Source organism: Paraburkholderia sp. CHISQ3 (genome assembly GCF_030464945.1).
GTDB classification, from domain to species: domain Bacteria; phylum Pseudomonadota; class Gammaproteobacteria; order Burkholderiales; family Burkholderiaceae; genus Paraburkholderia; species Paraburkholderia megapolitana.
Map to the genome: position 1 here is coordinate 115344 of NZ_JALPRG010000009.1, position 57671 is coordinate 173014.

Genomic DNA, 57671 nt, shown 5'->3' on the forward strand with positions numbered 1-57671 from the left:
CCCCAGTGCTGTCAGATCGCGCTCTTCGGCGCGCCCTGCGAAGTCGGTTTCGAAGTGATCGGCGGGAAAATCGGGCGGGCTCTCGCCGCGCAGGAAAGCCGGTAACTGCCGCTGCAGATACGCGTCGTTTTTCGCGCAGCCCGGTGCCGACGCGATGTACATCACGTTGCTGTAGCCGGTACCGCTATGTACGTCTTCGACCGAATGCACGACGTCGCTGTGCCAGAACACGGCGTCTCCTGGCTGCATCTGCGGAATCGGTGTCACTGCTTCGAGCAGCAACGCATGCCATTCGGGCATCACCGACAACGCGCGTGCCGGTTGCGCGCCACATAGCGAGTCGTCGGGTACGTCGTCCTGCAGCGCGCGCAATAGAACCCAGGCCATCGCATTCGCGATCGGGATCAGTTGCAACGTGCCGTCGCCGGGACCTTGCGCGGTCAATGCGGTCCAGCCCTGGAAGGTGCGGAACATCGAACACACTGCCGGTGACGCAATCTCCTGTACGTCGGGTCGAAACGCTGCATCGTACGGATCGTAGTCGCGCCAGTTGCCCGACAGCACATGGCGATACACATTGCGATAGTACGGATCGAGCCAGCGTTCCACCGATCCACCGTCGACATGCGGCGACAACCCCAACGATGCCGAACCCGGCGGCCGCCTGCGAATCCGGTCCGCGTACGTGGGTACGACGTCCGGATCGAAATGCTGGCGCCCTTCGCTGTGCGCACGCCACAAGCGATTCAGAAACACCCGCGTGCGCGTGAGCGCCTCCGATTGCCGCGCCGCGATCTGCGGCTTCGACCAGTACACGCCATAGATCAGCGGTTTGTTCGATGCCAGCGTGCCGAAGTATCGGTCCTCGGCGCGACGGGCCAGCACTTCGTCGAGACGATTGCCCTCGACGTACTCGCCGAGTTCATCGTTCCAGTCGCTTGCCTGCTGCGGATCGAACACGCGACGCACGACGCACGCGCCGCGCGTCTTCAGTTGCGCAATGGTGTGCGGATCGACATCGTCCGCGGCAATCGACGCATAGTCGAACACCGGAATCGTGTCGGCGCCGCGCGCGCGGTCGCGCTGAATCGCATCGACCTGGGCAGCGATCGCGCCTTCGACTTCGCGAAACACGCGCTTGTAGTCGGGCAGCGCGGCGCGCAGCGAACGCCGGGTGGCGCGGATCGTGTCCTGCGGGTTGTCGATGGTGAACGGCATCGGTTGTCTCATGGTTGTTGTTTATCGTGCAGCTAGATTAGGAGCGTTTCAGTGCTGACAGACATACTTTTCAGCCAACCATCGATACAATCCGGACATTCGCCATCCCCTTCCCCGGCGGCCGGACGATCCCGATGAAACCCCAGTACGAACGCGTAACGATCCCCGACGGCTGTTCGGTGCGGGTGTATCGCCGGCAGATTGCGCAGATCCCATTCGAATGGCATCACCATCCCGAGTACGAACTGACGCTCACGATGAACAGCCGCGGCCGGCGCTTCGTCGGCGACCATATCGGCGAGTACGCGTGTGATGACCTCGTACTCGTTCCGCCCGACATGCCGCACACGTGGGCGTCCAGCGAGAGCCCCATTGCAAATGAGCCGCAGGTGGCGATCGTCGTGTGGTTCAGCGGCGACTGGGTGCGGCGTGTCGCCGATTGCTGTCCGGAATTCGCGCCGTTGCGCTCGTTGCTACGACGTGCGGCGCCTGGTCTGCATTTCAGCGAGGGCGCTACTGCCGCGATGCGTTCGCGTGTGCCCGCACTGCTCGATGGAGCACCGCGCACGCGGCTCGCGGCGGTACTCGACACGCTTGCCGCGCTCGCCGAAGCGCAGGCACAACCGCTCGCATCGCCGACCGCTCACAGCGGCGTGGCAACCAGTACAGCCGTCGAAGCCGAGCGTCTGAACCGGGTGCTCGATCTGCTCGATCGACGGTTCGCCGAACCGCTGCGCATCGCAGAGTTGTGCGCGGTCGCCAACCTGTCGGAGCGCTCGCTGCATCGTTACTTCGTGCGGCATGTCGGCGAGAGCGTCGGGCGTTATCTGAGCCGCCTGCGCATCGCTTACGCCACCCGACAACTGACCAACACCGCGTGGCCTGTCGCAGTGATCGCGGCGAAGGCCGGCTTCCCTAATCTCGCGAATTTCAACCGCCAGTTCCTCGCTGCACGCGGCATGACGCCGGGCGCCTGGCGACACTGCTTCGAAACGCAGGGGCAGGTGCCATCGCCGGGTTTGTCACCGGGAGTAGAAACGCGGCCGACGTCACTTGAAAAAGATCTGCGGACGCCGCATCCCAGTGGCGCGAAAGACACAATCGGTAAGTAAAGCTCAATCGACTGAATCCGGACCCGACAAAAAGCATATTTTTACCGAACGTAGAAACAGGCTTTGATTCATTGTGAGCAATTGGCCGAAACGGACAGATAAGTGGCCGCCGAAGAGCTTGGCATTTAACCTTTGACGATCCGCCTTTAATCACCGCGCATTGAACGCAGATAATCCCTCGATCATTTTGTTTCATTTCTGAATCAATAATCTTTTATGCACACAGCACGGAGTGAGTACGTTATATCGATTTATATTGACACCGCTGCGGGCGCTGATACCATCCCAACGTTGATTGAATCAGTGCTTACTGACAAAGAAATTAGTTGTACAAATGGCATAGGTCGCGGCCGCCTGATCTGCACGATGCCGCTATAGCCCAAGCAGTCTTCCCGACACCTTGTTGAGACGCCATGTGATACCTGGCGTGTGACGTACGACGTGTGGCGCTGGCAACCAGATTGCCAGCCCGCCAAAGGACCGATTCATCCTCCCTTGAGTTTTTGCACACGCTGAGCCGGGCGTTAAAACGCCCGCGCAGTGCGTACTAACTGTCGACGCAGCGAACCTGCCGTCGCTGGGCGACTTCGCCCTTTTTATCGCACCACCTTGCTCAATCCTGGTGCGTGCGTTGCATCGTCTCGAATAATGTTTTCACTAAACAGTACAACTAAATAAAGGCCAGAGTATCCGAGGGCCATATTTAACATTTCAAAAACCTCTACCAAAGATTTAAGGAATTGTCAGCCATGAATCGAGCCTACCGTTCTATCTGGAATGAAGCGCTTCAATCCTGGATTGCGGCGTCAGAACTCACCTCGTCAAACGGGAAACCCAATCAGTCGGCGGTCAAGCGAACCGGCACTGAAACGGTTCTGTCCGGCGGCGGGAAGGGGCAAGCGCCTGCTCCGGGTTCAATCAGGCTGAATAGCATTGCGTTTTGCATAGCGGCTGCGCTGGGGCTGGGATACACGCTTCCCTCTTTTGCCCAGACCACATCGACCACGCTGTCCGGAGTGCAATCTCCGGCTGGCACCGCATCGGTGGACTCGGCCGTATGCTCCTCGGCGGTTAATCGTCTGAACCCCGGTAACTCTCCGACCACGACACCGGGGGCGAATTTTGCGGCCGTCAATTGCGGTGTGGCGATTGGCGACAAAGCCACCGCAACCAATTCGGGCGCGCTTGCCGTCGGCTCCAACTCGACGGCAACGGGAGCACTATCGGTGGGCGTGGGACCTGCAGCAGCGGCCCTGCAGAACGGCAGCGTCGCCATCGGTGCCGCTGCGCTATCGAACGGCGCCGCAGGCATCGCCATTGGCCGGCAGAGTGCTGCGAATGGTGACTTTTCTCTGTCGCTGGGTTCGGTATCGCTGGCATCCGGCACAGCGGGCATTGCGATCGGTCAGTCGTCGCTCGCTTCGGGCACACGCTCCATCGCGATCGGTTCGGACAATACCGCTACCGCCGGTATCAACTACGACGCGACCACGCAGACCCGGGCGTCCGGCAATCTGTCCGTCGCACTCGGCGCGGGTGCCGTCGCCGGAACGGACAACTCCGTTGCGTTGGGCGCGCAATCCACCACAGCCGCAGCCAACCCGGTGACCAATGTCACGATCGGTTCGACCACCTTCGGCCCGTTCGCCGGCACTACGCCTGGTGGCGTGGTGAGCGTCGGCGCGCCTGGCGCCGAGCGGCAGATCACGAGCGTCGCGGCAGGCCGCGTGACTTCGACCAGCACCGATGCAGTGAACGGCAGTCAGCTATTCAGTGTCGCGAACAATGCGGTATCGCTGTCGACCGCTACGGCAGCCAGCGTGGCCAGCCTTTCGACTGGATTGAGCACAACCAGCAGTGGCGTGGCGAGCCTGTCGAGTTCGACGTCGACGAGTATTGGCTCGCTTTCTACGTCTACTTCGACCGGCATCAACAGCCTGTCGACCGGGTTGAGCACGACGACCAGCAGTGTCAGCAGTCTGTCGACTTCGGCTTCGAGCGGTATCGGTTCGCTGTCGACCGGTCTGAACACGTTGTCCACTTCGACGTCGACGGGCATCACATCGCTGTCCACCGGACTGAGCACGACGGGCAGCAGCGTATCGAGCCTGTCCACCGTCGTCTCGGCGACGCGCACGCACTACTACAGCGTCAACGACAACGGCACGCAGCAAGGTAACTACAACAACGACGGCGCAACCGGTGTGAACGCGATGGCGTTGGGTCCGAATGCCAGCGCGTCGGTGTCCAATGGCGTGGCGATCGGCAACGGCGCGGTGGTCAGCACCGCGAACAGCGTGGCCCTGGGTAGCAGCTCTATCACGGCGGCGGCCAATCCCACGCCGACTGGGACGGTTGGCGGGCAGTCCGCTACCTACGCGGGGGGAGCGCCGGTAGGCGTGGTATCGGTGGGTGACCTGAACAAGGAACGCCAGATCACCAACGTGGCTGCAGGCCGGGTCACAGGAACCAGCACCGATGCAATCAACGGCTCGCAGCTCTTTGCGACGAATGGCGCGGTCAACTCGCTGTCAACCGGCGTCGGCAATCTCTCGACAGGTTTCAGCAGTCTGTCGACCGGTCTGAGCACGACCAATAGCAATCTCGCGAGCCTGTCGAGTTCGACGTCGAGCGGTATCGGTTCGCTGTCGACGGGTGTGAATTCGCTGTCTACTGGGCTGAGCACGACCAATAGCAATGTGACGAGCCTGTCGAGCTCCACGTCTAGTGGCATCACCTCGCTGTCGACTGGGCTCAGCACGACCAACAGTAATGTGACGAGTCTGTCGAGCTCCACGTCGAGCGGAATCAGCTCGTTGTCGACGGGCGTGAGTTCGCTGTCGACCGGCCTGAGTACGACCAACAGCAACGTAACGAGCCTGTCGAGCTCCACATCGAGCGGGATCAGCTCGCTATCGACCGGCGTGAACTCGCTGTCGACTGGCCTGAGCACGACCAACAGCAACGTCGGTAGTCTCTCGACGTCGGCCTCGACGGGTATCAACTCGCTGTCCACGGGTCTGTCGACGACCAACGCGAATGTGGTGTCGCTCTCGACGTCGGCTTCGACCGGTATCAACTCACTATCCACCGGCTTGTCGACCACCAACCTGAACCTGACCTCGCTCTCGACGTCCGCTTCGACCGGCATCAACTCGTTGTCTACCGGTCTGTCTACGACCACGAGCTCCGTCGCGTCGCTATCCACCTCGACATCCAGCGGTCTGTCCACGACGAACAGCAACCTCGCTTCGCTGTCGACGTCGACATCGACCGGACTCGTAACGCTGACGAGCAACGTCACATCGCTGTCTACTGGCCTGAGCTCGACTAACAGCAGCCTGACTACGCTGTCGACCTCGACATCGACTGGGCTTAGTTCGTTGTCCACCGGCATCAGCTCCATCACGTCCAACACAAACGCTCTGGGCACTTCCACGGCCTCGGCGCTTGGCGGTGGAGCGAAGTACGATCCGACGACTGGTCAGGTCTCGGCGCCGGCCTACGTCACCTACAACGCAGACGGCACGACCACTACCAACAATAACGTCGGAGACGCCCTCAACAACATCAGCACCAAGGGCACCAAGTACTTTCATGCCAACTCGACGTTGCCGGACAGCATCGTGACCGGTCAGAACAGTGTCGCTATCGGCCCGAATGCAGTCGCCAGCGACGACAACTCGGTTGCCATCGGCAACGGCTCTACTACTGCGCCGTTTGTCCCGGTCTCGTCGGTCACGATCGGAGGGCTGCTCTTCGGCGGGTTTGCGGGCGCTAATCCTAGCGGCGTGTTCAGCGTCGGCTCCGCTAACGCGCAAGGGCAAATCATCACGAGGCAGATCACCAACGTCTCCGCCGGCCAGATCACGTCGACCAGCACCGACGCGATCAACGGTAGCCAGCTGTTCGCGACCAATAGCGCTGTCGCTTCGCTGTCGACGGGACTCGGTGCCACCAACGCCAGCGTCGCGTCGCTGTCGACCTCGACGTCGACCGCAGTCGGCTCGTTGTCGACCGGCCTCAGCACCACCAACAGCAACCTGACATCGCTGTCCACGTCGACCCAGACGAGCGTCAACTCGCTATCGACAGGTCTTTCGAGCACCAACAACACCGTCGCGTCACTGTCGACCAGCGTGAACAACCAGGTGTCGTCGCTTTCGACCAGCATCAACAACAGCTCGACGACAGCAGCGAACAACAATGGCGTCGCGACGGACATGAACGGCAAGGGCACCGACAAGCCGCACGTCACGGCTGGATCCAATTCCGTGGCAATCGGCGCCGGCTCGGATGACGGAGGCCGTTCAAACGTCGTTTCGATGGGTAGCGCGAACCAGCAACGCCAGGTCACGAATGTGGCCGCCGGCACGCAAGGCACCGACGCGGTCAACCTCAACCAGCTCAACGCCACGCTCAGTCAGGCGAACAATTACACGAATCAGGCGGTGGGCCAGTTGCAGCAGAGCGTCAACAGCACGGCAAGAACCGCTTATTCGGGTATTGCCGCCGCGACAGCGCTCTCGATGATCCCGGAGGTGGATCAAGGCAAGACGCTTTCGATGGGGGTAGGCGTCGGGTCCTTCCAGGGCTACCAGGCGGTCGCCGTGGGAGCGACCGCGCGCATCACGAATAACATCAAGATGCGCGCCGGCGTCGGTACGAGTTCGGCAGGGACTGCATACGGGATTGGTGCCTCGATGCAGTGGTAAAGGACGCGGGACGAGGCCGCTAAAGCGGTCTCGTTTCTGTGCAAACCACCGCACCAGTAAAAACGCCCCGACGGCTTTTACCGTCGGGGCGTTCTCTTTGCAGTTACCGCTACTTATCGCCTTAGCGCTGCGCGATCGGCTTCGCTTCGCGCGACGTATCGCCCACGAACAACTGGCGCGGACGACCAATCTTCTGTTCCGGATCGGCGATCATTTCGTTCCACTGCGCAATCCAGCCCACCGTACGCGCCATCGAGAAGATGCAGGTGAACATCGACGTCGGGATACCGAGCGCACGTTGCACGATGCCCGAGTAGAAGTCGACGTTCGGGTACAGCTTGCGCGACACGAAGTATTCGTCTTCGAGCGCGATCTTTTCGAGTTCCATGGCGAGCTTGAAGAGCGGGTCGTCATGCAGGCCCAGTTCTTCCAGCACTTCGTAGCAGGTCTCGCGCATCAGCTTCGCGCGCGGATCGTAGTTCTTGTACACGCGGTGACCGAAGCCCATCAGCTTCACACCCGAGTTCTTGTCCTTCACCTGCTTGATGAACTCAGGGATGTTGTCGATCGAACCGATTTCTTCAAGCATGTTCAGCGCCGCTTCGTTCGCGCCGCCGTGTGCCGGACCCCACAGGCATGCGATACCGGCCGCGATACACGCAAACGGATTCGCACCCGACGAACCCGCCAGCCGCACCGTCGACGTCGACGCATTCTGCTCGTGGTCCGCATGCAGGATCAGGATACGGTCGAGCGCGCGCACCAGCACGTCATTGACCTTATATTCCTCGCACGGATTCGAGAACATCATGCGCATGAAATTCGCGCTGTACGACAGGTCGTTGCGCGGATACACGAACGGCTGGCCGATACTGTACTTGTAGGCCATCGCGACCAGCGTCGGCAGCTTCGCGATCATGCGAATCGCCGATACGTCGCGGTGACGCGGGTTATTGATGTCGAGCGAGTCGTGATAGAACGCCGACAGCGCGCCGACAGCGGCCACCAGAATCGCCATCGGGTGCGCATCGCGGCGGAAACCGCGGAAGAAAAACTGCATCTGCTCGTGCACCATCGTGTGCTTCGTGACGGTGTCGACGAACTCGTCCTTTTCCTGCTTGTTCGGCAGTTCGCCCTTCAGCAACAGGAAGCAGGTTTCGAGGAAGTCGGCGTTCTGCGCGAGGTTGTCGATCGGGTAGCCGCGGTACAGCAGCTCGCCCTTGTCCCCATCGATATACGTGATCGCCGAGTTGCACGACGCCGTCGACATGAAGCCGGGGTCGTACGTGAACTTGCCGGTCTGGCCGTACAGTTTGCGGATGTCGATCACGTCCGGGCCAAGGGTGCCCTTGTAGATCGGCATTTCAACGCTCGGCGAGTTGTCGCTGAACGATAGCGTGGCTTTTACATCAGACGGGGTCATGGCACATCCTCAATCGAAGTATGGAAACAGGGTTTCGATAATCTGCACGCCCGGCAGCACCGGCAGCACCGCACGCGTGCGCTACTTGCGCTGCGTGCGTCTACTCGCGACGCTTACACGGTACGCAGCAGCTGCAGCACCCGTATGACATCCGGGTCAGCAAGTTCGCCTTCGGGTTCCTTGCGTGCAAGCAGCAAGTCCATCAGGTCGTTATCGCTCAGCTCGAGCAGGCGCGTAAGGGCGCCGACATCGGCATCGCTGAGGTCATGCTCGTATTTGCCGAAAAAACGCTCGAAGATCAGATCGTTTTCCAGCAAGCCGCGCCGGGCGCGCCAGCGAAGGCGTGCGCGGCGAAGCGGGTCGGACTGGTGCGAAGCTTCTTCCATGCTATACGGCGCGGCGAACCATCAATTCCTTGATCTTGCCGATCGCCTTCGTCGGGTTCAAACCCTTCGGGCACACGTCGACGCAGTTCATGATGGTGTGGCAGCGGAACAGACGATACGGATCTTCCAGGTTATCGAGACGCTCGCCGGTCGCTTCGTCGCGGCTATCCGCGATGAAGCGATAGGCTTGCAGCAGACCAGCCGGCCCGACGAACTTGTCCGGATTCCACCAGAAGCTCGGGCACGACGTCGAGCAGCTCGCGCACAGGATGCACTCGTACAGGCCGTCGAGCTCGTCGCGCTCTTCCGGCGACTGCAGGCGCTCCTTCTCCGGCGGCGGCGTGTCGTTGATCAGGTACGGCTTGATCGAGTGGTACTGGTTGAAGAACTGCGTGAAATCGCAGATCAGATCGCGCACGACGGGCAGGCCCGGCAGCGGACGCAACACGATCTTGTGCGGCAGGTCGTTCAGGTTCGTCAGGCAGGCAAGACCGTTCTTGCCATTGATGTTCATCGCGTCCGAACCGCACACGCCTTCGCGGCACGAACGGCGGAACGACAGCGTTTCGTCGACCGCCTTCAGCTTGATGAGCGCGTCGAGCAGCATGCGTTCGTGCGAGTCGATCTCGATCTCGTAGCGCTGCATGCGCGGCGCTGCATCCTTGTCCGGATCGTAGCGGTAGATTTCAAAAATTCGCGTGGCCATTTCCAGTTCCTTTGATTTGGCTTGGGCTTAGAACGTCCGCGCTTTCGGCGGTACCGATTCGACCGTCAGCGGCTGCATATGCACCGGCTTGTAGTCGAGGCGATCGCCTTCGCTGAACCACAGCGTGTGACGCAGCCAGTTTTCGTCGTCGCGATGTTCGAAGTCGCTCTGCGCGTGCGCGCCGCGGCTTTCCTTGCGCGCCTCGGCGGAGACCATCGTGGCGCGCGCCACTTCGATCAGGTTCGCCAGTTCCAGCGCTTCGACACGTGCCGTGTTGAACACCTTCGACTTGTCCTTCAGATGGACGTGTTCGACCCGCTCGGCCAGTTCCTTGATCTTGTCGACACCTTCGGCCAGCAGCTTCGATGTACGGAACACGCCTGCATGTGCCTGCATCGACGCGCGGATGTCGCCGGCGATGGCCTGCGTGTATTCGCCCGAGGTCGACTTCGTGAGCTTGTCGAGACGTGCCAGCGAGAACTCGGCTGCATCGGCCGGCAGCGGCTTGTGGTCCTTGATCTCGCGTACGTGCTTGACGATGTGATTGCCGGCCGCGCGACCGAACACAACAAGGTCGAGCAGCGAGTTCGTGCCGAGACGGTTCGCACCGTGCACCGACACGCACGAGCATTCGCCCACTGCGTAAAAACCGTTGACCGGATCTTCGTGACCCTTCGACGTTCCCACCACCTGCCCGTGGATGTTCGTCGGAATACCGCCCATCTGGTAGTGGATGGTCGGCACGACCGGGATCGGTTCCTTGATGCAGTCGACGTTCGCGAACTTCAGCGCGATCTCGCGAATGGACGGCAAACGCTTCATGATCGTCTCGGCGCCGATATGCGACAGGTCGAGCAGCACGTGATCCTTGTTCGGACCCACGCCGCGGCCTTCCTTGATTTCCTGGTCCATCGAACGCGAGACGAAATCGCGCGGCGCCAGATCCTTCAGCGTCGGCGCGTAGCGCTCCATGAAGCGCTCGCCGTCCGAGTTACGCAGAATGCCGCCTTCGCCGCGCACGCCTTCGGTAATCAGCACGCCGGCACCGGCCACGCCGGTGGGGTGGAATTGCCAGAATTCCATGTCCTGCAGCGCGATGCCCGAGCGGGCCGCCATGCCAAGACCGTCGCCGGTGTTGATGAACGCATTCGTCGATGCCGCGAAGATCCGGCCCGCGCCGCCTGTAGCGAACAACGTGGTCTTGCCTTCGAGGATATAGACGTCGCCGGTTTCCATTTCGAGCGCGGTCACGCCGAGCACGTCGCCTTCGGCGTCGCGGATCAGATCGAGCGCCATCCATTCGACGAAGAACTGCGTCTTCGCCGCGACGTTCTGCTGATACAGCGTGTGCAGCAGCGCGTGACCGGTACGGTCAGCTGCCGCGCAGGCACGTTGCACCGGCTTTTCGCCGTAGTTCGCGGTATGACCGCCGAACGGACGCTGATAGATCGTGCCGTCCGCATTGCGGTCGAACGGCATGCCCATGTGTTCGAGTTCGTAGACCGCATTCGGCGCTTCACGGCACATGAATTCGATCGCGTCCTGGTCGCCGAGCCAGTCGGAACCCTTGATCGTGTCGTAGAAGTGGTAGTGCCAGTTGTCTTCGCTCATGTTGCCGAGCGAAGCACCGATACCGCCTTGCGCGGCGACCGTGTGCGAGCGCGTCGGGAACACCTTCGACAGCACGCAGACCGACAGACCTGCGCGCGCGAGTTGCAGCGACGCACGCATGCCCGAACCGCCTGCACCGACGATGACGACGTCGAAGCGGCGACGCGGCAGAGAATTCTTGATTGCAGCCATTCTTTTACACTCTCCAGAGAATCTGCGCAGCGTAGCCCGCACACGCGAGCAACCAGACGATCGTCAGCGCCTGCAGGAAGAGCCGCGTGCCGACGGGCTTGATGTAGTCCATCCAGATGTCGCGGATGCCAACCCAGGCGTGATAGAACAGCGACAGCAACGCGACGAACGTGGCGAGCTTCATCCACTGCGTGGCGAAGATCGACGACCAGCCTTCATAGGAGAAGTCCTTCGCACCGAAGAACCACGCGAGCAGGATCACGGTGTAGACCGCCATCACGACGGCGGTAATGCGTTGCGCGAGCCAGTCGCGCAGCCCGTAATGCGCGCCGACGACGAGGCGCTTCGGGCCGATTCGATTGTGGGATGCCATTTTTTTAGAAGACTCCGAAGAGTTTTGCTGCAAAAGCGAGGGTGAGTAGCGACGACAGGACCAGCACGACGATCGACGTCTGCTTGCCGCCTTCCTTCGTCACGCCGCGGTGTGTGTCCATCACCAGATGGCGAACGCCGGCGCAGAAGTGAAACAGGAAGGCCCACGCGAGAACCAGCGTGATGAGCTTGACGACGATGTTGGAGAGGAAATCCTTGAACAACTCGAAGCTGATTTCTGATGTCAGGCTTTGCGAGAAGAGGTACAGCAGGAACGGGAGGAACACGAAGAGCAGACCACCGCTCAGGCGGTGCAGGATCGACACCCGCCCCGCTAGCGGGAGACGGTATGCCGTCAAGATCTGTCCGATACCGATGTTCCGGAACTCCGGCCTCGGTTTTTTTACGGCTTCAGCCATGCTAGACCCCTACTTTGTAGTCACACTAGTCCGCGATTTTAGCGCCTTTTCATATCGCGCTGCAGCGAAAAACCGCGCAGGAGCTTTACGGAGCGGGCAACAATTGCGTGTTTGAGCGGCCTGGCGCGTGCTTCGCACAGGTCCTCGCGCGTTGTCTTGAGCCAGATCGTCAGCTCAAATCGTTCTGATAGTAATACCCGGTTGTGACATACCAGCCACGACGCACTTCGACCGGTCGATCGCCGTACGTATAGGACACGCGCTCCACCGAAAGTAGCGGAAAACCAGCCGGCACGTGCAGCAGTTCGGCCACGGCCGGATCGGCTGCCACCGCGCGGATTTTCTCGGATGCGCGGATCATGCGCGTGCCGAACTCCGTCTCGAACATCGCGTAGAGCGGCCCTTTGTACTCCGACAGGCGCTCGAGCGTGAGGCCGCGAAACATGCCACCTGGCAGCCAGATTTCGTCGAGCACCGTAGTTTCGCCATCGAACTGCAGCAGGCGCTTGATCAGCACGACGGGATCGGCGGGCTTCAGATCGAGCTGGCGGGCAATTTCCGCCGGGGCGCGCAGCCGCCGGCATTCGAGCAGCCGGCTGACGTGCGGATGTTCGTCGCCGTCATCGGCAAGCAATCTGAGGAAGCGAAACTGGGCACGGTCTTCGTTGTGCGTAGCAACAAAAGTGCCCTTGCCCTGGCGCCGGACCAGCAGGTTATCGGCGGCGAGTTCGTCGATTGCCTTGCGCACGGTGCCCTGACTCACCTTGTAGCGGGCGGCCAGTTCGACTTCGCTGGGAATGATTTCGCCGGGTTTCCATTCGCCCGACTCGAGGCTCTGCGTAATCAGCCCCTTGATCTGCTGATACAGCGGGCTGAAGGTCGGCGAGGTGGGCAATGCGTGGGCTGCGGCGGGTGCTGAAGCAGCAGGCGCGGCCCCCGCGGAAGAAGTGGGTGCGCCAGCGGGCACGCCGTCGCCTGAGCCCGCCGGGCCGATAGGATTCGCAGTGCTCGCCTGGTTCGAAGTCATCCGCGCATTTCATCATAAAGGCCCATCTTGCGTCCAGCCCTTTCCCGGCGATACTTATGTCTTATATAAGACATAAGATAATGTTGACTTTGCGTCTGCCGAATCCTACACTCCTTGTCGAGCAAGGGTTTGCGGGTTGTCGTACGGCGCTTTTCCCGATGGCTGTCACGCACCAAAAGCCGCCCTGCACCATGCTGTTCTCTCATGCAGTCCAGGTTTCGACTGGCCCGCCGGCGCCCCGCCGGACGCGCGCCGAAACGCGCTGTAGCAGGAGCCGGCAGGCGCAACGGCCGCTACGGTACCAACAGCGTCCCGCACTCCGCTCGGTTGTACAGATTACCCGGCACGACGGCCGCGCAGCGGCGCTCCCCGGCTTCCGCCCGGTTCAGCGCAAGCCCGCGCGCAGCGAATTCCGCCGTGTTTCAACGACGCTTTGTCTAACGCGCATATAAAATGGCGTTTTTCCCTAGCGTCTAACGCACTAACGCATCGTCCTGGAGATTTTCAATGGCTAAGCCCGCAAAGCGTGTTGCCGTCACCGGCGCCGCAGGTCAAATCGGTTACTCCCTGCTGTTCCGCATCGCGAACGGCGACATGCTCGGCAAAGACCAGCCCGTGATCCTGCAGTTGCTCGACCTGCCGCAGGCGCAAGGCGCCGTCAAAGGCGTCGTGATGGAGCTCGAAGACTGCGCATTCCCGCTGCTCGCGGGCGTCGTGGTCACCGACGACCCGAAGGTCGCGTTCAAGGACGTCGATGTCGCGCTGCTGGTCGGCGCCCGTCCCCGCTCGAAGGGCATGGAGCGTAAGGACCTGCTGTCGGCAAACGCCGAAATCTTCACGGTGCAAGGCAAGGCGCTGAACGAAGTCGCGAGCCGCGATGTGAAAGTGCTGGTGGTCGGCAACCCGGCCAACACGAACGCCTACATCGCCATGAAGTCGGCACCCGATCTGCCGAAGAAGAACTTCACCGCGATGCTGCGTCTCGACCACAACCGCGCGCTGTCGCAACTGGCTGCGAAGTCGGGCAAGCCGGTCGCATCGATCGAAAAGCTCGCTGTGTGGGGCAACCACTCGCCGACCATGTACCCGGACTTCCGCGTTGCAACGGCAGAAGGCCAGGACCTCACCAAGCTGATCAACGACGACGAATGGAATCGCAACACGTTCATTCCGACGGTCGGCAAGCGCGGCGCGGCAATTATCGAAGCGCGCGGGCTGTCGTCGGCGGCATCGGCGGCTAATGCGGCGATCGACCACGTGCATGACTGGGTGCTCGGCACGAACGGCAAGTGGGTCACGATGGGCATTCCGTCGGACGGCTCGTACGGCATTCCTGAAGACATCGTCTACGGCGTGCCCGTCACGTGCGAAAACGGCGAATACAAGCGCGTGGAAGGTCTGGCCATCGACGCGTTCGCCCGCGAGAAGATGGATCACACGCTGAACGAATTGCTCGAAGAGCGCGACGGCGTTCAGCATCTACTCGGCTAATAGTCGCGAGCCGCGCGGCAAGACCGGGCTCGTTGAAGTACGACGAGCACCGGTTTTTTCACGCAACTGGTTTTGACATGCGAATTCGCGCACGGCGGTTTTTTTCGAATCGTCGTGTGCCGGGTTCGCGCCTGATCCGGGCGCGTTTTGCCCACCGCACTGTGTCATCGCAGCGCTCCCGCAGAACGCACCCGAATCAGGTTTCTCCCTAAGACGACCCACGCTCCTGACGCCGACGATGCGCGCTCTCACACCCGCCGAAGTGCTGTTTGACGGCGAAGCGCCCCCAGCCGTTCTGCCTGCCTGCGATCACTACGCCGGCAGCGAGAAGCTGATGCTGAAATCGCTTGCACTACAGCAGGAGCTTGGTGCGGTGTTCGACGTTACGCTCGATTGCGAAGACGGCGCCCAGGTCGGCCACGAAGCGGAGCACGCGGAACTCGTCGCGTCGTTCCCCGGCAGCGAGCACGATCGCTTCGGCCGCGTCGGCGTGCGCATTCACGATTTCGCTCATCCGCACTGGCGCGACGACGTGCGCATCATCCTGCGTGCTGCACAACGTGCGCCCGCCTACATCACGCTTCCGAAAATCCGCAATGTCCCGGACGCCGCCGAAATGTGCGCGTTCATCGAAGCGACGCGCCGCGAACTCGGCATTGCCCAGCCTGTGCCGGTGCAACTGCTGGTCGAAACGCACGGTGCGCTCGCGCGTGCGTTCGATCTCGCTGCGCTACCTGGTGTCGAAGCGCTGAGCTTCGGTTTGATGGACTTCGTCTCCGCACACGATGGCGCGATTCCCGATAGCGCGATGCGCTCGCCGGGCCAGTTCGATCATCCGCTCGTGCGTCGCGCGAAGCTGGAAATCGCCGCGGCGTGTCACGCACATGGCAAGGTGCCGTCGCATAACGTATCGACAGAAGTGCGCGACATGACCGTGGTCGCCAGCGATGCCGCTCGGGCGCGCAACGAGTTCGGCTATACGCGGATGTGGAGCATCCACCCCGCGCAAGTGCCGGTCATCGTTGCGGCGTTCGCGCCGCGCGACGAGGAAATCGCCACCGCCGCCGATATCCTGCTCGCCGCGCAACACGCGCAGTGGGGTCCGACGCGGTACCACGATACGCTGCACGATCGCGCGAGCTATCGCTACTACTGGTCGGTGCTGCGCCGTGCGCGCTCGACGGGTCACACGGTGCCCGCTGAGGCCGCGCCGCTGTTTGCGCCAGTGGATTCACAGCAGGGGCGCACGTCGTGAATATGCATGGTCAGAAGCCGTTGCGCATGCTGAACCAGGCCGCGGCCAGGACGATGGCGACCCGCACCGAAGCGCTGTCCGGAAGCATCAGCTGTCACGCGTACGAGCTTAAGCTCGACGTGCCGTTCAACAGGAAGTGAGCAGGGCCACAAGGAGATCGCAGGAGATGAGCGAAGCGCCGCAATCCGCCGCGCAACCAGGCGCAGCTGGCTTCAAACCGAAAAAGTCCGTCGCCCTGTCAGGCGTGACGGCAGGAAACACGGCTCTGTGCACGGTCGGCCGTACGGGCAACGACCTGCACTACCGCGGCTACGACATTCTCGATATCGCCGGTGCGTGCGAATTCGAGGAGATCGCTTATCTGCTCGTGCACGAGAAGCTGCCGAATAGCGCCGAACTCGCCGCCTACAAGACGAAGCTCAAGGCATTGCGCGGCCTGCCCGCCAACCTGAAGGCTGCGCTCGAATGGATCCCCGCCTCCGCGCATCCGATGGATGTGATGCGCACCGGCGCATCGGTGCTAGGTACGGTACTGCCGGAGAAGGACGACCACAATCTGCCCGGCGCACGCGATATCGCGGACCGCCTGATGGCCTCGTTCGGTTCGATGTTGCTCTACTGGTATCACTACTCGCATAACGGCAAGCGCATCGAGGTCGAGACCGACGACGATTCGATCGGCGGTCACTTCCTGCATCTGCTGCACGGCGTTGCTCCGTCGAAGTCGTGGGTCGATGCAATGCATGTGTCGCTGAACCTGTACGCCGAGCACGAATTCAACGCCTCGACCTTCACCGGCCGCGTAATTGCCGGCACGGGTTCGGATCTGTACTCGGCGATTACCGGTGCGATCGGCGCGCTGCGCGGTCCGAAGCACGGCGGCGCAAACGAAGTTGCCTTCGAAATCCAGTCGCGCTACACGAACCCCGACGAAGCAGAAGCCGACATCCGCAAGCGCGTCGAGAACAAGGAAGTCGTGATCGGCTTCGGCCATCCTGTGTACACGATCTCCGATCCGCGCAACAAGGTGATCAAGGAAGTGGCACGCAAGCTGTCGAAGGAAGCGTCGAATCTGAAGCTGTTCGATATCGCGGAGCGGCTCGAGAGCGTGATGTGGGACGTCAAGAAGATGTTCCCGAATCTCGACTGGTTCAGCGCCGTGTCGTACCACATGATGGGCGTGCCGACGGCGATGTTCACGCCGTTGTTCGTGATCGCGCGCACGGCAGGCTGGAGCGCGCACATCATCGAGCAGCGCATCGACAACAAGATCATCCGACCCAGTGCAAATTACACCGGTCCCGAGAATTTGAAGTTCGTGCCGCTAAATAGGAGAAAATAGCGTCCGCTGCGCGCTTTGTCACAGTGCGTGGAGTCCAATCCCGACGGTTGCGCTGCCTGTACCCGTCAACTGTTTAACCAAAAACGATAGAGAGGGTTTTCTCCCATGAATAAGCTGCTGATTGCCGCCGTTGCCGGTGTTTTGTCCACCACGATGCTGATCGCCGTACCTGAAGCGTCCGCGCAAACCGCCAACGCACCGGCTGCAACCGCCAAGGCCAAGCCGAAAGCACCGGCACCGAAGCGCCGCCTGATCAAGCGCAAGGCCAATCCGTCGAAGGAAGCGAAGGTCGATGCGGTGCCGGACGGTTCGGAAAAGTGGTCGTGCAACGAAGGCCTGTCGTTCGATCTGAAGGGTGACATGAAGCGCGACCAGATCGTCACCGTGCACTGGGGCAGCAAGAACTACAACCTGCCGCGCGAAGCCACGACGACGGGTGCCGACCGCTTCCACGACGCCGCTTCCGGCATGGATCTCGTCGTGATCCCGACGAAGGCAATGTTGTTCTCCGACAAGGACAGCTCGCGTCTGGCCGACGAATGCAAGACGGCCGCGATGAGCCAGGGTGCTCCGGCTCCGACGCAATCGAACGAGCTGATCAAGAACCCGAACAATTAATCGTTCTTACCAGGAAGCTTCGATGTCCGCACCGATTTCCAACGTCAGGCCCGAGCCCGATCAGGTACTCGTCGATATCGTCGACTACGTGCTCGGCTACGCGGTCGACAGCGCGCTCGCGCTGGAAACCGCGCGCAACTGCCTGATCGACACGCTCGGCTGCGGACTCGAAGCGCTTTCCTACCCCGCCTGCACCAAGCTGATGGGACCGCTCGTGCCCGGCACGATCGTGCCGCACGGTGCGAAGGTGCCCGGCACGCAGTTCCAGCTCGACCCCGTGCAAGCCGCCTTCAATATCGGCGCGATGATCCGCTGGCTTGACTTCAACGACACATGGCTTGCCGCCGAGTGGGGTCATCCGTCGGACAACCTGGGCGGCATCCTCGCGACCGCCGACTGGCTTTCGCGCAACGCCGTCGCCACCGGCAACAAGCCGCTGACGATGAAAGACGTGCTGGTCGGCATGATCAAGGCACACGAGATCCAGGGCTGCATTGCGCTCGAGAACTCGTTCAACCGCGTCGGACTCGACCATGTGCTGCTCGTCAAGCTCGCCTCCACCGCCGTGGTCGGCCAGTTGCTCGGGCTTACGCGCGACGAGCTGATCAATGCGGTGTCGCTCGCCTTCGTGGATGGCCACTCTCTGCGCACCTACCGGCATGCGCCGAACACCGGCTCGCGCAAGTCGTGGGCCGCCGGCGATGCAACCTCGCGCGCAGTACGTCTCGCGTTGATCGCTAAGACGGGCGAGATGGGTTACCCGTCGGTGCTCACCGCGAAGACCTGGGGCTTCTACGACGTGCTGTTCAAGGGCAACGCGTTCAAGTTCCAGCGGCCGTATGGTTCGTACGTGATGGAGAACGTGCTGTTCAAGATCTCGTTTCCAGCCGAGTTCCACTCGCAGACTGCAGTCGAGGCAGCGATGACGCTGCACGGCCAGCTGAAAGCGAAGGGCAAGACGGTCGAAGACATCGCGAAGATCACGATCCGCACCCATGAAGCAGCGATCCGCATCATCGACAAGAAAGGGCCGTTGAATAACCCCGCCGATCGCGATCACTGCATCCAGTACATGATTGCGGTGCCGCTGATCTACGGCCGTCTGACGGCCAGCGATTACGAAGACGCAATCGCGCAGGACCCGCGCATCGATGTGCTGCGCGAGAAGATGACCTGCGTGGAAGACGCGCAGTTCACGAAGGATTACCACGACCCGGACAAGCGCTCGATTGCCAATGCGCTGACGGTCGAGTTCAACGACGGTACGGTGCTCGACGAGGTGGTGGTCGAGTACCCGATCGGTCATAAGCGCCGCCGCACCGATGGCATCCCGCTGCTGGTCGAGAAGTTTCGCACCAACCTCGCGCGACGCTTTCCGGTGAAGCAGCAACAAGCCATTCTCGACATCTCGCTCGATCAGGCACGGCTCGAGGCCATGTCCGTCAACGAATATGTCGATCTGTATGTGATCTAGTTTGAAGAAAGTAGCACCGTTATCTCCACGACCCGCGATTCAACCAGGGAAAAACACCATGGCCCACAATCTCCACAAAACGCTCAAGGAATTCGACAGCGGTTCCGGTAAAGGCAAGTTCTACTCGCTGCCGCAACTCGGCAAGGCGCTGAACATCAAGATCGACCGCCTGCCGGTATCGATCCGCATCGTGCTGGAATCGGTGCTGCGCAACTACGACGGCAAGAAGATCGCTGAAGAGCACATCGAGCAACTCGCGAACTGGAAGCCGAGCGCATCGCGCGTCGACGAAATCCCGTTCGTCGTGTCGCGCGTCGTGCTACAGGACTTTACCGGCGTGCCGCTGCTCGCCGACATCGCTGCAATGCGCGGCGTCGCGAAGCGCGCCGGCAAGAACCCGAAGGCGATCGAACCGCTGGTGCCGGTCGATCTCGTCGTCGACCATTCGGTGCAGATCGATTACTTCCGCCAGAAGGACGCGCTCGACCTCAACATGAAACTGGAATTCCAGCGCAATAACGAGCGCTACCAGTTCATGAAGTGGGGTATGCAGGCATTCGATACGTTCAAGGTCGTGCCGCCGGGTGTCGGCATCGTCCACCAGGTGAACCTCGAATATCTGGCTCGCGGCGTGCACAAGAAGGCTGACGGCAAGGACACCGTGTACTACCCGGATACGCTCGTCGGCACGGATAGCCACACGACGATGATCAACGGTATCGGCGTGGTTGGCTGGGGCGTGGGCGGTATCGAAGCGGAAGCCGGCATGCTCGGCCAGCCGGTGTACTTCCTGACGCCGGACGTGGTCGGTGTGCATCTGAAGGGCAAGCTGCGCGAAGGCGTGACCGCCACCGACCTCGTGCTGACCGTCACCGAACTGCTGCGTAAAGAGAAGGTCGTCGGCAAGTTCGTCGAATTCTTCGGTGCAGGCACGAAGTCGCTGTCGCTGCCAGACCGCGCGACGATCGGCAACATGGCGCCGGAATACGGCGCAACGATGGGCTTCTTCCCGGTCGACGAAAAAACCATCGACTACTTCAAGGGCACCGGCCGCACCGACGCTGAAATCTCCGCGTTCGAAAACTACTTCAAGGCGCAGGGTCTGTTCGGTATTCCGAAGGACGGCCAGATCGACTACACGAAGGTCGTCACGCTCGACCTCGGTACGGTGGCGCCGTCACTCGCCGGTCCGAAGCGTCCGCAAGACCGTATTGAAATCGGTCACGTGAAGTCGACCTTCAGCGACCTGTTCTCGAAGCCGGTCGGTGAAAACGGCTTTGCGAAGAAAGCCGCTGACCTCGACGCGCAATACACGACGAGCAATGGCGTGAACGTGAAGAACGGCGACATCCTGATCGCCGCGATCACGTCGTGCACGAACACGTCGAACCCGAGCGTGCTGCTCGCCGCCGGCCTGCTCGCGAAGAAGGCTGTCGAAGCCGGTCTGACGATCGCGCCGCACATCAAGACGTCGCTGGCTCCCGGCTCGCGCATCGTTACCGAATACCTGACGAAGACCGGCCTGCTGCCGTTCCTGTCGAAGCTCGGTTTCGAACTGGCCGCGTACGGCTGCACGACCTGTATCGGCAACGCGGGCGACCTCACGCCCGAGCTGAACGAAGCAATCACGAAGAACGACATCGTCGCGGCCGCCGTGCTGTCCGGTAACCGTAACTTCGAAGCGCGTATCCACCCGAACATCCGCGCGAACTTCCTCGCGTCGCCGCCGCTCGTCGTCGCATACGCGATCGCCGGCAACATCACGCGCGACCTGATGACCGAACCGGTCGGCAAGGGCAAGGGCGGCAAGGACATCTACCTCGGCGACATCTGGCCGACCAGCGACGAAGTCAACGCGCTGCTCAAGTTCGCGATGGACGCCGACGCGTTCCGCAAGAACTACGCGCAGCTCACGAAGAAGGGCGACCTCTGGAGCAAGATCGAAGGCGAAGAAGGTCAGGTCTACGACTGGCCGAAGTCGACCTACATCGCCGAGCCGCCGTTCTTCGGCGACGACTTCTCGATGACGCCGGCCGCCAGCATCGCCGCAGTGACGGGTGCACGTGCGCTCGGCATCTTCGGCGACTCGGTGACGACCGACCACATCAGCCCGGCAGGCTCGATCAAGGAAGACTCGCCGGCCGGCAAGTGGCTGAAGGCTAACGGCGTGCAGAAGGCCGACTTCAACAGCTACGGCTCGCGTCGCGGCAACCACGACGTGATGATGCGCGGCACGTTCGCCAACGTCCGGATCAAGAACCTGATGATCCCGGTGAAGGCGGATGGCACGCGCGTCGAAGGCGGCCTGACGATTCACCAGCCGGATGGCGAACAACTGTCGATCTACGACGCAGCGATGAAGTACATCGATGCGGGTACGCCGACCATTGTGTTCGCGGGTGAAGAGTACGGCACGGGTTCGTCGCGCGACTGGGCGGCGAAGGGCACGCAACTGCTCGGCGTGAAGGCCGTGGTCGCACGCAGTTTCGAACGGATTCACCGTTCGAACCTGGTCGGTATGGGCGTGCTGCCGCTGCAGTTCAAGGGCTCGGATAGCGTGCAATCGCTCGGTATCACCGGCGAGGAAACCTACGATGTCGAAGGTCTCGGCGACGACTTCAAGCCGCAGCAGGAAGTCACGCTCGTGATCCACGGCAAGGACGGCAGCACGAAGCGTGTGCCGGTTCTGCTGCGTATCGATACGCCGATCGAAGTCGACTACTACAAGCACGGTGGGATTCTGCCGTTCGTGCTGCGGTCGTTGCTCGCGGCTTGAGTGTGATGTAGTTGCCGCGTTAGCAGCCGCGTCTCTGTTGAGATGCGGTGGTGTGGAAAAGCCCGGTTTTGTGCCGGGCTTTTTTATGTCCGATCGAAACGGAGCCGTTACTTCGTCAGACGCACCACGTACAGACCGGGGACCTGTGCGTTTGCAGCCAGGGTGTAGTTCGGCGCCCCCGCAAACGATGCCCCCTGAACCAGCGGCTTGTAGACCACACTTCCATTCGTGACATCAGCGAACTCGATGACCGGCGGGTTCGGATCGGGGACGACGTCGGATGCGAAGTTCAGCGTCAGTGTCGAAGACGCCATCACACTCAGATCACTCGAGGACTTCACTTCATAGACGTAGTTTGCTGTCACGCCAGCAGGCACCGGATCGGGTTTGCCGAGACAGATGATCAGATCGCCTGTCTTCCCGTCTGCAGGTGTCTTGACTGTCAGGGTCGCAATGCCGTCGTCGCTTCTGATATTCAGACTCACGTTCGCGATCACGCTGTTGTTCGAGAGACTTATCCTCCTGTAGTCGGCCGGACAGGAGAACGGTGCCGTAGGAGTCGTCCCGGTTTGCGCAGTCGAACCGGTTGAGCGGTTGCTGTTCGCCGCACTTCCGTTGTTGCCATCTCCACTACCGCCACACGCTGCCAGAAGGACCGTAGAGCTCAGAAGACTCATCACAAACAGTTTGTTTTGCATTTTCCACCCCTTTAATCTTTAAACATAACTAACAAATTACGTCACACCATCAATTTGATTTTCTTAAACGACCCGGCGTGGTTATTAACCCTCCTTTCCGTTGACGAACTTAACAGTCGGCGCAGGTCAATGGCACGACAGGACTACGACTCCACCAAACGATACTGTCGAGTAACCGACGGCGACCATCGGCTGCGTCGCATCGCGGCCCACGACAACGGACTGAACCAGCAACGGCCCGTTCGTCGAGACGCCATTCAACGGCGCCTGTGTGCTCGTTACCGTGCGATGAGTGTCCGCCCAATCGATCGACAGGTTCAGATTGTTGAGCGTGCGCGTCGCGAGATCGAGCGTAGCGGAGCTTGTTCCAAGCGTGCCGCCCGGGCTACCGTCGTCGCTCGCCACCGCGTCTGCGATCAATTGAGTACACGCGAGCGTGCCGCTCGTCGCGGACAGCGACAGCGGCCTACCGACCGCGTAGTGAACGCCTTGCTGATCGTTATAGGTGTTGCCATCCGTGTCCATGGCCTTGTTCCACCGGCCGATCGCCACATCGCTGCCGACACTCTGAATCTCCGTCACCGCCCCGTGTTCGAGCCCAAGACAGTCCGTCTCCGTCGCCGATGAGGCAAGCGTCGTGAACGCGCCACCCGGTTGCTGTACGAGACTCGATGCGGGTACGTCTGCGGCAGTCATGTTCCTGTTCTTCGCATAGGCATTGGGTAGTGTGGGGACCACCACCACAGCCAGTTGTCCGTTGTTTGCCGCTACTTGAGAGGCGGACCCCGAATAGGTAAAGCTGCCGTCGGGCCGGCATGCTGCGTGGACCGAAGGCTGTGGTGTCGAAGAATTGGGCGGAGCGGTAGTTGGTGTTTCGGCCGCGTTATCGTTTGAGGTGCTCGTTCCTCCATTGATGTTCCCGCCGTTGCTCCCACCACACGCCGCGAGCAAGACGGTTGAACTTACCAGGCTTGCCAGAAGAAATTGCTTTCTCATTACTAATTCCTTTTATTGCTAAATATTCCTAACAAGTTACGACGTTCAATTTTTCGACTTGATCTCAATTTCCCTTGCGCGATTACTGTATAAAAGACGCGACGCAAAAGCTGCCGCACGGAGAATCTAGACTTGGGATAGTCTTGACACAATCGACCTAGAACTGCGAGGTCGCCAGGAAGGCGACCGTAACGCGCGCAGTCGGAAATCCAGACGGCTTGTAGATCGGCGTGCCCGCAAACAGGTCATACGCATACGTCCCCAGTCGATTGCCGGCATTGCCCCTTACGCCGATCACCGCGCCCGCGAGTTGCGTGCCAGCCAGTGCGATCGGCTGCGCGCCCAAGACCCGGCCATAGTCCAATCCCGAATAGAGCGCGTGTCCGGTTTGGCCGATCGGCATTTGCAGTTCGTTGCGCCAGTAGAACCCGCGCGTAGCTGCCAGCAGCGTTTCCCCGTCGAAACCTCGTACCGTGTAGCGGCTGCCGATCGTCAGGTTATCGATGTAGTACAGCGTGTCCCCGGTGTACTGGCCGTGGAACGTTCCGACATAGCGGAACGGCTGCTTCGCGATTGCGAATGGCACCGACAGGTTCGCGTCGAGCACGGCCATCCGGTAGCGATAGGTCGGACCACCGGCCGCTGCAAACACGTCGTCCTGTGCGCCGAATGCTCCGACGCCCTGCCGGTACGCGAGTGCGCCATCGAACTGCGCACTGGCGAAGTAGTGCCGATCGGTCATGCCGATTTCAATGATCGTGTTATTGCGGCGCTGCTGGGGAATCTCGGTATCCTCAATAAAACTCCGACCAAAGCGGCGCGATAGTCGGAGATACCCGCCCAATACGTCATATTGGTTGCGCATCAGCACACGGGCCAGCTTGAAATCGACCGTTTTCGAGTTACCGCTCGCGACGAACGTCTGATTCACACCGGCAATCTGCTGGTAGTAGGTGTTCGTGTACCCCGACAACGTGGCGGTCCAGTAGCCCCACGGAATCGAATAGAAGCTATTCCAGCCGTGTGAACCGAGGCGTCTGTCGCCGAATTCAAGATCCTGGCTCGCGCCGATGTTGAAGATGTCGTTCAGACCGAGTGGGTTGTAGACGCCGATCGAGAGATTGCCTTGCAGCTTGCCGGTGGCGCGCGCGCCGGAGTTGTCGATCGATGCGACGAGTGTCCACGGCTTGCTCCGCTTCACATCGAGCACTATGTCACTTTCGCCTGGCTGCTCGCCGGGGACGATCTGCATCGATACGTCCTGGTTCGAGACGCGCTTCATCTGCTCCAGGCCCTGTTCGAGGTCGCGCAGGTTCAGCAGGTCACCATCCCTTGTCGGGAAGGCCGGTTTCCATGTGCCGTATAGTTTTTCGTCGGCAAAGCGAATGTGATGAATGACGCCGGGGATCAAGGCGAGCTTGAGTGTGCCGCTCGATAAGTCCTGCTCGGGGACGAGTACGCGCGTGGTGACGTAACCGCGTGACAGAATCGCTTGGGAGAGACCTTTTACTAGTGCGTCAACGCCTTGCTGGCCGATGCACTGGCCCGCGTAGTGGTTCAGCCATTCGTGGGCGAAGGCGAAACGGTCCATTGGCAACGTTGAGGCTCCCGATGATTTGACGGCCGCAGGTAGCGAGTCAGGCACGTCGAGTGTGAAGCGGCTGATGTGGAAGCACGGTTGCTCAGAAGGTAGCGGTGGATACGTTTCGGGCTTCGGTAAATCGGAGCGTGCTGAAGGCGCGCGTACAGTCGCGTCGCGTTGCTGTGCGTCGTGTTGCTGTTGTGCCTGGCGATCCCTTTCTGTGTTTGCCCGCGCAGCAGCGGCCTCGTCGGCGGGCGTAGGAGTCTGTTGCGCGTGCACCCCGAGCGATACCAGGGCTGTGATAGGCAAGGCCGCCAGCCGTGTGGTTCGTTTCATTGCTTTTTCTATCCCCGATTCGACAGATTTCAAGATTTCCGGTAATGGCTTCCCAGCACCTGTAAGCCGACCGCTAATAACTAATGAGGCATCGCTTTGTTGGCACTACTCCTCTATTGATTTCAAGTCGTTTCCAGCAATGACCGACGGCGCCCTACTCGTCCGTCGAGATTCGAAAACTCTACCTCGCGGTTGCCAACGCTGTAACCTTCAATCGCGTATCCGACGTTGGTCGGATTGATCGGCGCCTGCGTGTTCCTGTGAGGGCTCTTGTCGGTAAGTTGCTTTGTTAGTGTCGTTTCTCCGGGATGCAACTGGAGGTTGTAGAGATCAACGTATCGCTTCCGGTTCTGCACGGGGTCTCATTACGCTTCGACTTCTCCAGACCGAAATCGCCCCAGAGATCGACAGACAAAACGTCAAGACCGGGTATGGATTTGGCCTCGCTGCGAATGCAAGTACAGCGACGCCTGCGTTGATGAGAAAAACGCACATCGCGATCTGCCATACCAACGTTGTACATCGATAGAGACAACGGGCGAGCAGCACATACCCAACAGCAAAACTGAGGATGTTGATGATCGCGTTGGTCGTGGCCGACACCCGTTGCATCATTGAGCCTTGCGGGGGAATCTCCACTGATGCTCCTCCGATACCTGTGCCCAGCGCCACTAGCACCTGGAGGAATGCGAATAGATACAGAATTACCTGGGCAACAGCGAATCTGTCTGCGTTCACCGTTTTGTCGAGAGTTGTTTCATTCATTTTCCCTCATCCAGTTTTTCGTCTTTCACTTTGTAGCTGTCACGAGCTTTCTTATAGCTGTTGTCGAACGGCTTTATTTTCAGCATGCGAGCACGACTAGCATAGCCACCTATGGCCGCAAGTAATAATCCGACCGACATAAGCAGCATTGAATGTGCATACTGGACGCTCCAATAAACAATACCCGCCCCCATCACACAAAGGACCGTGCGCAACCAGCCGCTTAAATTCCCATCGTCCATGACACGGATTTTCTTCATTCTTTGGGATCACCCTTTCCCTTCAACTGATTCAACCAATCCGAGTTCTTGATTGAGTTTCCCATCTCGTTAATCGCCGGCCCCCAAAGCGGGAATCTCTCAGCCGGCCTATACAGTAGAAGATCGACTGTGCTATCTACACTAAACTCAATTGGATTAGGCCTAACAAGCTGCTCCACGATATTCGCACCATAGCCCAAGACCGTTCCGCCGAACGCTGCGGCGGCAAACCCTAGGGCATATGGCGACGGAATTGCGGCTGCAGCCCCACTTGCCGCGCTAAATCGCCCCGCGTTCGTCGAAACCATCGACGCCGCGTCCGCCGTCGTACTCCTCATAAAATCAGCGTCCACCTTATTGAATTGCGTGAACGGCCCCGTCACACTGAATCCCCAACGATTGTTCGGCGAACGATCATACTGAAAGACACTCGGTGCCTCGTTTGGTGCAGCCGAGTTCGCGTTCGCCAGGATATACGCCTGCAACTGCGGATCGGCCTGCGCGGTGACCTGCGTCAGAATCGGCTTGCCATCGACCGTGGTGCCGCTATATATCCACCCCGCCCCCGCATCCATCGGCGCCTGCCCGATCAACGTATCCGGCGCGCCCGATTCATGCTGACCGTTGGTGGACACGCCCATGATACGAAGCTGTTCCTCGACCTGCACCTGCGTGTACCTGCCACCGCTCTTGTCAGCGAGTTGCTTCGCTAGCGTTCTTTCGTCGCGGTACGGGTCTTTATCGACGTGAAGCTGCCGGTTGTAAACCTCGTTATTACTCCCAGCCCCCATCCCACCCACCGCCCCACCCGCCCCAGCCACCAGCCCTCCCCCCACTGCCCCTCCACCCGCAGCCACCACCGCATTCAGCGCATTACGCACCGACACCTGCGCCTCCACCGGCAACTGCGCCACCGCCTGCTCGATGATCGGTTGCGCCAGCCGTGGCAGCGCATCGCCCGCCACCGCCGCCCCCAGATTCCCTCCCGAGATCGCCGCACCCATCGCCGCCACCGCCACATGCATCGCCCCGCGCCCCACCCCTCCTTCCTTAAACAGCGCAGCCATCTCCGGACTACCCGCCGCCAGCCGCTCCGACACCTCCGCCATCGCAAACGTCGCCGTACGCCCAAACACCTGGCTCAACGCCAGATCGTTCTGTATCCGCTGCAGGTTGAACGTGTTCTCCACCGTCTGGTTCGCGTGCGCCGTATCCCGCGACAGGCCCGCCGTACTGTCCTTCCCGCTCCCCTCGTCTGACCTCACCGCGATCCTGCCCGCGCTCACTGCCGCACGCGTCGTTCCGCCCGCCTCATCGCCGACCTGCGCACCGAGCACGCCGCCCAGCAGCCCCCCCATGCCGCCTGCCAGCAAGCTCCCTGTCAACGCGAAGCCCTGCGACGGTGCCGAGCTCTTCGGATGATTCTCGATATTGCTGAATTGAAGGTCCATCAAGTCAACATCGCAACAAAATACGCCCTCCCGAATGTGAATACGCCGGCAAGACAGACACTTATGAGGGCACCCAATGGACTCATAGCGGCCACATCGCAATATGAAAACCACGCAAACAATATCGGCGCCAATACAAGTGTTGATTTCAGCCAATAGCGGAATTTTGCAGAAAATGTCTCCCCAATCTTTCGTCCGAAAGCAAAAAATGTGATAAGCAGAGAAAGAAGTGTTATGGCGATTGCACCTAGTTGCATTGTCATTTCGTGCCGTCTTTTATCTGGTTCCATGTGTTTTTTGCTCCCCACCACGGATTTGTCGACGGATCGAACATTGGATCAACGGACTGACCTAGCCCAGTGGTGTTGCCTAGCGATGTGCCAATTTGTTTGCCCGCGGTGATCGTTCCTGTCTTCGATACGAATAGAACGGCTGTTTGCATAAAGGAACTGCTACCAGTCGACCAGGCTGCCAAGTTTTGTCCGTATATTCCACCAAGCGCTCCGCCATAAAGACCACCCATCGTCTCCGCCGTCGTTAGCGGTGTGCCACTCAGATAACTAAGTCCTAGTGTTGCTCCAAAGCTTGATAGCGCAGCTTTGCATGCGATGGGGCCCGATACTAGACAAGCTGCTCCGGCAATTATGAGTTTTCCTGTTCGTTCATAGGGCAGGTTCTGCTGTCTCAACTCCGCATCATTGCGTCCGGTCCCGAGGTGTTGCTGTCCGAAGTCATATGCCTGCTGATTCAGCTTGACGTACTGGCTGTTGAAATCGTGATTCGCATACTGCGGGTCATCCTTATAGCCGTCGCAGTTCAGGTTCTGACAACCCACGATGCTGCGGATTTCGTAATCGTGTTTGCCTCCCGACGCTTCCGCCGTCTGCTTGTCAGAATTGCGCAGCATCTCGGCAACGATGCGACCTTCGGCATCCTGTTCACTGATGCCAAGCTCTTTGGCTACTGCCTTCGCATGCTGCCTGGCCTTGTCATACTCGCTCTGGTGAAGCTGCCGGTTGTAAAGGTCAGTCTGACGCCCACGAATTTGCATATTTCCTATCACTCGCGTCTGCTCCCCACCGACATCGCATCGGCGACGGAGGGAGTGCATGTCGCGGCCGGATACGAGTTTGGTTGTGCAACTATCGCTTGTGCAGCGACGCCGCTGTTGAGCAGGAATACGCTAAGCGCGATGCGCCACACCGGCGCGATCCAACGATTCAAGCACCACACGAGAAGCAGGCCGCCAACCGGCAAGCACAAAACGTCGACAACTGCATTTGTAGTTGTCAACATGCGCTGCGTTGTTGAGTCCCGCAGCGGTGCGCCGAGAGGACAAACCCTGCCGGCCATCATGAGCGCGACCACCACTTGCAGAATCGCAAACAGGTAAAGCGAGATTTGTGCGATGGCGACGCTGTCTTCCGACGTTACTTTGTCGGATATTGTTACGTTCATTTTGGTTCGTCCTGTTTGTCGTCCTTCGTCTTGTAGCTGTCTCGTGCTTTCTTGTAGCCGTTCTCAAACGGTCTAAGGTCCAACGTCTTCGCCCACGACGTGAATCCACCAACAACCATGAATAGCAATCCAAGGAGAAAACATATTCCCCAAGCAACCGGCGACGTCACGTACTTCGTGGGAAGGTAGATTAGCAAGGCTCCAAGGACGAACGATCCAACACGAAAGGGCCGCGTGAAATTGCCCGTCTCAATGAGTCGAAATTTCATCATTTCCTGTGACTGCTTTGGTAAATCCGCTCCATCGGGTATTGATCTGGTTCTCGAAAATAGCCCCCTCGGCAACTGTGGCGCCACATTTCCCGCTTGCGCGATTGCCGGCCCGGCTAACGGAAACTTGTTGCCGAGGACGAACGTGGCTACATGACTGGGCCAAAGGCCGATACCATGCGTGCAAAGATGCAGCAAACGGAACTGAACAACACCTATAGACAGCAAACCCGGCCACCACCTGGTTTGCTGTCTATATATCGCTATGGTTGGCGAATCTTCGGCCAAGCAAGCAGCGTAAAAGTGATCGCAAGCAGCGTTCCCTTTACCAGAATGCTTTTTATACTGACTGCCCCGAGCACGCCTGCCATTCCCAATTTCTGATAGCAGCCACTAACGAAGAAGCAACTCACGTAAGCGCCGACCATCCAAATTATCGCCATTCCCGGAATGCAGATGAGAAGGAACAAGGCCAGTGCAGAGAGTAATCGCTTTATCATTTCTTTGCCCTAGACGGCTGAGACTGCATCTGCTGATAGACACCGTCAATTACCTCCTGTCCTGATGCGCCACCAATAGCTCCCCCGATAGGGGCAAAGGTATTCGGAGCAAACAAATTCCATCCGCTACCAGACCACGATCCTGGCGATACCCAGCTCGGACTATTGATGCCGGGCTTACGGACGGCATTGACCCCAGACTCACCAAGCTTCCCAATACCATAACCAAGACTGGATAGCAGGCCACTGGCAAAGGCCGATCCTGCAACGCTATCGTTCTTGCCAGACACTGCATTATTGACCGCCGTACCTGCCGCACCGCCCACGCCATTCACAAATACATTCCACCCAAGTCCGCCATATGCGCCGGCCATGCCGGTACCAAAGCTGGTCGCCACATCCACCGGATTGACCGTCCCGCTCTGGAGATACTGCGCACCTGCATTGATTCCCGCGCTAATCGCGCCGGTGCCCACCGGCGACGCCCACGCTCCTGAACCCAATGCCCCGCCCGAACTGAAGATTGGTACGCCCGGTAACGCTGCAACCGGTCCCGCGACAGCAATACCGCCCGCGAGTATTGCGGCTCCAATCGTCCCCTTCGTATAGGCATCACGATACGCAGCGTCGCGATTGACCGAGTTCGCTATATCACCTGCAGCCGGTCGGTTCGGCCCTGCGCCGTTCGAGTAATAACCCGCATACATGTTCGGATTCGCCTTCTGGTCGGGCGTCGCATAGAACATATAGCCCGGTCCACTGCTGCCATCAGCCGGCAGCATCCCATGCGCCTGACTCAGGAACTCACTCGCGCTCTGATTCCATGCTCCCGGCGAGCCGTTTTGCACCTGACGGTCTGCCTGTGCCGTCAGATCCTTAATCGCCTGGTCAACCGAAACGCCTTGCTGCCTTGCGTATCGCGTTGCATTGTCTTTGATCCACTTCTGCTCATCCGGATGCAACTGCCGGTTGTAAAGATCAGCACTCAACGCCCCACCCGCACCACTTATCACCCCCGCCGCAGCACCCACTACCCCACCAGCCACCGCACCGGCCGCACCCGTTACAAGATTCGTCAGCAGCGTGCCGCCTAGCGTGTTCCCCGCCATCTGCCCCACAGCCGCACCCGCATAGTCTCCAGCAACCGTCCCGACCACCGCACCCGCCACATTCCCACCACCCAGCGCCGCCGCTGCAGCCGAGACGATCGAATGAGCACCGACCCGGCTCGCGCTGTCCCCGTTCCACATCGCGTATTGCCGGTTAGCCGTATCCAGTTCCGCCTGCGCCTTCGAAATCGCCGCCGCGTCACCGGACGCCTGCGCCGCAGTCAGCCCGTCACTCGCCTTCTTCACAGCCTCAGCAGCCTTATCCGTGAGGTGCTTCCCGACTTCACCCACCACCTGCATCCCGACCTGACCCGCCGCCTGCTGTACCGCCAGATCGTTCTGCACCTTCCGCGCATCGAACGTGTTCTGCACCGCGCCGTTTGCAATCGACATGTCACGGTTCAGGCCCACCGCGCTGTCATGACCCGTACCGGCATCGCCGCGAACGGTGATGCTGCCCGGGCTCACCGTCGCGTAGGTCGTACCGGTCACATCGCTGCCCGTGCCTGCCGCCGAGAACCCGACCGGCCCCAGACCATTCGCCGTCACCGGCCCCGGACTCATCGCCCCGGCCTGTGTCACCGGCGTATTCAGATTGATCCCCTTCGACGAACTGTTGCCAACACCGCCGCTCGCGCTGAACCCCACCGCACTGCCTGAATGGCTCGCACGGTTCTCGATGTCCGTATAACCGAAGCTCTGCGTAGAGAAGCTGTTCCTATCCCCGCCCGCCGTCGCAGCGATCGCGCCACCATCCAGTTGCGTATGGTTACCGACATTGACCTCATACCCGCCATCGCCCGCAAAAATCCCGCTCTGCCGGTTCACCGATGCGAACGTCGCCCTGATGTTCTGCTGGCTGACATTCACGCTGCCGTTCACCGTCTGACCCAGGCAGAACGGCGGCACGCAGACACTCATCTGGAGTCCAGCGCCTGTCTGCCTGCTCTCGTACGTCGCCGTATCCTGCTGACTCTCGATGTTCAGATCGCGACCGACATCCGACACCACACGGTTCCCTGTCGCCTGCGCACCGCGCAGGTTTGTATCCCGGCCGCTCTTCACCGTAAGCGTATCGCCCGCCGACACCACCGTGTCGCGGTTCGTCACGCTCTGTCCGCTGACGTTGCCGCGCGCCGCGCTTGCGGCCAGCTCCAGCGTAAAGCCGTTCTGCTGGCCACCGAGGTTCGCGCCGATCCCGATACTGCCTCCACTGCTGCTGTTCCAGTTCGATATTTGCGTCGTGTCCTTTGCACTCTGCAGGTTGATGTCGCGTGCCGCGTCCAGCACCACGTTCCTGCCGGAGATGCGCGTGCCTCGCGCGTCGATATCGCCGTCGGTCGCAAAGCCATCGGCATCCTTCGCACCGCTCCCCGTCGCAATCAGGCTGACTTTCCCGCCCGCCGTGAGCGTACTACCTGCGTTCGCCAGCGCGCTGCTGCGCGACTCGCTGCTGGACACCCCACCACCCACACTCGCCGTCGCCTTCACGAGCGGCTGCGCAGTCGACTTGCCCGCATCGAATGCCTGCGCCACCCTGGTTGCGTTGTAGGCGGTGAGCGCCGCCTGCGTCTTGTCGAGCGCTCCAAGTCGCGCATCGTCGCCGCGCGCCGGATTGCCCATCGTCTGGTTCACGGCAGACATTGCATTGCCCACTGCTCCGCCCAGCGCGAGGCTGACACCAAACTGGCTCGCGTGCTGACTCATGCTGTTCTGCGTCCTGTCTGTGCCCGAATCGAGATGCAGATTCTCACCTTGCAGCTTCAGGTCCTTGCTTGTCATGAGGTCGGAGCCTGTCACCGTAAGATCTTTCTTCGCATCGAGCGTTACGTTTCCGCTCGCGCTTGCGATCTGGCTGCGCATCGTGCCCTGCATCTGGTTCGCGCTGTCCTGCACGCTACGGCTGTTCGACACGCCAACGCTGAAGCCCGTGGACGTACCGTTGCTGCCGAGATTTCCGATCCGGCGGCTGCTCGATTCCTCGTGGCTCCGATTCGTCTCCAGTCCCGCGAGCACATTGACTGCGCCCTGGTCTGCTGTGACCTTCACGTCGTGTGTGCCGCTCACGCCCGAGCCGATGACGTTCACGTCGCCCGTGCGGCCGCGGATCGTCACGCTGTCGCCGGATACAACGGTTGCGGTCTGGCGCGTTCCCGACAGGTTGCCGTCCGAATTCTCGCGGCTCGCGTTGTATGGCGAGAGGCCGACGCCATCGTTATTCGCCGTCCCGCTGATCCAGCGCACAACATTCCCGAGGCTGGGCGACGACAGGAGCGCGAGGCTCGTGCTCGAGCTACTCGAGTGCGTGTTCTGCTGATACTGATCGGTAGACGCTGCCAGCGTGACACGCCGGTTCGCGTCCAGCAGCGTCTTGCCACCTGCGCTGATCGAAGAACCCACCACTGTGATATCGCCGTCCGTCGCATGCCCTTGCGTGTCCCTCTCCGAGCCACCGGTGGCGATCACGGTAACGTTGCCCGCACCACGGATCGCGCTACCGGCATTCGTCCGGCTCGATCTGTCGGTCACGCTGCTGCTTTCACTGCGACCATAGGTCAGCGCAATCGAAGGGACGTCGAGCATGCTCGCGCCAGCCTCGGTCACGACGCCGTGAGCACGTTGAAACCCGTTACCACTCGACGCGTTATCGCGCACATTTCGGACCGCATCGAACGGCGTGCCCGTAATGGCAGCCGTGAAGCCGCGCGACTTCGACTCCTGCTGGTCGTGTGCACGGGCGTCGTCCTGGCCCGGATCAATCGTGACCTTCTGGCCAGCAATCCTGATGTTACCCGTCGCATCCGCCGGATCGTCCGCCGCCTTGCCGGCGATAACGTCGCTGCCGCCGATGTGAACGTTCTCCCCGGCCTTGATCGACACGTTGCCTTGCACACTCCCCACCGCGCTGCGCCGCTGGCTCTGCTGAACGCCCTGATTGTCCGACTGTGCCTTCTGTTGCGTCGAACCGATCGTAAAACCCAACCCGCCCGAACCCATCAGACCCGACCGCTTCCTGTCGTAATACGCGGACGAATCGTTGCGGTCTTCCGCTGCGAGGATATTCACGCGCCGCGCGGCGTCCAGCGAAACATCGCCCGTACCAACGACCGCGCTACCGGTCACGTTGATATCCTTGCCACTATGGATCGATACGCTGTCGCCCGACACCAGCGAGCCGTTCGCGTTATCGCCCGCATAGCCGCGTGCGCTATCGGTCGACCTGCGTGACAGCGGATTGCGCGACTCGGCGTGGCTTGCCGAGTTACCGTCTGCCCGGGTACGCATCTCCGCGATCGTCACGTCGCCGCTCGCACCGAGACTAACGGCGCCATTTCCCGCGCCGTTTGTTCCCGCCGCAATGCCCGATCCCGTCACCGCCAGGTTTTTCTGCTCGCCAATAGATGCTTCAGGCAGCACCAACATGCCATCCGATGTCCTTTGCACACCCGCGAGCACCGTCGCGCTCCCGCCCGCCGACAGCCGGCTGCCCACGCCCGTTTCGAGCGTCCGGTTATCGACGCTCCAGTTCTTCCCGGCGGCGGCATTCAGACGAGTCGACGTGCTGTCCTTCGCCGCCTGGATCGTCACATTTCCTGAGCCGGCCACCAGCATGTCGCCACCCGACTTCAGCGTGCTCCCTGTGATGCCGATATCGCCACCGCTCGTCACGCCCAGATTACCGCCTGTCTGCAGCACACTGCCAACCTGCGCCGTATCGATCTGCTGCCGGGTATTGCGTGCATCGGTCTGCGTCGACACGCTCGAACCTGTCGCGACCGTCCCGACGTTGACCGCGTTTCCGGCCATGACACTCAGGTTCTGCCCGGCCGACACCCGCGCGCCCCGAACGTCGATATCGTTTCCGGCCTGCATCATTAGATTGCTGCCCGCCGTCAGCTGACCCAGCGCCGCAATCGACGTGTGGGTCGATGTCCCCGTCGCGAAGTGTGTCGTTTCGGTGCCGGTGATCGACTGGTTGACGATATCGCGGCCGGCGACCAGCGCCAGATTGTCACCGGAGATCGTGCCACCGAGATTCTGGATGTCGTTCGAGGCCAGCAGCACCGTATCGCGCGTGCCGGCGACCGTTGCGCCCTGATTGAGAATGTCGCGGGCCTTGAGAGCGACCGCGTCGCCCGCGATCAACGCGCCGGTCGGCGACAGGTCCAGGTTGCCCGGCTTCGACAGATACACCTGCGGCACGAGGGCGGTCTGCTCGCTTCCGTCGGGCAACGTGACAGTCTGATTGACGAGCCAGACGATATCGGTTGTCAGGGCCGCCATCTGCGCATCGGTCAACGCGATGCCGGGCGCGAGGCCGAACTGTCTGGCAAATACAGCGCCGTTGGTCATCAGTTGCCGGTATCCGGCTTCGTTGCTCGAGTGGCCTGCGAGATACCGCTTGCCGGTCAGGTTCGTGATCTGGTTCATCACGAGTTGCGATTCGTAGTAACCGTCGCCCAGACGCTTTGCTATTGCGCCAGGATCCAGTCCCAGTTGCGACAGCATGTAGTCACTCGAAATGAAGCTGCTATAGCGTGTGAAGCGTGGATCGGTGACGACCGCATACGGTTGCTCTGGAGCCGTTACGAGCGTGAACAGGCCGCCAGGCGGCAACGCCAGGTTCGGCATGGTAGTGCGTGCGCCGTCGACTGTCCTGATCGCTCCGCCCGGGCCGGTCGACTGTCCACCCGCGAGCGTCGCCGCTGTCAGCCCCAGCACAACCGCACTCGCGCCTGTCGGGCCAGTCGTTGCCGGCACACTCGTATTCACAATGCTGCCGGCATCGATGGTGACAGTCTGATTGCTCGTGATGGTACCGCCCGCGATACCTGTCGGCAGCGTGATCGATGGTCTCGTCCATGTGGTCCACTGGGCGGGCGCCGTCGGATCGCTCGCCCACGGGCTGCCGTATCCAGAGCTGTTCTGGAACGAGTAGGTGGTCGACAGCTGCGTCGACGTGTTTCTGATCATGGCGTGACTGCCGTCGTCCGGCACCGCCTGATCGTTGACGCGCAGGTCGCCGCCCGCTGCAATCGTCCCATTGTCGTTGTGCAGTTGCGTACCGACCGTCAGATTCATTGCGGCGCCCGAGGTCAGCAGTGCCGCAGCACCGTTCGTCGGTGACAGCGTGGTCTGCGCCACCGTCCGGGTCGCAATCCGTTCGACTTCGACCGGGTAGGAACCCGGCCCGCTGCCACCCCGGCGTTGCTCAGTGTCCTTCTGGATCAGCGTCGTCGGATCGGTGTATTGCGGATAGGTCTCGATGCGCGTACAGGCCGACGTGCAATTGCCGTACTGATTCGAATAGGTGGTCGTCCCCTGCTGGTTGTCCGTCGTCGTCTTCGAGAATTGCGGCCATGCCGTACCGCCCGCGTGATCGGGATTCGACTGCCCGGTCTGAACACTGTATGCGTACAGCACGACCTGGCCTGCGTCTGGTGTAAGGCGGGAATCCTTCTGGAACTCGACGCGCGAGCCACCATTGGGTTGTGAATACGTCAGGCCGCTTTGCCGCCACTGGAATGCGGAAACACTGGAAGGCAGGTTTGCCACGACCTTCTGGACGACAAAACCGTCCGGCGTCACGACGGGCGTGATGGACACGATGTCGGCCGGATTCAGGTAGTACGCGTCCCGCATCACGATATTGGCGTTCTGCGGTGTCCACCACGGCAACTCCGACATCGTCGATGTCGAACTCGATGTATCGGTTTGCGTCTGGATATCCTGCCGGACGTTGTTCAACTGGTTCGCCGCGACGTTCAGTTGACCGCCCGCCTCGATCGTCGACGAGAGATTGTTGACGGTGCCGGTCTGGTTGACCAGCTTATCGTTCGCATCCTTCTGCCCGTCCCTTGCAATGTTGATATCGCCCAGACTGACGATCGTCGCGCCGTGCTGACTGGTGAGCGTTTCCGATGCGTAGAGATTGACCTGGTTCGCACCCGCAATGACCGCCTTCGCACCGTCGTTGACGATGGTGCCGGCGGTATGCGTCAGCGTGCCGCCGATGATCGCACCGGTATTGGTCAGTATGTTGCCGCTCGTCGTGACAGCATTGCCGTCGATACTGCCCGCGTTGTCGATGTCGCCCGGACCTGCATCCAGCGTCGTCATGCCGCTGGAATCGTCTCCTGGGTTACCAGACGCGAGCATCGCGCCTGCCTGGTTCACGATCCCGTTTGCGTTGATCGTCATGTTGCCGGCCGATGCAAGCCTGCCGGTATTGGTCAGTTGCCCGGTCGTCGAAAACGTCAGATGGCGATTGGCGGTGATCAGGTTCGCAGCGTCGTTCGTATAGTTGCCCTGCAGGCTCACGGTCGTATCGCGGCCACCGGTCAGTCTGCCGTCGCCCATGAGCACACCGGCCGTAACGATAAGGTCCTGTGTACTGGTAATCGCGCCGCCCGGATTCGTCAGGGTCCCCGTCTGGACAGAGACGTTACCTGGGGAACCGGCCAGATTGCCGATCTGGCCGCCGGTGTTATCGAGGCGCGCGGTATCGAGATTGACGTGTGCCGCGTTGACGGTGCCGCCGACGTTGGAGAAGGTCGACGTAGGGCGATGCATGCTCAACGTACCGCCCGCCGTCAGGTTGCCGCCGTCGTTCACGATCTGGTTCGCGTTTCCGAACGTCAGGTTGTCCCCCGCGACGAGTTGCCCCTTCGCGGTGTTCATGATCGACGCGCCGTGCACGGCGACATCGCCGTTCCCGCCCGCCGTACCACCTGTATTGATGAGTTGCGTGCCCGCGTCGATCTGCGTTGTGCCGGTGCCCGCGTTGACGATTCGTCCGGACGTGTTATCGATGCTCGCGCCCGTGACGCTCAACGTACCGTCGTCGCTCAGGCTTTCGAGCTTGCCGCCCTGATTCGAGATCGCACCGGCGGCGGTCGCTTTGAGTTCGTTGCGAGCCTGGATCACACCGTGAGCGTTCGACAATGCCCCTGCGACAAGACCGATCTGCGTCGCAGTGAGCGTGCCGTTGCTGTTGTCGATCGTACTGCCTGTGACAGTGAGCGCCCCGCCGCTTTGCACGGTGCCCTGGCTGTTCGAGAATGCGCCGGTCTGAAGCTGCATCGCACCTTGCGATTCGAGCGTGCCACCGACATTCGATATGCGTCCGGAGGTCGCGTTGACATCTTGCTGACCCGACACCTTGCCGTAGTCATTGACGAGCGCACCTGCCGCGTTCACCGTGACGCTCCCCTGGGCACTCGTCGTCGCATTCGTGAGATTCACGTCGCCGGTCGTGGAGGTCATCGACAGGTTGCCGTTCACGGCCGTCGTGCTGCCAGCAAGATTCACCGCGGAGCCTTTTAGCGTCGCGTTACCGCCCGCAAGGTTCCTGCCCGTCGCGCTCAACCGACCCGCTGTTGTGAGCTGCAGCTCCCCGGCTTGCGTGAGCACGCCATCGCTGTCCACACCCGCGCCGAGCGACCCCGTCGAATTGAGCGAACCTGCATTCAGGCTCACGTGGCGCTGGGCGGCGAGTGTGCCGGAATTCACCGCATCCGCGCTAGTGTTCAACGACACCGACTGCCGGCTATACGTGGTACCGCTGTTCTCGATACCACCCGCCGCCGATACCGCAACGTTGCCGAGCGCACTGATCGTGCCCGTCTGCACGAGCCGGCCTTCGGTTGTCAGCGTCAGGCCCATCGCGTCTGCTGCGATCGTGCCGGCGTTGCGAACACCGACACCACCCTCTGTACCGACCAGAAAAATCCGGTTCGCGTACATCCCGCCGAGCTGGCCGATATCGACGGAGACGGCGGGCACCGCACCTTCGCCCTGAATGCGCGAGGTCGCCAACGTGCCATGGTTGACCTGATTCGCGCCCGTAACAACGCTCAGGTGATTCGCGTAGATCGCGGCATTCGCTTCTACTGCCCGCGCAATGAGATCGACACGATCGACACCCGACGCATTCAGCCCCGAGCCCACCACCGTGACGAGACCACGATTGACGTTGAAACCAGCAAGCGAGCCATCTACCCCATAGAACGGTATCCCGGTCGTCAGCGTCGCGCGACTTGTATTGATGAATCCACCACCGTCCACAACCAGTCCCGACGGATTCGCGATCACCACGTCCGCACGTTGACCTGCAACCTCAACAAACCCTCGCAACTGCGACGGATTATTGCTGTTGACCTGGTTGACGATGATCCTGGCCGCGTCATTCGCTCCGAAGTTCGGATTCCCGTTGATATAACCCGCTTGTTGCGTCTGCACGATCGTAGGCGAGTTGTTCAGGATCGCGCCGGCCCTCTGCACGTCGAACTGATTGTAGGTGTTGACCGATACCCCCGCACCCGAGGGACGCGCCACGTCGACCTGGGGCAAGCCGTTCTGTGTCTGGATTACGTGCGCGCCGGAACCGGGCGCGGCAACGATCTGGGCCACCGCGCTTGCTGGCACGCCCAGAAGCAGCATGGCAGCCAGCGCTATCGGGCACCGTGTTGCCTGCAGTATCGCGGAAACAACCAGCGCACCAGATGCACGGCGACCGCCCGCGGCGTGCGGCGCCAGGCCATTCTCCTGCACCACCATGAGCGCGCCCCGAGCGCGATTGAAGATAACCCGATAGCAGTTCTTGTTCATTATTCACGGCGTGCGATTCACGCGCAGGTTCTGGTCTGCGCGTAAGCGTATCGAAGCCGCGAACGGTATTTGTGAACAATTGCCAACGCGTGAAGTACCGTTAGCAAACGAGCATCAGCAGGGGGATCTATGAATAAGGCTGGAAGTGCGTTTACGCCATTTTTCAGACAGCAAAGCGGCGCACGACAACTTGCGGAGTGTCGAGCGAGTAAAGCAAGCCTCAATGGCGCCCGTCCACCAGATACGCTGCAATACACGCCGCCGTCTCTTCAGCAGACACGCCGGCGTTATCGAGAACAACGTCGCTGAACGCCCGCGACCGATATCCCTTCGCATACATCTCGACGATGCGCTCACGCTCCTCGTGCGTCAGCACGCGCGAGCCCAGATCAAATCCGCCCACTAATCCCGCATCGCATGCGGATCCGCATTCGCGACCACACGGTTCTTGCCATCCCGTTTCGCCTGATACAGCGCAACGTCGGCGGCTTCGATCAGCGAAGTCGTCGCCGCTTCCACTTCGGGCACGACCGTTGCACCGCCGATACTGATCGTCACGTAGTCCCCCGTCGACGATTGCCGGTGCGGCAACTGCAGTGCCTCGATCCCGGCGCGGATCTTCTCGGCAAGCAGTTTCACGCCACCTGTCGACGTCCCCGGCAACACCACCGCGAACTCTTCGCCACCAAAACGCGCCGCCAGATCGCCGGCACGTCCAAGACACCCTTCGACCGTCGCCGCGATCTGCTTGAGCACTTCATCGCCGGCAACGTGCCCGTACGTATCGTTGTACAGCTTGAAGTTATCGACATCGATCATCAGCAGCGACAGCTCCGATTGATCGCGCAGACCGCGTCGCCATTCGGCGCTCAGATACTCGTCGAGATAGCGCCGGTTCGACAGTCCGGTCAGACCATCCGAATGCGTGAGCCGCCGCAACTCAAGATTCGCCTCGAGCAGTTGCTGCTGCGACTGTCGCAACGCGCGATACGCTTCATCGCGTTGCAGCAGGTTCACATACGAGCGCGAGTGATATCGAATACGCGCGACCAGTTCGATGCGGTCGGGCAGTTTCACGAGGTAATCGTTCGCACCGGTAGCAAACGCCGCGCTCTTGATAACCGGTTCTTCCTTGGTCGACAGCACGATAATCGGTACATCGCGTAACGCCGGGTTGGCGCGATACGCCTTCACGAGCGTGAGCCCGTCCGTGCCGGGCATCACCAGATCCTGCAGGATCACCGTGGGCCGCGTCTGCACCGCGGCGTACATCGCCTCGTCGGAGTGGGCGCAGTAATGGAAGTCGATACCGTCCTCGTTCGCCAGCGCGCGACGCACGGCTTCGGCAACGATCGCCTGGTCGTCGACCAGCAGAACCATCGCGGGCACGGCCGACGCCAGCGGTGTCTGTAGCGCGGCATGGACCGCGTCGAGCGTCGGATGTACGCCTTCTTCGGTCGTGACGCGACCAGCCTGGTCAGGCTCGCCGCTTCGGTCTGTATCCATATTCACCCCTCGCTATGCTCAGATAGTCCTACTCTCTCATTGTGATTTTTTGACCAAGGCCAGCAGTTCGCCCGCTACTTTATCGAGCGGCAGAATCGAGCGCGCCGCACCCAGCGCGGCCGCGGCTTTCGGCATGCCGAACACCGCGCTCGTCGCCTCGTCCTGGGCGATCGTGTGGTAACCCTTCGCGCGCATGGCCTTCAACCCGATCGCGCCGTCGCGCCCCATGCCGGTAAGCAGTACGCCAATTGCGTTGGCCTGCCAGTGCTGGACCACGCTGTGAAAGAACACATCTACCGACGGCCGATACGGCGTGTCGGCAGGCTCGCGCGCGTAATCGAGCGTACCGGTGCGCGTGAGGTTCAGATGATCGTTGGTCGCCGCCAGCAGCGCCTCGCCAGGCTGCGGCCGGTCACCCGGTTGGGCGACGCGCACGTGCAGCGGCGTCTGGCCATCGAGCCATTGCGCCATGCCCTCTGCAAACGCCTTGTCGACGTGCTGCACGATCACGAGCCCCGCGCGGAAATCTGCCGGCAATTTGCCGAGCACGGTTGCAAGCGCAGTCGGGCCGCCCGCCGATGCGCCAATTGCCACCAGCGTCGAGACCTTACCCGTTGCACGCGGCACGGCAGCCGTCGTGCGCCGCGCCACCGGCTGTTCCAGCAACCGGCCAATCTGGTCGATCTTCTCGAGTAGCTGTTGCGAACTGTCGGCCAGCGTATGGTCGGCGAGTGTCGGCGTGTCGACCGCATCGAGCGCACCCGCGCCCATCGCTTCATAGACCCGCCACGCGTTCGCGCCGACGCTACTCGTAACGACGAGGATCGCGCACGGCGTGCGCGACGCCATGATGCGCCGTGTGGCCTCGACACCGTCGAACCCTGGCATCACGAGGTCCATCAGCACGATGTCGGGGGGCTGCGCCGCGCAGAAATCGACGGCATGGGCGCCGTCGGGCGCGACCCAGAGCACGCGGTGCTCGGGGCGTAATGCGATCGCGCGGCGTATCGCTTCGACCGCGAGCGGTAAGTCGTTGACGATCCCGATGTTCATGAACGGGCTTCTCCGATCAGATCGCGCACTGCATCAAGCAGTGCTTCGTCGTGAAAACTGCCTTTCGCGAGATAGTAATCGGCGCCCGCATCGAGCCCGCGACGACGATCCTCCTCACGATCCTTGTACGACACGATCATCACCGGCAGCGATTTGAGCGCCGCATCGCGCCGGATCAACGTCACGAGTTCGATGCCGTCGATGCGCGGCATGTCGATATCGGTCACCACCAGATCGAACTCCGCATTGCGCAACGCGTTCCAGCCATCCATGCCGTCCACCGCGACCGTCACCAGATAACCGCGCTTTTCCAGCAGCTTGCGCTCGAGTTCGCGCACCGTCAGCGAATCCTCGACCACCAGCACGTGCTTGCGTGTCTCGACTGTCGCGCCTTGCGCGCGCCGCACCTTGTCGAGCTGGCCGCCGCGCACGAGCTTGTCCACCGAGCGCAGCAGGTCTTCGACATCGACGATCAGCACCGCTTCGCCGTTTTCCATCAGTGCGCCCGCGGCAATGTCCTTGACCTTGCCGAGCCGGCTATCGAGCGGTTGCACCACGAGCATGCGCTCGCCGAGAAAGCGATCGACGGCGATGCCGCACAGTTCGCGTTCGTCGCCGATCACGACCACCGCGACGCCGGCACGCGCGTCATCCGACACGGGCGTACCAAGCAACTGATGCGCGGTGACGAGACCAATCGGCTTACCTTCGAACCCAAAGTGCTGCTGCCCTTCGAGCATATCGATGTCGTTGCGCGTGAGTTCGAGTGTGCGCCGCACATGCGCAAGCGGAAACGCATACGCTTCGCCACCAACCTCGACCAGCAGGCTGCGTATCACCGACAGCGTAAGCGGCAGTTGCAGCACGAAGCGCGCGCCGCGCCCGGGTTCGTTGTGGATGCGTACCGTGCCGCGCACGGCCTTGACCATCTCGTGGACCGCATCGAGACCGACGCCGCGACCCGACACGTCGGTGACGCGCTCGCGCATCGAGAAACCGGGCAGCAGCAGAAATTCGAGCAACTCATGATCGGTCAGGCGCGCGGCCGTGTCGTCGTCGGCGAGACGACGGCGCACGACCGCTGCCCTCACGCTGTCCAGATCGATGCCGGCGCCGTCGTCGCTGACGGAGATCAGCAGCTTGCCCGCGCTATGCCGCGCTTCGAGCGTCACGGTCGCCTCGGCGGGTTTGCCGCGCGCCGTGCGCGCATCGGGTGTTTCGATACCGTGATCGAGCGCGTTGCGCAACAGATGTCCGAGCGGAGCATCGAGCATGTCGAGAATGTCGCGGTCGACCTGAGTCGACTCGCCGACCACCGAGAAACGCACACGCTTGCCAAGCGAACGCGCAAGATCGCGCACGATACGCGGGTACGCATGCGCCGCATCGCCGAACGGTCGCATCCGCGATTGCAGCGCTTCGTCGTAGAGCTGCTGCGCGAGATGGGTGCTGCGGCGATCGAACCGGTCGAGTTCGTCGATGCGTGCGCCAAGCACCTGCTGCATGTTGCCGAGCGTTTCGCGTACCCGGTTCAGCGCGGCAAGCGCATCGGCATCGAGACGCTCCGCGAGGGTCTCGTAGAACGTATCGAGCGAACGAGCGGCGTCGCGCTGGGTGCGCTTCACGCGCAGCATCGATTCGGCGAACGGTTTGAGCCAGCGCGCTTCGACCAGCGATTCGCCCGACAGACTCAGCAACCGGTCGAGGCTGTCCGCGCGCACGCGCAGCATGCGATGCGGATCTCGGGTCGGATTGATGTGCGCGAGGGGTACTTCGGCGGCAGTTGGCGCGCTCTGGTCACTAGCGTCCCTGTGGTCTGCGCGGGCGGGCGGCTGCACCGCTAACGATGCAACAGGTTGCTGCGAGGCCAGGCGCGCGTCCGGCTGTGCAGCCGCATGCGCATTGAGCAGCGCAAGCGCGGTGCGCAGGGTGGCGTCGTCGTCGGCACTCGATGCTTCGTCGGGTTCGTTGAAACTGACACCGACCGGCGCGGCCGGTTGGGCGCCGAACGTCGCGAGACCCGCCACCCATGCGTCGACTTCACCGCGCAAGACCGGCACTGCGGGGTTCGCTTCGCCGATACGCAGCAGCATGTCGGCGCCGCGCAGCAGCTCGTCGATATGTTGTGCGGTAAGCACCAGCTCTCCATGCTGCGCAGCGACGAAGCATTCCTCCATCATGTTCGCGACATCGACGCCGTCCGGCAAGCCGACGATACGCGCCGCGCCCTTCAACGAATGTGCGGCCCGCATACAGGCTTCGAGCGCGCCAGCATCGGCCGGTGCATGTTCGAGCAGCAGCAACCCGTCGGAAAGCACGCGCGTCTGCACCTGCGCCTCTTCGCGGAACAGTTCGAGCAACGACAGGCGGCCCGGATCGTCGGTGCTGCTCATCGCAGGTTCCTCGCAAGCGAGTCGAAAACGCGCGCCGTATCGAGCAGACCGATCGTCGTATCGCGCCACGCAAGCACGCCGCGTGCGTGCGATGCGGTTGCATGCGCAAACGTTGTCGGGACCGGCATCACCGTGGACGTCGCAAAGCGCACGATGCCTTCCACTTCATCGACAGGGAATGCGGCCGGTTCGCCACGATGCGTCGCGACGAGCATGCGCGCATAGACAGTGCGACTGGCGTGCCGCGCCGGGCCGTTACGATCGAGATTCAGCAGCTCGCCAAGCGATGCGGCAACCGTGAGCGCACCGCGAATGTTGACGAGACCGAGCACCACACGATTGCGTCGGTGCGGCAACGAATGGATCGGCCGCGGCTCGTCGACCTGGCGCAGCGCGGCGGCCGGCAGCGCGAGCCATTCGTCCGCGACGCGAAACACGAGCGCGGCTTCAAGCGATGCGCGATCGACGTCGGCGAGATCGTGAGCGGCGAGCGCACGGGCGGCGTGTTCTCGCGAAGCCGACGATGCAGCCTGCGCGGACGGATACGACGCGTCCAGCAGGCCTCGCGCATCGTCGAGCGGGCGATCGAGCAGCAATGCCGCGCCGCGCTCGAAGACCGGGCAGTTCAGGCAGCGCGCGTACTCGACAAGACGCGGGCACGAGCCATCGCCGCGCGAGCCGATGCGGTTCCAGCAATCGTCGACGGGTGTCGTTGTCTGCCCGTTGTCGGTGGCGACGTGAATCATGCGTTCCTCACGATGGGTCCGCGCGGCCCGATCCGCGCGTCGACATCCGCGCCATCGCGCGCTGGGCGCGCAGCGTCATCTGCTGCGCACCGGCTGCGTCGCCGCTCACGTCGAGCAGCACGGCAAGATGCGTCAGCGCTTCATAGTGAGCAGGCGCGAGATAGAGCGCCTTGCGATAGAAATCGACGGCCTGGGTGCGCTCGCCGCGCGCATCGGCGATCAGGCCGAGCAGATAGAACGCCTCCGCTTCAGGCCGATGACCTTCGATGAACGTGCGCACCAGACGCTCGGCGTCGTCGAGCAGACCCGCATCGGCGAGCCGATGGGCTTCGGCAAGCCCAGACGAAGCAGACGCCGATACAGATGCGGACGCAACCGGCGCAGAGGTCTTAGTCGCGGCACGGCGCGCAGCAATCTCCGACGGACGCGATGCGGCAAAGGGCGGCGGCGTAGCGCGTGCGGGGGCCTGCTTCAACGTCGTTGTCCGCGCAATGGGCGCGACCGGCAGGACCGCACCGTCACCCACCGGAACAGCCGCAGACAACGCAAGCCACTGGTCCGCTCGCGTAGCACCGCCGAACAGGTTTTTCTCATCGGCCGGCAGGCGCTGAAACGCAAACGCAAGCGGAATGCGCGCGGACGTCAACGCGTGCCGCATCATCAGTCCGGTTTCGGCGGGGCCGACAAAGATCGTCCCGCCGTCCGCGAGCTGCGCATCGAGCAGACGGATCGCACGGTCCTGCGCGTCGCGGTAAAAGTAGATCAGCACGTTGCGGCAAAAAATGAAATCGTAGCGAATATCGGCCTGCTGCGAAGGCCCAAACAGATTGCCTTGCGTGAATCGCACGGTCCTCTGCACACGCTCGTGCAACTGCCAGCCTTCCGCGGTTTCGTTGAAGTGGCGGGCACGAAATTCGAGCGCGTGCCCGCGAAACGAATTGCGCCCATACACCGCGCGCTGTGCGCGTTCGATTGCCTGGCCACTGATATCGACTGCATCGACGGTAAAGCGCGTCGGGTCGATGCCGGCATCGAGCAACGCCATCGCCGCCGAATACGGTTCCTCGCCGCTCGAACACGGCGCGCTCAATACGCGCAGCACACGCGTCGGCGCACTGGCGAGCCGCTCATGCGCGAGCCGTGCGAGCGTGGCAAACGCCTCGCGCTCGCGGAAAAACCAGGTCTCCGGCACCACCAGCGACTCGACGAGCGCCTGGCGCTCTTCGGGCGAGATGTTCAGCAGGACCCAGTACGCGTCGAGTGCGACGTCTTCGGGTAGCTCGTCGTGCTGGGTCGCGCGCACGCGTTCGAGCACCGCGCGACCGAACGCGTTGACACCAAGCGACGACGCATCGATGCCCGTCTCCGACGAGAGCCAGTTGACGAAGCGTGGATCGGCGAAAGTCATGGGCGTCATCACGTGGGGGCGGCCACTGCTACCGCGGACGCGGCCGGAAACAGCAGCGCGCGGGTTTCATCGTCGAGCATCTGTTCGACATCGACCCATTGCACGAGCCCTTCGGCATCGCTTGCAACGGGGCCGAGCCAGCGCGCATGCGGTGTCGCGACGCCGCTGTCGGCGAAGCGCTCACGCTCGATGCGCTGCGTACGCGTCGCGCGCTCGAGGATCAGGCCGAGCAGATGTTCGGTCTCTTCGATATGCGGCGATACGCCGCTGCGATAGCGCACGAGCACGAGACGCGTGGAGCGCAGCGCACGCGCCGCACGGCCAAGCGCCAGCCGCGACACGTCGATTACCGGCACCGGCGCGCCGCCGTGCTCGATCACGCCTGCAATCCATGCAGGCGTGCCGGGAAGCGCTCGCGCCTGGGTGTAGGCGAGCACCTGAACGATCGCTGCCGCATCGAGTGCGTAGCGCTCGCCGTCGAGTTCGAACTGGAGAAAGAGCATCGCGATTGCCTGCGCGGTCCGGTGCGGGTGTCAGCCCTTGAGTCAGCCCTTGAGTCAGGCTTCGAGTCAGGCTTCGATCTTGAAACGCGACACGCCGGTACGCAGCTGATTCGCGACCAGCGTCAGATCGTCGATGGCCTGCGAGGACTGGCGCAACGACTCGGCCGTTTGCTGCGCGGCCTCCGACAGTTGCGACAGTGCCTGGGTAATCTGCTCGGCGCCGCTTGCCTGGGTCTGCATGCCTTCGTTGACCATCTGGAAGCGCGGCGCGAGTGTCTGCACCTCGGTGATGATCTGCGACAACTGGCCGCCCACCTGATGCACGTCGCGCATGCCGCGCCGCACCTCTTCGGAGAACTTGTCCATACCCATCACCCCGGCCGATACCGCCGACTGGATGTCCTTTACGGTCTGCTCGATGTCGTATGTCGCCACCGCGGTCTGATCGGCGAGCCGGCGAATTTCGGTCGCCACGACCGCGAAGCCGCGACCGTATTCGCCGGCTTTCTCGGCTTCGATCGCCGCGTTCAGCGACAGCAGGTTGGTCTGGTCCGCGACCTTGGTGATCGTCGCGACGACCTGGTTGATGTTGATCGCCTTCTCGTTGAGGATCGCCAGCTTCGCGTTGACGGAGCCGGCCGCTTCCATCACGCTGCGCATCGTTTCTTCCATCCTGGACAGACCGGTATGACCTTCGCCCGCGAGCGACGCCGACTGCTCCGCGACGTTCGACACTTCGTTCATCGTGCGCAGCAGATCGCGCGAGGTCGCGAAAATCTCGCGCGAGGTCGCGCCGATTTCAGTGGTGGTCGCGGCGGTTTCGCTCGCGGTCGCCTGCTGTTCCTTCGACGTCGCCGCAATCTCCGCCACCGACGTCGTCACCTGCAACGACGACTTCTGCGCCTGCGAAACAAGGCTCGCCAGTTCTTCGGACATGCGGTTAAAGCCGTCTTCCAGACGACCGAACTCGTCGTCGCGCCGCAGATCGAGCCGCTGCGTCAGGTCGCCGGTGCGCATGCGGTCATGCACTTTCACGAGTTGCGCCATCGGCACCGTGACCGCCTTGAGCAACGCGTAGCCGGTGGCGAGCGAAATCAGCAGGATGATGCCGAGCGCCGTGGCGAGCGTGATCTGCGTGCCGGTCACCGAGCTGCGGATCAGTTGCGCCGATTCATCGGCGCGTGTGCTGTTTTGCTTGACCAGCACATTCGCCGTGCGGATCACTTCGTTCCACACCGGTGTGAGCTTCACGAACGCGGCCTGGGCTGCCGGTTTCGATGTCTGGGCAATACGCACCGCGTCGTTGAGCAGCGGCACATACTGGTCGTAGGCGCTGCGAAACGCGCGGAACTGCTCGCGGTCCTGTTCGTCGTAGATGGTCGCCTGATAGTCGGCGCTCAACTGGTCGAAGTTTCGCAGGGCATCGGGTACGCCGTCGATGTCGCGTTTCGCATCGTCCGCAGTAGCGTCGACAAACGCCGCCCGTTCGAGCATCGTGTAGCTCACGTTCGCCGCCGCACGCAGCGACGTCGACAGATAGAGCCCGGGCACCGAATCGCGGCCGATGCTGTGCGCTTCTTCGTCGATCGCCCGCAGGCGGTTGTAGGAAATTGCCGCCATCACGAGCAACAGCACGAACAACGCGCCGAAACTCAGCACGATGCGGTTGCCGAGCGACAACCGGCCGCCGCCGAGCATGACAGGCAGATTCTTGTTGCTTCCGATGGATGTCGTGCTGGCCATGTTCCGGATAACTCTCAAAGACCGTGGGGTGAATTAAGCAACGCCCGGGAAGTATTTCTCTAACTATCGAGGGCGTCAGTGCGGAGGATACACCGCGCAGGCAACGGCTAATACGGGGAAAAACCTCGGGAACGCCTTGCATCTCGTCTTGCGTCTCGCTGCCCGATCGATCTGCCGGCCAACCTGCGCTGCCGGACGTTGCGTCAAAACACGCGCGCCATGCTCAACCCGCCCCGCGCGCCCGATTGCGCCGGTACCACCAGCCGATGCCCGAGATACCGAGCAACACCACTACAACCGGCACGTACAGATGCCGATGCACCCAGTAGCGCGTCGTACGCCAGGCCTGCACATACGGAAAGCGGCTCGCTGCGCGGAAATCGGGCGCCGGACAGTCGCGGCCGAAATGCGCGGCGAATGGCACGACCGCGCCGTCCTTCACGTAGCGCTGGTAAATCGCATTCGCACGGTCATCGTCGTCCCGCACGAATGCCGCGCCGTGGCACAGCACGGCAGCAAACGCCTGGGACCGCGGCGGCAGCAGGTTCGCGGCGTTGAGGGCTTCGTCGGCGGCAACCGAGCGGTAGTGAAACCGCGTGTCGGGCTTTGCTTCGCTCGATGCATAGCGTTGGCGTTCGCCTGCGGTCACGAACGGGCCGGGCAGGTCGGCGGCGGCGCGCTGCGCTGGGGTGTCGAGGGGCGGTGCGGCAGCTCCGGAAGCCGAATCGGCCACCGGCAACCAGGCGCTGCGACGTCCGGCGCCGCCGCTGTAGGTGCCTTCGAACGTCGCAAAGTCTGGCTCCTGCTCGTAACCCATGATCTCCATGCCGTGTGTGCGTGCTAGCGTGGCGGCCGTGAACCACGCTTCTGCGCGCGTCGTACTGCGCCATGCGTGCTGCGCATCGCGCAGCGCGGCACCATAGGCTGCTGCCCACGTGCGCGCCTGCCACGGGGTCACGATAAACGTGTCGTTGCGGTAGTCGATATCGAAGAAACGCGGATCGTTGTCCGCCGGAAAGTACGGTAACGCATCGTCGATCCGGCCGTCGCGCACGAGGCGCCGTGCCAGCAGCGTACGCAGCATGTCGCCCGGCGTCCGCAGATGCTGCGCGAGCCACTGGTCGTAATACTGGTCATGCGTGAGGTTGATGGGACCAGTCGTTGCGGACGCCGCCGGTGTATTGGCCGGTACATGCACATCGACCCATGTCTTCAGTTCGTCGGTGGTCAGCACGCGCTCGGCCACGTAAGCCGCATCTTCCGCATAACCGACCGCACTGCCGTCCAGGCCGACACTCCAATCGGGCAGGTCGGTACCCTGCTGCTTGCGCAGCGTCGCCGCGTAGAGCTGGTCCAATGCATCCACATACTGTCCGCGTGCAAGCGTCAACACACCTTGTTCGCCCTTGACGAGCGCTGCACGATCGCTATCGAGACTCGCATCGTTCGGCGGGAACGCTTTCGATGCCTGCGCATAAGCCCGTGCGGCCGCCGCCAGATCGCCGTTGCGCAGCGCGAGCTTCGCGCGCACCCAACTGGCGAGCGCGCTGTCGTCGTGTGCGATCAGCGTTTGCGCGAAGTCGTAGCGCCCAAGCCGGTAGGCGAGCGCCGCAAGCCGGTCCGCGCCCACGGGGCGTTCGATACCCTGCTTCTGGATCGCTACGACGAGTGCCGTGAGCACGGGGTTGGCCCGCACGTCCTTGTCGCCGCGGGCCGCATCCGCGTAGCCCCGACGCCCGTCGATGGAGAACATCGCGAAGGAGTCGGTCGTGCTCGCCGGATCGTCTTTCACGACATCGCCGAGACGCGCGAGGCCGTAGGCGACCAGCAGCCGCTGCGTCAACGGATCGTCGATTAATCGGGTCGCGCGCGCCGGACTACTGAGCGCCCATCCGGCGATCTCGATCAGCGACACCTGCCCGCTCATGGAGCCGCGTGCAGCCTGTTCGGCGTACAACGCGATCGCGCGGTTCAGATCCGTCGGCGCGAGGCCGTCGGCACAGGCTGTCCGGTTGTCGAAATCGGTGTCGTCGCATCGTGTCTCGCTGGAGTACAGATACAGGCGCGCCTCTTCGCCGTAGCTCGCGACGGCCAGTCCCCATGGGTCGCGTGCGCCGTCGCGGGCCCGGGAGCGCGCCAGCGCGAAGGACTGCACCGCTGCTGCCCGTTCGGCGGCGGTGTCGTTGCCTGCGCCGGTCGACGCGTCGGCGTGCATCTTGCCGAGCATGTAGGCGGCCCAGACTACGCGCAGGTCGCCGCTTGCACGCGGCAGGTCGAGTACGGCCTGAAAACGCTGCTGCGCGCGGACGGCCGCTGCAGCGGCGTCGGTTTCCGCACGCTTCTGGGCAGCGCGGCAACTGGCCGGGCGTTTTGTCGAAGAGTGCGCCGTGACCGCGAGGGCATGCGACGCGGCGCTTGCGGAATGATTGCCGGCGCTTGCTGTACTCGCTGCATTTTCGGCGTTTTTCGTGCCTGCTGTGTTTGTTGCGCTCGCTGCATTTGCTGCGCTTGCCGCATCCAGATCGCACGACGGCACCACCGCATTCGACACCTTGTAATCGACCGCAGCAGCGGTGTACAGACGCACCGCATCCGGCACGCCATCACCGAGCGCGAACGCCGTATCGCCGTTGTTAAGCGCGCGCATCGCCTGCACGGTCTTCATCTGATCAGCGCTGAGAATCGTCTTGTCGGGCGCATCGGGCGAACTGTCGTTACCGGACGTCGGCTCCACAGCTTTCAATGCATCGTTCACCGGAACCAGATGCGATGCCTCGTAGGCAAACGAATTAGCCGGCGTGCTTCTTAGCGTGCCGGCGCGATGGTCGAGCAGTTGCAGCGGAAAATCCGGGCCGCAGGCCAGCACAGTCGCGGCGCCCGCGACGACAGCAGTAATCGCCGCAACCAGGATCAGGCCGTTGTGTTTACGGTTCGACACGTGAAGTCACCGTGGGTTGAGTACAGCGAATCCAGCCGATGGTGCGCTGGCGACCCGCACGCAGCAGACCGTCCTGCGTGCGACGTAACACGAGATTCTGGGCATCGCGATCGAGCGAGTAACCGTTGATGCCGTCAGCGGCAACGCACGCGCTGTCGAGACGAATACGCGACGGCAGCGATGCATCGGCGGTGCCGTCGTTGACCAGCACGAGGTCCGCCGCCGAACCGGCCGCGACGCGCGTACGCACCGACAACGCGGGTCGCAATGGCGCATGCGTGAGCACTGCGCGCCACGTGACGAGGCTCCATGCGCGTTCGTCATCGTCGGTGGGCAGGCGGAACCACACGATACCGGCGAGACCCGCCGGCCGGTCGCGCCCAATGCGCGCAGCGAACGCACCGATCTCGTCGGGCTTTGCCACGAGTTCATGCGCAAGATCGTCGGACTGCAATGTAGGGCGCTCGCTCTCGATACCCGTTACGCGTCCGTCCGGCCCCCACGTGACGCGCGTGCCATAGGTCGGCAGCGCAACGCGCCACGGATGATGCGTGCGCCGGGCAAACGCACGCATCCAGGTCTGCGCACGAGCTTCGTCGAAGAGCCCTCGCACCGGGTTCATCACCGCATGCACCTGCAGCACGGCTTCGTCGCTCGTCGCGAGCAGGTCGTCCAGCACCGGGCTATCCATCCAGGTGGGTAACGCGGTCATCGACAGACGCGTGGCGGGCGACATAGTCGCAAGCCGCTCGCGCAACGCGCCAAGAAACCGTCGATAACCCGCAAGACGCGCGGTCGCGCAGTCGTAGTCGATCTCGACGCCCGCGACTGCGATGCCCTCGCGCCGCCACGCGCCGAGCAGTGTCACGATGTGCGCGATCGACGCCGCGTCGTCGAGATCGCCTAGGGCTCCGTCGAAACGCACGACGGCCACCACCGGCACATGCGCCGCAGCAAGCACACTCGCATCGGGTGTCATATCGACCCAGCGGCCGCGCGCGTCGAGTTCCGCGGCCAGCACATGCCAGCTTGCGACGAGGCCGCGGCTCTCATCGATCGCCGCGGCAACCGCCGGAGTCCACGTGCGTTGCCAGACGTATGCATCGTTGGGCAACGCGGGCAGCGGTTTGCCGCAACCCGCGATGCAGATCAGCATCATGATCGCGAGCACACGTCTCGCGAGGCGGGCTGCGGGCGCTGCGGGTGCTGCCGGTGCGGCGGGTCTCGACGGGTCGAGCGGCGGCATGCGCTGTCCTGTTGTGCTGGGTCGTTCCGATGCGCGGCGGCGTGAACTACCGTGACAAGCCGCGCATCATTTCAAACCGAAGTCCACCCGCGTCGGCGCGCCCTTGTCCTTGATACCCTGCGCGTCGAGCTTCGGTGCAACGATGAAGACCCGGCTGCTGTCGATCTTGCCTTCGAAATACTGCTGCACGGCCTGCGCGCGCTGCTGCGCCAGCTCGCGCAGGCTGGCGTCGTTGACCGGTGCATGTTCGGCGATTGCGCTCTTCATTTCATCGCTGGGCAGGGACTTGGTCAGGCCGACGAAGTTGTGCGGCTTCTTGAAGTCCGCGGCCTTGTACGCCTTGGTCAGATATTTGTCGTAGTCGGCGGCGTCGACGGTCACCGTCGATGTGTCGACGCTCTCGCCGTTGCCAACCGTGTCCTTGATCTTCTGCTGCTTGACGAGACGATCGACATAGCCGGTGCGCAGTGCCGGTTCGTCGGTGGCCGGATCGACGCGGCCGATCAGATCGATACGGATCGACGACTTCTCCGTGAGCACCTTGATGATCGTGTCGAGCTTCTTCGTCGAAGCATCGGACAGCTTCGCCGAACCCGGATCGAATTCGACATAGCCGAGTTCTTCGCTATTGCCGCCGCCGAATGCGTTGGCGATCAGCGAGAACGGCGCCGTCACCGCTTTCTCGAGCAGGTTCAACACCGCATGCCAGATCAGCCCACCGATGCTGAACTCGGGGTTCGACAACGAACCCGACACGGGGATATTCACGTCGATTTCACCACGCGAGTTTTTCAGCAGCGAGATGGCGAGCCGCACCGGCAGCTTCGTCGCGGTGCTGTTGTCGACGTGGTCGCCGAAGGTCAGCTGATCGATGAAGATGTGGTTGTTCGCGCTCAGCTGGTCGTTGGCGAGCTGGTAGTGCAGGTCGACGTTCAGCTTGCCCTTCGTGATCGGATAGCCGGCGTACTTCGCCGAGTACGGCGTGAGATTGGTCAGTTCGATGTCGTGCGCACTCGCGGTCAGATCGAGCGCGGGCTTCGCGATCAGCGGATTAACCGAGCCGCGGATCGACAGCGGACCGTTCGCCGCGAGCTTCGCGGCGACGTCCACCGGCGCCGATGTGGTCGACTGCGTGCCGAACGCGCCGATCTTGCCGGTAATGCTCACGAGGTTCGCGGTGTAGTTCGGCTTGATGAAGTTGTCGGTGTAGGTGACGCGGCCATCCTGCAACAGCAACTGGCCGAAATGCAGTTTCACCGGACTCTCCGGCGGCGTTGCGGCGACCACCGTCGGGGCGGGCCCGGACGCCGGATGCGGCGCCGATGCCGCGACTGCTTCCGACGCTTCGGATGCAGCTGGCGGTGTCAGCGGTATCGCTTCACCCTTTGCGTTCTTGTCGCGTGTGAGCGACTGCGCTTCGCCTGTTTCGTGCGCGACCACCTGGCTCAGGTTCAGCTTGCCCTGCGCATCGAGCAGCACGCGTCCATAGAAACCGGCAAACGTCACGCGGCTTGCGTCGACGTCGGTGCCGCGTTCGCTGTAATTCGCTTTCAGGTTCGCCAGCGCAAGCGAACGCCAGCCGGCGAATGGATCGGAGGTCGCCTTGTCGAGCATGCGCACGTCGACGAGCGCTACGTCGCCGCGATACTCGACCTGTAGCGCCTTGTTCTGCGACAACGCCACTTCGCCGTTCGCATTCAGCAACGCACTCGCGATAGTCGCGTTCAGCTTGTTGCCGAAATACGGTTCGAAGGCGGCTGCATCGAGCCGGTTCGCATTGATTTTCAGCGCGAGCTTCAGCGGAGTTGCCGTCACGTTGCCGGTCACGCCGAGCGTGCCCTTGCGGTTCAACGTCGCCTGCAGATCGATCGGCAATGGATGGCTCATGTCGTCGCTGATCTGCTGCACCTTCAGTTGCAGCGGCGCTACGCTGAGCTTCACCGGGCGCGGCGTCGTGTTGTCGGTGAATTCCGCCGATCCGTCCTTCAGGCTCAGTTCGCCGATCTTGTAGTGCCACGCGGCCTCTTTCGTCGCAGGCTGCGCGGTGCGCGGTGCCGCATGCCGCGGCGCCGCTGCATGCGAATCGGCCAGCGCGGCGAGATCGATGCGACCGTCCTTCAGACGCTGTGCGTTGACGACGAGGCCCGTCAGATCGACGCTCGTGACAGCGGCATTGCGCGCGGCCAGATCGACCTGGTCGATCTTCACGTCGGCCTGCGTCAGTCCGATGGCGGTCTCTTTCACGCCGGGCACGTTCAGCTTCAGCGACTGGAGCGTCAGCGTGCTGTCGTTGACTTTCAGGTCGAGCGGCGACTTGCCCCAGTTTGTGTTGAGGTTCACGCTCGCGGACAACGTGCCGTCGGCGATCCGTGCGGCGGTCGCGCCGGCAAGGTACGGCTGCACCAGCGGCAGCGGCAATGTCTTCACGTCGAGCTTCGCGTCGGCGGTCTGCGCGGCGAGTGTGAACGAGCCGGCCGCCGCCACCGAGCCACCGCCCTTCAGCGACGCGCCCAGCGTGTAGTGCGCCGGCGATTTGCCGAGCATCGCGAAGTCCGCGAGCGTCGACGACAGATCGGTGATGCCGAGCGTGACCGGTTGCGCGGGCGTGTCGTCGCGGAAATTGACGGTGCCGCCGGTGAGTTCGAAGCGCTTGATCGATAGATCGAAGGGGGCCGGCTGTTTTTCGGCTTCGGTCGGAGCGGTGGCGCCCGATGCAGCACTCGCCGCCGATGCAACTTGCACGGCACTGGCGCTCTGCGCAGCGGCGTTTGCCGTTGTGGTTGTGCTCGCGGTCGCAGCACCAGGCGCCGGTGCGAACATGCGCTGCACACTCAGCACACCGTCCTTGTCGCGGGCAAGCGCGACGGTCGGCGCATCGATTCGGATATCGTCGAAGCGATAGATGTTCTTCAACGGCTCCAGCGTCGCGGCGGCAACATGCAGTTGATGCAGCGAGACAAACGGCGCGTTGTTCTGGTCGACTGCATCGACGTCGTCGAGATCGGTGGTGCCGGAGATGCGCAGCGTGGGCGCGTCGTCGGACATCACGAAGTTCAGTTTCAGATCGCTCGACAGCTTGCCCGTGCGCACGGTGACCGGCAGCTTGACCGGCGCATACGACAGCAGGCGCGGCACATCGAGACCATCGAAGCGCAGCGACACTTCCGATTCGCGCGAAGCCGCGAACGGCTTCGTCTTGCCGTCGATGGCGAGCGGACTGCCATCGATCCGCGCGCGCAACAGCGGCTGCACGAAAATATCGGTCTTGGACGGCAGCGTTGCGATAAACGGAATGCCGAGCTTCCACTGGTCGATGACGTGCTTCATGCCGAGCAGCCGGTCGTCGAAATCGATCCGGCCGTTTTCGAGCCGGATGTTCGATACCGAGAACAGCGTCGGCTTGCTATTCGGCGTGGCCGGCTGCTTCGAGAATTTCTCGATCAGGTCGGTGAAATTGAAGCGCTGCGCGTCGTAACGGATGATGTGAAAGCTCGGTGAATCGAGCTGCACTTCGTTGACGATCGGCGCCGCGCGAAACAGCGACGCCCACGACGGCCGCACGATCAGCCGTGCGATATCGATGAAGTCGCCCGCGCCGCCGCGCTCGCCGATATGAACGCTATCGGCTTCGAGGTTGAGCGTGTAGGGATTCAGTGCGATGCGGCCGATCGTGGCCGGCCGGTCGAGCTGCTTGCTCAACTGTTGCTCGGCGATATGGCGGATCAGCGGGGGCGCGGCGAAGAAGCCGAACAGGCCGAACAGCACCAGGAAGATCAGCAGACCGGTGAGGATGCGCCGCGTACGCCGCGCGCTTGCCACGCCGCGAACGGCCTGCAGGGAAGAAACGAGTGCCGCCTTGTTGAGGCTCGCCATGCTTGTCGGTCGCCGATGATGCGGCGGCAAGCCCGCCGCGATACGAAAGTTCAGACTGCGGCAAGTATACGTCCTGGAAGTTTCGTGTCGT

Annotated in this window: 37 protein-coding genes (1 of these 37 only partly in view); 9 read left to right on the forward strand and 28 right to left on the reverse strand. The window is 62.0% G+C overall.

Going from position 1 to position 57671, the window contains the following annotated elements; all coding sequences use genetic code 11:
• Positions 1-1218, reverse strand: the 5' portion of a protein-coding gene (locus M0D65_RS21695; RefSeq protein ID WP_266254507.1) for a DUF1479 domain-containing protein. It extends 24 nt beyond the left edge of the window; the window shows 1218 of its 1242 coding nt (coding positions 1-1218); its start codon is at positions 1216-1218; its stop codon lies beyond the left edge, outside the window.
• 134 nt (positions 1219-1352) lie between these two features.
• On the opposite strand from M0D65_RS21695, the gene M0D65_RS21700 reads away from it, so the two are divergent.
• On the forward strand, positions 1353-2330 hold the full coding sequence (locus tag M0D65_RS21700) for an AraC family transcriptional regulator (RefSeq protein WP_266254508.1): 978 nt from the start codon (positions 1353-1355) through the stop codon (positions 2328-2330).
• Positions 2331-3079: 749 nt separating this feature from the next.
• Positions 3080-7045 (forward strand): YadA-like family protein, encoded by a 3966-nt coding sequence (locus M0D65_RS21705; protein WP_266254509.1) that lies wholly within the window; start codon positions 3080-3082, stop codon positions 7043-7045.
• Between the two features lie 121 nt (positions 7046-7166).
• Here the strand turns inward: M0D65_RS21705 and gltA are convergent, their stop codons facing one another.
• The 7 genes from gltA to M0D65_RS21740 form a co-directional block, all read right to left on the reverse strand.
• Positions 7167-8468: a citrate synthase gene (gltA, locus tag M0D65_RS21710; RefSeq protein ID WP_091012498.1), complete on the reverse strand. Its 1302-nt coding sequence runs from the start codon at positions 8466-8468 to the stop codon at positions 7167-7169.
• Between the two features lie 113 nt (positions 8469-8581).
• Positions 8582-8854, reverse strand: a complete 273-nt coding sequence (locus M0D65_RS21715) for a succinate dehydrogenase assembly factor 2 (protein ID WP_091012496.1) — start codon at positions 8852-8854, stop codon at positions 8582-8584.
• A gap of 1 nt (position 8855) precedes the next feature.
• A complete protein-coding gene (locus tag M0D65_RS21720) occupies positions 8856-9560 on the reverse strand; it encodes a succinate dehydrogenase iron-sulfur subunit (RefSeq protein ID WP_091012494.1) in 705 nt (234 codons plus the stop codon).
• A gap of 27 nt (positions 9561-9587) precedes the next feature.
• Positions 9588-11363: a succinate dehydrogenase flavoprotein subunit gene (gene sdhA / locus M0D65_RS21725; RefSeq protein WP_096725525.1), complete on the reverse strand. Its 1776-nt coding sequence runs from the start codon at positions 11361-11363 to the stop codon at positions 9588-9590.
• 4 nt (positions 11364-11367) lie between these two features.
• Complete coding sequence (sdhD, locus tag M0D65_RS21730; protein ID WP_266254510.1) at positions 11368-11736, reverse strand: succinate dehydrogenase, hydrophobic membrane anchor protein; 369 nt, start codon at positions 11734-11736, stop codon at positions 11368-11370.
• Positions 11737-11740: 4 nt separating this feature from the next.
• Positions 11741-12154: a succinate dehydrogenase, cytochrome b556 subunit gene (gene sdhC, locus M0D65_RS21735; RefSeq protein WP_091012486.1), complete on the reverse strand. Its 414-nt coding sequence runs from the start codon at positions 12152-12154 to the stop codon at positions 11741-11743.
• Positions 12155-12323: 169 nt separating this feature from the next.
• Entirely contained in the window at positions 12324-13181 is an 858-nt protein-coding gene (locus M0D65_RS21740; protein ID WP_266254511.1) for a GntR family transcriptional regulator, read from the reverse strand.
• A gap of 507 nt (positions 13182-13688) precedes the next feature.
• On the opposite strand from M0D65_RS21740, the gene M0D65_RS21745 reads away from it, so the two are divergent.
• From M0D65_RS21745 to acnA, 7 genes are all read left to right on the forward strand, one after another.
• Positions 13689-14672: a malate dehydrogenase gene (locus M0D65_RS21745; RefSeq protein WP_091012481.1), complete on the forward strand. Its 984-nt coding sequence runs from the start codon at positions 13689-13691 to the stop codon at positions 14670-14672.
• A 238-nt stretch (positions 14673-14910) separates the two neighbouring features.
• Positions 14911-15927: a CoA ester lyase gene (locus M0D65_RS21750; RefSeq protein WP_091012479.1), complete on the forward strand. Its 1017-nt coding sequence runs from the start codon at positions 14911-14913 to the stop codon at positions 15925-15927.
• The gene (locus M0D65_RS21755; RefSeq protein WP_170275674.1) at positions 15924-16067 is read left to right on the forward strand and encodes a hypothetical protein; all 144 of its coding nucleotides are present in this window, start codon (positions 15924-15926) and stop codon (positions 16065-16067) included. Before M0D65_RS21750 ends, M0D65_RS21755 begins: the two co-directional genes overlap by 4 nt.
• 26 nt (positions 16068-16093) lie before the next feature.
• Entirely contained in the window at positions 16094-17269 is a 1176-nt protein-coding gene (gene prpC, locus M0D65_RS21760) for a 2-methylcitrate synthase (protein WP_091012477.1), read from the forward strand.
• Between the two features lie 105 nt (positions 17270-17374).
• The gene (locus M0D65_RS21765; RefSeq protein ID WP_266254512.1) at positions 17375-17887 is read left to right on the forward strand and encodes a hypothetical protein; all 513 of its coding nucleotides are present in this window, start codon (positions 17375-17377) and stop codon (positions 17885-17887) included.
• 22 nt (positions 17888-17909) lie between these two features.
• Positions 17910-19361 (forward strand): bifunctional 2-methylcitrate dehydratase/aconitate hydratase, encoded by a 1452-nt coding sequence (locus M0D65_RS21770; RefSeq protein ID WP_266254513.1) that lies wholly within the window; start codon positions 17910-17912, stop codon positions 19359-19361.
• A gap of 58 nt (positions 19362-19419) precedes the next feature.
• A complete protein-coding gene (gene acnA / locus M0D65_RS21775; protein WP_091012469.1) occupies positions 19420-22137 on the forward strand; it encodes an aconitate hydratase AcnA in 2718 nt (905 codons plus the stop codon).
• Positions 22138-22244: 107 nt separating this feature from the next.
• Here the strand turns inward: acnA and M0D65_RS21780 are convergent, their stop codons facing one another.
• The 20 genes from M0D65_RS21780 to M0D65_RS21875 all read right to left on the reverse strand — a co-directional run bounded on the left by M0D65_RS21780 (position 22245) and on the right by M0D65_RS21875 (position 57580).
• The gene (locus tag M0D65_RS21780) at positions 22245-22835 is read right to left on the reverse strand and encodes a hypothetical protein (RefSeq protein ID WP_266254514.1); all 591 of its coding nucleotides are present in this window, start codon (positions 22833-22835) and stop codon (positions 22245-22247) included.
• Positions 22836-22961: 126 nt separating this feature from the next.
• Positions 22962-23531, reverse strand: coding sequence for a hypothetical protein (locus M0D65_RS21785; RefSeq protein ID WP_266254515.1), 570 nt, complete (start codon positions 23529-23531; stop codon positions 22962-22964).
• A gap of 457 nt (positions 23532-23988) precedes the next feature.
• Positions 23989-25749 carry a ShlB/FhaC/HecB family hemolysin secretion/activation protein gene (locus tag M0D65_RS21790; protein ID WP_266254516.1) on the reverse strand — a complete coding sequence of 587 codons (1761 nt, stop codon included), beginning with the start codon at positions 25747-25749 and terminating at the stop codon, positions 23989-23991.
• A gap of 330 nt (positions 25750-26079) precedes the next feature.
• Positions 26080-26514, reverse strand: a complete 435-nt coding sequence (locus tag M0D65_RS21795; RefSeq protein WP_266254517.1) for a hypothetical protein — start codon at positions 26512-26514, stop codon at positions 26080-26082.
• Positions 26511-26774 carry a hypothetical protein gene (locus tag M0D65_RS21800; RefSeq protein ID WP_266254518.1) on the reverse strand — a complete coding sequence of 88 codons (264 nt, stop codon included), beginning with the start codon at positions 26772-26774 and terminating at the stop codon, positions 26511-26513. The genes M0D65_RS21795 and M0D65_RS21800 overlap by 4 nt, the downstream gene beginning before the upstream one ends.
• Positions 26771-28225: a hemolysin gene (locus M0D65_RS21805; RefSeq protein ID WP_266254519.1), complete on the reverse strand. Its 1455-nt coding sequence runs from the start codon at positions 28223-28225 to the stop codon at positions 26771-26773. Before M0D65_RS21805 ends, M0D65_RS21800 begins: the two co-directional genes overlap by 4 nt.
• A 259-nt stretch (positions 28226-28484) precedes the next feature.
• Positions 28485-29276 carry a hypothetical protein gene (locus tag M0D65_RS21810; RefSeq protein ID WP_266254520.1) on the reverse strand — a complete coding sequence of 264 codons (792 nt, stop codon included), beginning with the start codon at positions 29274-29276 and terminating at the stop codon, positions 28485-28487.
• 8 nt (positions 29277-29284) lie between these two features.
• A complete protein-coding gene (locus tag M0D65_RS21815; RefSeq protein WP_266254521.1) occupies positions 29285-29683 on the reverse strand; it encodes a hypothetical protein in 399 nt (132 codons plus the stop codon).
• A gap of 765 nt (positions 29684-30448) precedes the next feature.
• Complete coding sequence (locus M0D65_RS21820; RefSeq protein WP_266254522.1) at positions 30449-40171, reverse strand: hemagglutinin repeat-containing protein; 9723 nt, start codon at positions 40169-40171, stop codon at positions 30449-30451.
• Positions 40172-40391: 220 nt separating this feature from the next.
• A complete protein-coding gene (locus tag M0D65_RS21825; protein WP_266254524.1) occupies positions 40392-40547 on the reverse strand; it encodes a hypothetical protein in 156 nt (51 codons plus the stop codon).
• 26 nt (positions 40548-40573) lie between these two features.
• Positions 40574-41677, reverse strand: coding sequence for a PleD family two-component system response regulator (locus tag M0D65_RS21830; RefSeq protein ID WP_301718812.1), 1104 nt, complete (start codon positions 41675-41677; stop codon positions 40574-40576).
• Positions 41678-41713: 36 nt separating this feature from the next.
• Positions 41714-42730, reverse strand: a complete 1017-nt coding sequence (locus M0D65_RS21835; RefSeq protein ID WP_266254525.1) for a chemotaxis response regulator protein-glutamate methylesterase — start codon at positions 42728-42730, stop codon at positions 41714-41716.
• The gene (locus M0D65_RS21840; RefSeq protein WP_266254526.1) at positions 42727-45123 is read right to left on the reverse strand and encodes a hybrid sensor histidine kinase/response regulator; all 2397 of its coding nucleotides are present in this window, start codon (positions 45121-45123) and stop codon (positions 42727-42729) included. Before M0D65_RS21840 ends, M0D65_RS21835 begins: the two co-directional genes overlap by 4 nt.
• Positions 45120-45869, reverse strand: coding sequence for a chemotaxis protein CheW (locus tag M0D65_RS21845; protein WP_266254527.1), 750 nt, complete (start codon positions 45867-45869; stop codon positions 45120-45122). Before M0D65_RS21845 ends, M0D65_RS21840 begins: the two co-directional genes overlap by 4 nt.
• Before the next feature lie 7 nt (positions 45870-45876).
• The gene (locus M0D65_RS21850; RefSeq protein WP_266254528.1) at positions 45877-47277 is read right to left on the reverse strand and encodes a protein-glutamate O-methyltransferase CheR; all 1401 of its coding nucleotides are present in this window, start codon (positions 47275-47277) and stop codon (positions 45877-45879) included.
• 8 nt (positions 47278-47285) lie between these two features.
• Entirely contained in the window at positions 47286-47780 is a 495-nt protein-coding gene (locus tag M0D65_RS21855; RefSeq protein WP_266254529.1) for a chemotaxis protein CheW, read from the reverse strand.
• Between the two features lie 66 nt (positions 47781-47846).
• The gene (locus M0D65_RS21860; protein WP_091012435.1) at positions 47847-49523 is read right to left on the reverse strand and encodes a methyl-accepting chemotaxis protein; all 1677 of its coding nucleotides are present in this window, start codon (positions 49521-49523) and stop codon (positions 47847-47849) included.
• A 223-nt stretch (positions 49524-49746) separates the two neighbouring features.
• Positions 49747-52461 carry a hypothetical protein gene (locus M0D65_RS21865; RefSeq protein ID WP_266254530.1) on the reverse strand — a complete coding sequence of 905 codons (2715 nt, stop codon included), beginning with the start codon at positions 52459-52461 and terminating at the stop codon, positions 49747-49749.
• Entirely contained in the window at positions 52448-53707 is a 1260-nt protein-coding gene (locus M0D65_RS21870) for a DUF3142 domain-containing protein (RefSeq protein WP_266254531.1), read from the reverse strand. Before M0D65_RS21870 ends, M0D65_RS21865 begins: the two co-directional genes overlap by 14 nt.
• Positions 53708-53773: 66 nt before the next feature.
• Positions 53774-57580 (reverse strand): DUF748 domain-containing protein, encoded by a 3807-nt coding sequence (locus tag M0D65_RS21875; protein WP_266254532.1) that lies wholly within the window; start codon positions 57578-57580, stop codon positions 53774-53776.
• Between the last annotated feature and the right edge of the window lie 91 nt (positions 57581-57671).

What these genes read in the sequence shown, in the direction of transcription:
- M0D65_RS21765 (WP_266254512.1), top strand. Translation starts at nt 17,375, where the DNA reads ATGAATAAGCTGCTGATTGCCGCCGTTGCCGGTGTTTTGTCCACCACG.
- M0D65_RS21835 (WP_266254525.1), bottom strand. Translation starts at nt 42,730, where the DNA reads ATGAACATCGGGATCGTCAACGACTTACCGCTCGCGGTCGAAGCGATA.
- M0D65_RS21790 (WP_266254516.1), bottom strand. Translation starts at nt 25,749, where the DNA reads ATGAAACGAACCACACGGCTGGCGGCCTTGCCTATCACAGCCCTGGTA.
- M0D65_RS21795 (WP_266254517.1), bottom strand. Translation starts at nt 26,514, where the DNA reads ATGAATGAAACAACTCTCGACAAAACGGTGAACGCAGACAGATTCGCT.
- M0D65_RS21860 (WP_091012435.1), bottom strand. Translation starts at nt 49,523, where the DNA reads ATGGCCAGCACGACATCCATCGGAAGCAACAAGAATCTGCCTGTCATG.
- M0D65_RS21875 (WP_266254532.1), bottom strand. Translation starts at nt 57,580, where the DNA reads ATGGCGAGCCTCAACAAGGCGGCACTCGTTTCTTCCCTGCAGGCCGTT.
- M0D65_RS21745 (WP_091012481.1), top strand. Translation starts at nt 13,689, where the DNA reads ATGGCTAAGCCCGCAAAGCGTGTTGCCGTCACCGGCGCCGCAGGTCAA.
- M0D65_RS21815 (WP_266254521.1), bottom strand. Translation starts at nt 29,683, where the DNA reads ATGAACGTAACAATATCCGACAAAGTAACGTCGGAAGACAGCGTCGCC.
- M0D65_RS21750 (WP_091012479.1), top strand. Translation starts at nt 14,911, where the DNA reads ATGCGCGCTCTCACACCCGCCGAAGTGCTGTTTGACGGCGAAGCGCCC.
- M0D65_RS21805 (WP_266254519.1), bottom strand. Translation starts at nt 28,225, where the DNA reads ATGGACCTTCAATTCAGCAATATCGAGAATCATCCGAAGAGCTCGGCA.
- M0D65_RS21830 (WP_301718812.1), bottom strand. Translation starts at nt 41,677, where the DNA reads ATGGATACAGACCGAAGCGGCGAGCCTGACCAGGCTGGTCGCGTCACG.
- M0D65_RS21820 (WP_266254522.1), bottom strand. Translation starts at nt 40,171, where the DNA reads ATGAACAAGAACTGCTATCGGGTTATCTTCAATCGCGCTCGGGGCGCG.
- M0D65_RS21700 (WP_266254508.1), top strand. Translation starts at nt 1,353, where the DNA reads ATGAAACCCCAGTACGAACGCGTAACGATCCCCGACGGCTGTTCGGTG.
- sdhA (WP_096725525.1), bottom strand. Translation starts at nt 11,363, where the DNA reads ATGGCTGCAATCAAGAATTCTCTGCCGCGTCGCCGCTTCGACGTCGTC.
- acnA (WP_091012469.1), top strand. Translation starts at nt 19,420, where the DNA reads ATGGCCCACAATCTCCACAAAACGCTCAAGGAATTCGACAGCGGTTCC.
- sdhC (WP_091012486.1), bottom strand. Translation starts at nt 12,154, where the DNA reads ATGGCTGAAGCCGTAAAAAAACCGAGGCCGGAGTTCCGGAACATCGGT.
- M0D65_RS21740 (WP_266254511.1), bottom strand. Translation starts at nt 13,181, where the DNA reads ATGACTTCGAACCAGGCGAGCACTGCGAATCCTATCGGCCCGGCGGGC.
- M0D65_RS21705 (WP_266254509.1), top strand. Translation starts at nt 3,080, where the DNA reads ATGAATCGAGCCTACCGTTCTATCTGGAATGAAGCGCTTCAATCCTGG.
- M0D65_RS21840 (WP_266254526.1), bottom strand. Translation starts at nt 45,123, where the DNA reads ATGAGCAGCACCGACGATCCGGGCCGCCTGTCGTTGCTCGAACTGTTC.
- sdhD (WP_266254510.1), bottom strand. Translation starts at nt 11,736, where the DNA reads ATGGCATCCCACAATCGAATCGGCCCGAAGCGCCTCGTCGTCGGCGCG.
- M0D65_RS21850 (WP_266254528.1), bottom strand. Translation starts at nt 47,277, where the DNA reads ATGACTTTCGCCGATCCACGCTTCGTCAACTGGCTCTCGTCGGAGACG.
- M0D65_RS21855 (WP_266254529.1), bottom strand. Translation starts at nt 47,780, where the DNA reads ATGCTCTTTCTCCAGTTCGAACTCGACGGCGAGCGCTACGCACTCGAT.
- M0D65_RS21720 (WP_091012494.1), bottom strand. Translation starts at nt 9,560, where the DNA reads ATGGCCACGCGAATTTTTGAAATCTACCGCTACGATCCGGACAAGGAT.
- M0D65_RS21770 (WP_266254513.1), top strand. Translation starts at nt 17,910, where the DNA reads ATGTCCGCACCGATTTCCAACGTCAGGCCCGAGCCCGATCAGGTACTC.
- M0D65_RS21785 (WP_266254515.1), bottom strand. Translation starts at nt 23,531, where the DNA reads ATGACTGCCGCAGACGTACCCGCATCGAGTCTCGTACAGCAACCGGGT.
- M0D65_RS21780 (WP_266254514.1), bottom strand. Translation starts at nt 22,835, where the DNA reads ATGCAAAACAAACTGTTTGTGATGAGTCTTCTGAGCTCTACGGTCCTT.
- M0D65_RS21870 (WP_266254531.1), bottom strand. Translation starts at nt 53,707, where the DNA reads ATGCCGCCGCTCGACCCGTCGAGACCCGCCGCACCGGCAGCACCCGCA.
- M0D65_RS21800 (WP_266254518.1), bottom strand. Translation starts at nt 26,774, where the DNA reads ATGAAGAAAATCCGTGTCATGGACGATGGGAATTTAAGCGGCTGGTTG.
- prpC (WP_091012477.1), top strand. Translation starts at nt 16,094, where the DNA reads ATGAGCGAAGCGCCGCAATCCGCCGCGCAACCAGGCGCAGCTGGCTTC.
- M0D65_RS21715 (WP_091012496.1), bottom strand. Translation starts at nt 8,854, where the DNA reads ATGGAAGAAGCTTCGCACCAGTCCGACCCGCTTCGCCGCGCACGCCTT.
- gltA (WP_091012498.1), bottom strand. Translation starts at nt 8,468, where the DNA reads ATGACCCCGTCTGATGTAAAAGCCACGCTATCGTTCAGCGACAACTCG.
- M0D65_RS21845 (WP_266254527.1), bottom strand. Translation starts at nt 45,869, where the DNA reads ATGATTCACGTCGCCACCGACAACGGGCAGACAACGACACCCGTCGAC.
- M0D65_RS21810 (WP_266254520.1), bottom strand. Translation starts at nt 29,276, where the DNA reads ATGCAAATTCGTGGGCGTCAGACTGACCTTTACAACCGGCAGCTTCAC.